The following is a 57,215-nucleotide window of genomic DNA, read 5'->3' as shown; positions in this document are numbered from 1 at the left end:
ACTTTATCTGGATGTGATGACCGCTCTGGCCGAAGCCTTTAACAACGGCGAGCGCGAGACGCTGCCGCGGGTCATTGGCGGGCGCTATGGCCTGTCGTCAAAAGAGTTTGGCCCGGAGTGCGTGCTGGCCATCTTCAACGAACTGAGCGCCGGGAAGCCGAAGCCGCGCTTCACCGTTGGCATCTATGACGATGTGACCAATCTGTCCCTGACGCTGCCGGAAAATACCCTGCCCTCCACCGCGAAACTGGAAGCGCTGTTTTATGGTCTGGGCAGCGACGGCAGCGTGTCGGCCACCAAGAACAACATCAAGATTATCGGTAATTCAACCCCGTGGTATGCCCAGGGCTATTTCGTCTATGACTCGAAGAAAGCCGGTGGTCTGACGGTTTCTCACTTGCGTGTCAGCGAGCAACCCATCCGCTCGGCGTATCTGGTGTCGCAGGCCGATTTCGTCGGTTGCCACCAGTTGCAGTTTATCGACAAATACCAGATGGCCGAGCGCCTGAAGCCGGGGGGCATTTTCCTGCTTAACACCCCGTACAGCGTCGATGAAGTCTGGGGACGGCTGCCGCAGGAAGTGCAGGCGGTGCTGAACCAGAAAAAGGCGAAATTCTATATCGTTAATGCGGCGAAAATTGCCCGTGAATGTGGCCTGGCGGCGCGTATCAATACCGTCATGCAGATGGCGTTTTTCCACCTGACGAAAATCCTGCCGGGTGACAGCGCCCTGATGGAACTGCAGGGAGCGATCGCCAAAAGCTATAGCAGCAAAGGCCAGGAGCTGGTGGAGCGCAACTGGCAGGCGCTGGCACTGGCGCGGGAATCGCTGGCGGAAGTGCCGTTGCAGCCGGTGAATGCCCACAGCCCGAACCGCCCACCGGTGGTCTCCGACGCTGCCCCGGACTTTGTCAAAACCGTTACCGCTGCGATGCTGGCGGGCCTGGGTGATGCCCTGCCTGTCTCTGCCCTGCCGCCGGACGGTACCTGGCCTATGGGTACCACCCGCTGGGAAAAACGCAATATTGCTGAGGCAATCCCGATCTGGAAAGAGGAACTGTGTACCCAGTGTAACCACTGTGTGGCAGCCTGCCCGCACTCGGCGATCCGCGCAAAAGTGGTCTCTCCTGAAGCGATGGAGCATGCCCCGGCCAGCCTGCACTCGCTGGATGTAAAATCCCGGGACATGCGCGGCCAGAAATATGTCCTGCAGGTGGCCCCGGAAGATTGCACCGGCTGTAATCTGTGCGTTGAAGTCTGCCCGGCGAAAGATCGCCAGAACCCGGAGATCAAGGCCATCAATATGATGTCGCGCCTTGAGCATGTGGAAGAGGAGAAAGTGAATTACGACTTCTTCCTCGACCTGCCGGAAATCGATCGCAACAGCCTCGAGCGTATTGATATCCGTACCTCGCAGCTGATCACCCCGCTGTTCGAATACTCTGGCGCCTGTTCCGGCTGCGGCGAAACGCCATATATCAAGCTGCTGACCCAGCTGTATGGCGACCGGATGCTGATCGCTAACGCCACTGGCTGTTCGTCGATCTATGGCGGCAACCTGCCATCCACACCTTACACCACCGATGCCAATGGCCGCGGGCCAGCATGGGCGAACTCGCTGTTTGAAGATAACGCCGAGTTTGGTCTGGGCTTCCGCCTGACGGTCGATCAGCACCGTGTGCGCGTGATGCGACTGCTGGAACAGTTTGCCGACCGGATCCCGGCTGAGTTGAATAGCGCCCTGCACAGCGAGGCGACACCTGACCTACGTCGCCAGCAGGTGGCGGAACTGCGCCAGCATCTGACTGGGGTGGAAGGGGCAGAACAGCTGTTAACCGATGCCGATGCCTTGGTCGAGAAATCGATCTGGTTGATTGGCGGTGACGGCTGGGCCTATGACATTGGCTTTGGCGGACTGGATCATGTTCTCAGCCTGACCGAGAACGTCAATATTCTGGTGCTGGATACCCAGTGTTACTCCAACACCGGCGGCCAGGCGTCAAAAGCCACTCCGCTGGGGGCGGTAACCAAATTTGGCGAGCACGGTAAACGTAAGGCGCGCAAAGATTTAGGGGTCAGCATGATGATGTACGGTCATGTGTATGTGGCGCAAATCTCGTTAGGGGCGCAGCTCAACCAGACGGTGAAAGCGATTCAGGAGGCAGAAGCTTATCCTGGCCCATCGCTGATTATCGCCTACAGCCCTTGCGAGGAGCATGGCTACGATCTGGCGCTGAGTCACGATCAGATGCGCCAGCTGACGGCCACCGGCTTCTGGCCGCTGTACCGCTTCGACCCGCGTCGTGCAGATGAGGGTAAACTGCCGCTGGCGCTGGACTCCCGACCACCGTCAGATGCGCTGGCAGAAACGTTGATGCAGGAGCAACGCTTCCGCCGCCTCAACGCCCAACAGCCTGAAGTGGCCGAGCAGCTGTGGAAAGATGCTGCGGCCGATCTGCAAAAACGCTACGACTTCCTGGCGCAGTTAGCCGGAAAAGCCGAAAAAACGGCCAGCGAATAACCTATTACAGCCCGGCATGTCCGGGCTTTTTATTGGCTATAAAAAAACCCGCCAGTAATGTACTGGCGGGCGATCCTGTTTAGCAATAAATAACAGATGTGAATCTGAACGTATTTATTAAATAAATGGATAAAAATACTGCAGGCATATAACAGGCCTGAGTTTACTGAGTTTATCGGCAAATGAGTAATTTTTGTTTTATATACTTTTGATTAATTCATTCACTGAACTTATGACTATTTCACTGGCAGTAAATACTTGAGATTCCACTTAATTGGTAACAATTATGTTTTATCTCTGGAAGGAAGAGTGATTTAGCATGTGACCACTTTCCAAAGCAGAAAGTTCCACGGAAAGTTTAAAAATATTAAATATAAAAACAGCATAAGGAATAGTCACAATGCAAAGAAAAGTACTGGCTCTGATGATCCCTGCGCTTTTAATGGCAGGCGCAGCACATGCCGCTGAAATTTATAATAAAGACGGCAACAAATTAGATCTCTACGGTAAAGTTGACGGTCTGCACTATTTCTCCGACGACAGCGGTGCTGACGGCGACCAGACTTATGTCCGTCTCGGCTTTGAAGGCGAAACCCAAATTAACGATATGCTCACCGGTTACGGCCAGTGGGAATATAACATCCAGGCTAACAACACCGAAGGTTCTGACAATCAGTCCTGGACACGTCTGGCGTTTGCCGGTCTGAAATTTAACCAGTACGGCTCCTTCGATTATGGCCGTAACTACGGCGTTCTGTACGACGTGGAAGGCTGGACCGATATGCTGCCAGAATTCGGCGGTGACTCTTACAGCAAAGCGGATAACTTTATGACCGGCCGTGCGAACGGTGTGGCGACCTACCGCAACGCTGATTTCTTTGGCATGGTCGAAGGCCTGAACTTCGCCCTGCAGTATCAGGGTAACAACGAAGGCAGCGGTAACGGTAACGAAGGCACCAATAACGGCCGTGACGTGCGTCATGAGAACGGCGACGGCTTCGGCATCTCCACGTCTTACGACTTTGGTATGGGCATCAGCGCAGCCGCCGCCTACGCTTCTTCTGACCGTACTAACGCGCAGATTAACGAAACCAGCGCAGGCGGCGACAAAGCGGATGCATGGACTACCGGTCTGAAATATGACGCCAACAACATTTACCTGGCGGCCATGTACTCCGAAACCCGTAACATGACCCCATACGGCGACCATGATGACGCGGTGGCGGACAAAACCCAGAACGTTGAAATGACGGCTCAGTACCAGTTTGATTCAGGTCTGCGCCCGGTGGTCTCTTACCTGCAATCTAAAGGTAAAGACCTGGGCAACGGTCAGGATGATAAGGATCTGGTTAAATATGCTGAAGTGGGAGCGACTTACTACTTCAACAAAAATATGTCCACCTACGTTGATTATAAAATTAACCTGCTGGACGAAGACGATCAGTTCTACAAAGACAATGGCATCGGCACCGATGACATCGTGGCTGTCGGTCTGGTTTATCAGTTCTGATGAAAATAGCCCGCGTTACGACGCGGGCTAACATTTTATATTCTTATCTCTCTTTTTGTATCCGTTCAGATATTCGCTTCTTACTCTCGCCTCTTTTGCACACTTTTAGTTGCGCCGCCCTGACCATCTGAGACAAGATAAATCTCATGTCTGCCCGGCTGTAGAGGAATCGCTATTGTGAATCATCATGCTGTTAAATCTTCGCGTATCGCCTCGATTGCCTATGATAAATGCAACGAAACACTGGAAGTCCGTTTTCGGGATCATAGCACCTGGCAATATCAGTCTGTGCCAGTGCGGATTTTTAACGATTTTCTGAACGTGGTGTCCAAGGGGCGTTTCTATGACGGGGTGGTGAAAGGCAAATTTAAAGCGAAAAAAATTACCTGAACGCACATCCTCTGTGCCCATTCCCTGTCCTGATAAATGGCTGCGCTAGCGTTCAGTCTCGCGATAACTCAGCACGCCGGCCACGCCCCCACCACCATCATTGGGATGATGACGTCCCTCCATCACCAGCACCTCCGGGAAATCAAACGGCGAAACGCCTTCGATGCAGGCGACGTTGACGCCATACTGCTCAGGATTTGAACGCCGCTGGTGGAAGGTGTAAATCCCGCAGACCGAACAAAAATAGTGTACGGCTGCCTGAGTGTTGAAACGGTATTCGGTCAACAGTGACTCGCCCTGAATAATGTTGATCCCGGATAACGGCGCGGAGACCGCGATCGCCCCGCGCATCCGGCAGAACGAGCAGTTGCAGCGCCGGATGGTGTTGAACCCGTCCGAGAGTTCAACGGTAAACCTGACCGCGCCGCAGTGACACTGCGCAGAAACCTTGTTCGCCATAACAGACTCCTTCTCCGATAAGCATGACTTACACGGGCGGCAAAACGCCGCGTACCGGCTAAGTGTAAGCCAGCCTCTCTTGTAGCGCTGTTATCAACGGCGGCTAAATTCCTCCGCGCTCTTTTTCAGCCAGGCTTCCTGAAAGAGTTGCTCTGAATAGGTGAGTTTCATAACAGGGGCTAAATACGGGGCATCAAGCTCAATTAAGTCATTTTCATTCTGGTATTTGGCGTATTTGTCCCCGGCGAAAGAGATCTGTTTTTTCACCGCGACATATTTATGCTCCAGCATACTCTCGACCTCATCAAAGCGGGTTTTATCCAGCTCAAGCATAATGGCGGTGATCCTGCCCGCCGTATTGAAGATAACCGCGTTATTTTTTGCGCCCTCTAATCCCAGCTCGTTATTCGGAATAGAAAAAATATCGCCGTCACTCCACTTACTGCGCCCCTCGTGCTGGGCGGTAGGATAGGCTTTGATAAACTGCTGTAGCGTGGTTTTACCTAATGTCAGCCCCATCGCCGTGGTATTTGCCTTTGCGGATGAAAACACTGCTATCAAAACAAAAAGACTTACCAGTAATTGCCACTGTTTACCCATCGTTAGCACCTCATCGTATCAGTCGTGTTTTTGCTGACCATCGTCTTCAGTACCTGTCTCGTCTCTAGCGTACAGAATTGTTCTTCAACAACCTATGCGCCTTTTTAGTGAGTGAACCAGGTCGATACAGCACTACTTACTGAGTCGCCGTTATGGTGAAACGGCCGGGGTGCAGGCAATAAAAAGCCACCAGCGAAGGCCGGTGGCGTGGGCATGACTCGCGGTCAGCTATTTTTTGACGGGTTGGGGCTTTTTATCGCCCGACTCCGGGGCCTCGCGTGGGTCATCTTTTTCAACATACAGCATGACTACCTCCCGTTTTCGTGGATGGACTACAACTATAGCGTGTGTTGCGAAAACACAGCCAGGCGGCAAAGGGTAAAAAACCCATGGAATGGAAGACGATGCGTACTTGCCGTGGCGTTTGCTGTAAAACGTGCTGACATTCACTGCCGTAATCCGTACCATACACGCCATACTTTTTCATGTTGACCTGCTGCCCCCCATCGTAACGGTGGGCCGCCTGGGCGGCTTTAGCCATAAACGAATTGAGCCACTATTAAATGTCGCAAAATCAAGAAATTACTAAGAAAGACCAGTACAACCTCAACAAACTGCAAAAGCGTCTGCGCCGCAACGTCGGTGAAGCCATTGCGGATTTCAACATGATTGAAGAAGGCGACCGCATCATGGTCTGCCTGTCTGGCGGCAAAGACAGCTACACCCTGCTCGAAATCCTGCGCAATCTTCAGCAAAGCGCACCGGTCAATTTTTCGTTAGTGGCCGTCAACCTGGATCAGAAGCAGCCGGGCTTCCCGGCGCATATCCTGCCGGAATACCTCGAGAAGCTGGGCGTTGAGTACAAAATTGTCGAAGAGAACACCTACGGCATTGTTAAAGAGAAGATCCCGGAAGGTAAAACCACCTGCTCGCTCTGCTCTCGTCTGCGTCGGGGCATTCTCTATCGCACGGCCACCGAGCTGGGCGCGACCAAGATTGCGCTCGGTCACCACCGCGATGACATCTTACAGACGCTGTTCCTGAATATGTTCTACGGCGGCAAAATGAAAGGCATGCCACCGAAGCTGATGAGCGACGACGGGAAGCACATTGTGATCCGTCCCCTCGCCTACTGCCGCGAAAAGGATATCGAGCGTTTCTCCGAGGCGAAAGCCTTCCCGATCATTCCGTGCAACCTGTGCGGCTCCCAGCCGAACCTGCAGCGTCAGGTGATTGGCGATATGTTGCGTGACTGGGATAAACGCTACCCGGGCCGCATCGAGACCATGTTCAGCGCGATGCAGAACGTGGTGCCTTCGCACCTGAGCGATATCAACCTCTTTGATTTCAAAGGTATTAAGCACGGTTCAGAAGTGGTGAACGGCGGCGATCTGGCATTTGATCGCGAAGAGATCCCGATGCAGCCAGCAGGCTGGCAGCCCGAAGAAGATGACACTCAGCTGGATGAGATGCGTCTGAACGTGATTGAAGTGAAGTGATTGTCAAGCGTCTCAGCACAGCGCTGAGACGCTCTCCCCCGCCTGCTTATTTCAGCAGACGAACCTTGCAGTTTTTGCCCTTGATCTTGCCGTTTTGCAGCTGCTTCCAGGCTTTATGCGCCACCGACTGACGCACCGCCACATACACATGCGCCGGATGCACCGCGATTTTACCAATATCAGCACCGTCCAGCCCGATATCACCGGTCAGCGCACCTAATACATCACCGGGACGCATTTTGGCTTTTTTCCCGCCGTCGATACAGAGCGTGGCCATCTCGGCAGCCAGCGGCACGATGCTGACGTTTGCCGGAGCATCCACCCAGTTGAGTTTGATTTGCAGCATTTCCGCCAGAATGTTAGCGCGCTGCGCCTCTTCCGGTGCGCAGAAGCTGATGGCCAGACCGCTGTTACCAGCACGGGCCGTACGGCCGATACGGTGGACGTGAACTTCTGGATCCCACGCCAGCTCGTAGTTCACCACCAGTTCCAGGGATTTGATGTCCAGGCCGCGAGCGGCGACGTCGGTCGCAACCAGCACGCGAGCACTGCCGTTAGCGAAACGCACCAGGGTTTGATCGCGATCGCGCTGTTCGAGGTCGCCATGCAGCGACAGCGCGCTCTGACCGGCTTCGCTCAGGGCATCGCACACGGCCTGACAATCTTTCTTAGTGTTACAGAACACTACGCAGGAAGCGGGCTGGTGCACGCTAAGCAGCTTTTGCAGTAGCGGGATTTTGCCCCGTTGGGTGGTATCGAAGAACTGCTGTTCGATCGCGGGCAGTGCGTCAACAGTATCAATTTCGATGGCGATCGGGTTTTGCTGCACACGGCCGCTGATGGCGGCAATCGCCTCTGGCCAGGTAGCAGAAAAGAGCATGGTTTGACGCGATGGCGGGGCAAAACGGGTCACCTCATCGATGGCCTCGCTAAAGCCCATGTCCAGCATCCGGTCAGCTTCGTCCAGCACCAGGGTCTGCAGCGCGTCGAGAGAGACCGTCCCCTTTTGCAGGTGATCGAGCAAACGACCCGGCGTGGCAACGATGATATGCGGCGCATGCTGCAAGGAATCACGCTGGGCGCCGAACGGCTGGCCGCCGCACAGAGTTAAAATTTTGGTGTTTGGCAGAAAACGTGCCAGCCGACGTAACTCAGCCGCGACCTGGTCCGCCAGCTCGCGCGTCGGGCAAAGCACCAGCGACTGCGTCTTATAAAGGCTGGCATCAATATGCTGTAACAGCCCAAGACCAAAAGTCGCCGTTTTGCCACTGCCGGTTTTCGCCTGCACACGAACATCACGTCCTTCCAGGATCGCTGGCAGGGCGGCAGCTTGTACGGGGGTCATCGTCAGGTAACCCAACTCGTTGAGATTATCGAGTTGGGCGGCAGGCAGTACGTTCAGCGTTGAAAAAGCAGTCACAGTTATTCTCGCGGTAAAAGTCACACAGTCAGCAGGCGCGTATCCTCGCAGATCTCTGCCTCTGATGCGACATTTTAATCGGGACTTCATCCGGCGGCGGGTCCGGCATCGGCTGTGGGCGTGGGATCGGCTCGGGTACGGGCACCGGATCGGTAGGTATCGGGTCCGATTGCCGTGTTTGCAGCAGCAGTGTTAAGAGCATGGTCATATTACCCTCCAGAAGAACGGGTTGTCTCTTTTAGGGTAGTCGCTGCTGGATAGCAGGCAAAAAAAAGCCGACTTATTTAAGTCGGCGTCGTACGAATCAATTTTGCTATGCAGTAATTCAAAAAAGGAAGTAAGACAATATGGAGCGCAACGCCCATCGCTTGACGTTGCATTCACCTGCGGAAGGAATATTGCACCTTATGGGTAATCAGTTTATTGACTTCGCTCAATTAAAATAGCGTTTCAGGTCTATGGAAACCTAAAAATAGTGTAAATTTACAACCATTTACTACGATGTAACCACCACGCAACACCGCCAATTAAAATCACTAACATGATACAGAACAGCGAAAAACCAAAGCGGAACTCCCCGCCGGGGATGCCACCCAGGTTGACGCCAAACAGCCCGGTTAAAAAGGTGCTGGGCAGAAACACCATCGCCATCAGCGACATGGTGTAGGTTCTGCGGGAGAGCGACTCCTGCATGACCTGGGCGATTTCATCGGTCATGATCGCCGTACGGGCGATACAGGCGTCAATTTCATCCAGGCCACGCCCGAGTCGGTCGGCAATATCCTGCATTCTGCGGCGCTGATCGTCATTCATCCAGGGGAAACGTTCACTCGCCAGCCGGGCATAGACATCGCGCTGCGGGGCCATGTAGCGGCGCATCACGATCAGCTGCTTACGCAGCAGCGCCAGAAATCCGCGAGGTGGAATAACCTGATCGATCAGGTTATCTTCGAGATCGATAATCTTATCGTGCAGCTTTTCGATAAACTCGCTGGCATGGTCGGTGAGTGCGTCGCAGACATCCACCAGCCAGCTACCGCAGTCTTCCGGGCCTGTGCCCTCTTTTAAATCCCCGACAACATCGTCCAGCGCCAGCACTTTTCGTTGGCGGGTTGAGACAATCAGCCGTTCATCCATGTAGAGGCGCATCGCCACCAGCTGATCCGGCCGCTCATCGGTGCTGCCATTGATACAACGTAGGGTAATGAGCGTCCCCTCGCCCATGCGGGTCACGCGCGGGCGCAGGCTTTCCCCGGCCAGCGCGTCGCGCACGTTGTTAGGCAATAACGGGGTTGAGGCCAGCCAGTGAGCGCTCTCCGGCTGGGTATAATTCAGGTGCAGCCAGCAAGGATGTTGCTGATCGATAGTATCGTTGTTCGTGAGGGGCCTCGCCCCGCCCTTGCCATCAAGTAACCACGCAAAAACTGCGTCAGGAACGTTAACTTCCGATCCTTTTATGCCTTCCACAGCGCCTCCGCCAGTAGCTGTTCTTTGCTGTCAGTCTAGTCACCCAGGCAGGTTAAGCAACCATTAACCGGTCCATCGCGCTGAATTTATTCATAAAAGAGACTATTCCTGAACCCTGGCTGGCTCACAAAAAAGCCTGGCGAACCAGGCTGTTATCTCGGATGCGTTGTCAGGTACGCGCCGGGCTGAGTTGCCCGTCGAACAACGGCGCAGAGGATGCCGGTTCCAGATGGAAGTTTCGCGTGCGGGCCTGCAATTCATCCACCTGATTTTTCAGTACCGCTGAAGAGCCAGACAGCTCTTCCACCATCCCCACGTTACTCTGGGTCACGTTTTCCAGATCGGTTAACGCCTGGGTGATTTGCGCGATGCCTTTTTCCTGTTCATACGTCGAGGTAGAAATCTCATCCATCAGCTTACTGACCTGCCCGGAACCGCTGACGATCTCGTGCATGTTCTTTTCAGCTTCGGCCACTACCATTGCGCCCTGACTGACGTTGCTACTGGTCACGGCGATCAGGGATTTAATGCTTTTTGCCGCCTCGGCGCTGCGATGCGCCAGGCTGCGCACTTCCCCGGCCACGACAGAGAAGCCTTTACCATGGTCACCTGCCCGGGCCGCCTCGACCGCCGCATTGAGTGCCAGAATATTGGTCTGGAACGCGATACCGTCGATCATGGTGATGATCTCGGTCATCTGCTGGGCGCATTCGGTAATGGAAAGCATATTGTTAGCAACCTGCCCCATCAGCTCGCCGCCTTTTTTTGCCTGTTGAGTTGCCACATTTGCCTTCTCATTGGCGAGGCGAGTGTTATCAGCGGTATTTTTCGTGGTGGCGGCCATCTGCTCCATACTGGCAGAGGTCTGGATCAGCGATGCTGACTGCAGCTCAGTTTTCGCCGCCAGCGCCGAACTACGGGCGGCCAGCTGTTCAGAAAGACGCATTGCGGTGGCGGAGGAGGAGCGGATCTCACGCACCAGGGTGGCGATGTTGTGCGACAACGTGTTGATACCCGGAATCAGTCGGCCAGCACAGTTATCACCAAATTCGGGGATGGTGACGCCCAGATTACCGGCCACCACCTCTTCAATACTTCTTTTCACCGTATTGATGGGCACCACCAGATACAGGGTCATGTAAACCCGCAGAAACACAAACGCGACGACAAACAAAAGATTAAGTGAAATTAACAGAGATGTTTGCGGCGCTAAAAAAAAGACCAGTCCATCAATTAAAAGAAGCACAACCGCCAGATAAGAAAGAATAAACGTTCTTACGCTAATGTTTCTGAGCATAATATATACCACGACGGAATTTTCAGACGATATGGAATATATAACACTCTGCTTTTTATTTTTCACCCTCATTTCATCAAGACTATTCATTAACCTTAAAGGGCTAACAATTTAACTTAAAGTGACATTAAACACCTATGAATGGCTAAGCATTCGCATTAAAGTCCAATAAACGCAATGTTAAGCTCTCTATGCAATGAATTATTGTTGTTCTGGCAAACGTGATACTTAAGCTGCACGATCACTCTGAAGCAGTATTGATTAGCCGGGCTTAAACCTTTTTATCGCACATTAGTTTTTACGGTTTTAATGAAAAAAGCGTTAATGTTTTCTCAACGTTAATCCGATACTAGAAATATTTTTGCATAACACGGCGCTTTTCCTCAGCAACCAGAAGAGAAAATTTATTTATTAACGCTGTCACAGAAGCGATTAATAAAACTATTCCAGTTGGTAAAATTAATACGAATTTCATACGAATATCACAAAAAAATCCTGCCTGACGGTATGAAGTAGAGTATGTTTCAAAGAAGCCCACGCGTGCCGCTCCGCCGTGGATCTCAGACATTTAACTTTCTGATAAATGAGACTGAGCTATGTCTTCTACAGGGTTTGCTGCACTGGATATGCTTAAAACGCCCATATGGGTCGTATCACCGGTTACGGAGGATCTCCTGTTCGCCAATACGGCAGCAAAAAAAATTATGCAGGACGCGACGCTGGACAGTCTGCGCAAAGGCGTCTGCTCGGCACATGCGCAGGCGACGCTTGCGATGTATGTGCCCGATTTAAAAACCCAACAAGAGATCATCGAAATCTGGAGCGTGCTGGTTAATCACCAGCAGACCAGCCTCAGCTGTCGGCTCTCGCTGGCTGTTTTTGATACCTGCGGCGAGGTGATTATTTTTGAGGGTATTGCCCGCCAGCCGGTACAGGGGCTTAAAGCCACCAGTTCGGGCACCTATCAGCGCAAAAAACAGGGGTTCTATGCCCGGTTTTTCCAGACCAACAGTGCACCAATGCTGTTAATCGATCCTGCCCGGGACGGCCTGCTGGTCGATGCCAATCTCGCGGCGCTCAATTTTTATGGCTATACCCATGAGGAGATGTGCAGCAAACACACCTGGGAGATCAATACGCTCGGGCGCAACGTGTTGCCGGTGATGACCGAGATCGCGCGTCTGCCTGGGGGGCATAAGCCGCTTAACTTTATCCATCGCCTCGCGGACGGCACCACCCGACACGTACAGACCTATGCCGGCCCCATTGAAATCTACGGTGATAAACTGATGCTCTGCATCATTCATGATATTACCGAGCAAAAACGGCTTGAGCAGGAGCTTGAACACGCTGCGCTACGCGATTCGTTAACCGGCCTGCTCAATCGCCGCCAGTTTTATCACCTCACCGATCACACCTCACCGAACCACCTTCCGGCCCAGCAGGAGTTCAGCCTTCTGCTGGTGGATACGGACCACTTTAAGCGCATCAACGACATGTTTGGGCACCAAAAAGGCGACGAGGTGTTGATTGCTCTTTCGCGCACGCTGGAAATCTGTTGTCGTAAAGACGATTACGTTTTCCGCTGGGGTGGCGAGGAGTTTGTGCTGCTGCTGCCGCGCACGTCACTGGACGCCGCGATGCAGATCGCTGAAACCCTGCGCGTGGCGATTGCCCGCATTGCTATCCCGGGCCTGCCCCGCTTCACCGTTAGCATTGGGGTAGCCCGGCATAACCCGGATGAGAGTATTGACGATCTCTTTAAGCGCGTGGACGATGCCCTGTATCGCGCCAAGAATGATGGTCGTAATAAAGTGCTGGCGGCGTGATGCCGCCATCTGTCATTCCATTTATTCCTTGAGGAGTGGTTAAGATGAGCAAGAAAATTTTGATGCTGGTCGGAGATTACGCGGAGGATTACGAAACCATGGTGCCGTTTCAGGCACTGCAGATGATTGGTCATCAGGTTGACGCCGTCTGTCCTGACAAAGCCAAAGGCGACTTTATCATGACGGCGATCCATGATTTTGACGGCGCCCAGACTTACAGTGAAAAACCCGGCCACCGCTTTGTTCTTAATGCCGATTTTGCTGCGGCGCAAGAAGAGGATTATGATGCCCTGCTCATCCCCGGTGGACGAGCACCTGAATATCTGCGCCTGAATGAAAAAGTCCTCGAACTGGTGCGGGCTTTTGATCAGGCACGCAAACCTATTGCCGCGGTCTGCCACGGCGCGCAACTCCTGGCCGCTGCGGATGTGCTGAAAGGACGAACCTGTAGCGCCTATCCTGCCTGTGCGCCGGAAGTGCGACTTAGCGGCGGGTATTATGCTGACATTGGCATCGATGAAGCGTACGTTGATGACAATCTGGTCACCGCCCCCGCCTGGCCCGCGCATCCGCAGTGGCTGGCGAAATTTGCCGAGCTGTTGCAGAGATAAATCGATAGTGAAACCCTGGACAGGCTCGTCGGTTTCAGGCCAGCCTGTCTACAGCCCTGAAAAAACGCTCCTCGGTCATGATTGCATTATCCTTTGGGCTCTGATGCTCGCCTCGGATAAACCAGCCCGCTTCAGGTGCCATGCTCAAATAAAATACCTGATGGATACCGGGCGCATCGACATGCATTATTACAAAGCCCAACTCCGTGCCCTTACAGAGCTGTTCAGGGATAATGCGCACAAAGCGATCGCCGTTCTGTAAGTGTATGGTAGTAATATCATAACGGCATATGCCGCTGCTGAGGCTATAGCCAACCGTACTCAAATCATGGAGATATTTTGTCGATAACGTGACACCAATGGCAGTGCCTGCGAACCACTGGCTAATCTGATCCGCAAGGTCATCCATTCTTGAGGTGAACTCCCGAATTTCTGCTTCAGCCGATTTTTGGCCAAATGTTACAATACTATTATTGCGCTGCACTTTTTTAAAAAAACGATCTTTGGCTGACACTCTGACTCCATGAGTTACCGTATTAATTTGTTCACCAGGCTTTAGCGCACCACGCGTTTAGCCACCCTTTTCTTCTTTTTCTTTTCGCTCTCGCCTTTTCCCTGACCACTTACTCTGGGCGCGAAAATGCATCATATTCAATCAAGTGCTTTTTGCTTCAGAAGCGCATAGCGAGCGATAAGCTGTTGCAGATGCAGCTCCGCCAGATTCTGCTGTGCTACTGGCCGGGGCTGCTCATCATTTACTGCGGACAGCTGGCGGAGTTGTTCTTCCACTGGAATAGCGCGATTAAATGACTGCATGATGGTAAATACCTGCGATTTCAGTTCACTGACTGTCATATACTTGCCGCGCTTTTCATCCAGCGCATTGAGCTGATTCGCTAACTGTTGCAGCCGCGTCATCCCCTGATACCAGCCGCTAAGATTTTCTGAAGGTAGTGCCTGTGCCGCAATCTGCTGCTGCCACTGTAGCGCCAGCGGTTTTGCCTGTTCCGGCCACAGAGTTAACGCCTGTTGCACCAGTTGCCCGCCATAGCTTACGACCCAATCGGGTTTCAGTTGAGCCAGCCGCGCTAACTGCTGTGCCGTCTGGCTGAGACCTGTTTCCGCTGACAGAGGGTTATTCTGCATTGCCTGCAACTGCGCCGGGGAAGGCGCAACGGGTAACGGTGCCAGCGAGGCGGTAAATTGCGCCTGAACCGGATCCGGCTGGTGCATTGCCTGCCATCCCCAGACCGCTGCACCTGCCACCACCAGCATGGTCAGCATCCCGGCGGCAAAAGGCTTCCAGGGTATTGTGGGCTGCGATGGTACTGTCACAGCGTCACTATCGCGTTGCGCGACATACACCCATTTTGTTCTATCCGGCGGGTCGATGGCAGTATCCGGGATAACAGTCTCCTCCGTTTCAACTGTCTCATGGGCGCTATTCTCCAGCCGCACCGCCGCGTTGTGCACTTGCGTTAGCAGCGCGTCCAGTTGACTGACATGCTTCAACTCCAGGTGCTGTAATACCTTTTCCAGTGCTTTCAGGTGCGCTTCCACCTGGTAGAGCTGGCTCTGATCACTGCGTGTCAGAGGCAGCGTGCGCATCACCTGTTGAAGGCGTTTACTCAGGCTGCGCAGGATTTCCATCCGCGCATTTACTGGCCGCGGCCAGAGGTTTTCCCACTGCCGGGAGACCAATGCTGCCAGTATCGCCAGCCCTTCATTCAATCCGTACATTCCGGCACGTTGTGTGCGGACAAGCGTATACCAGGCGGCGGTCTGCAGCTCCACACCGTTCTGTTCAAACAGCGACAGGCAGAGTTTTTCGGCATACGGCCAGTCCACATCCGGGCGAGCCGGATGGGTCAGTTTGCTCATTTCTTCGCGCAGGGCGACGTAATCCGCAACCGCGCGCGGATCTCCACCGGTTTTGAGGTGGCGTTCAGGGGAGGTTGTCATGGTAGTTTCTGTCAGAAAAATCGCTAAATTGCGGCGCGGACATCCAGGTACTGCTGCTGTTTCATATGACGGATTAGGATTTTGCCCTCCGGCATAAACTCGGTGCCGTAACGCACCAGCCCGACGCCTTTCAGCTCGGCATCAATGGCGTAGCGCAATTCGACAGGCCGGGTCTGCTCGAGCATCACGACCGTGATTTTGCGCAGGCGTGGCTCGTATTTCAGCAACACCGCCGACAGGGTGGATATCAGCTGGTGCGCAGTTCCGGGCATCCCCTGAAGAATTTTCGTCATATCCGGCAGACCGTAGTCCGGCAAATGCGCCAGCGTCCCGGCGCGGCAATTGATAATACGCTGCATATTGTCCAGTACGGAGAGGATTGCCTGATTTTCTTCACTGACCTGATGCAGATCGAGGCCGCCTGCAAAATTGCCGAACAGGGTTTCGTATAACGACGGGCGCGGCATCTCAGTCATCCTTCAGCGGTTGCAGGGTCAAACTGTTATGGCTGGCTTCAATAATACGTGGTGTGTCCGGATCCAGTTCATCGCGGGTGATGACCAGACGCCAGGTATTGTTTTCCTGATCGGGTGCCATAAACATACCGGCCACCGCCACAAAATGCGCCGCCTCCTCCATTGGCATATCCAGCGAGAAAGATTCTCCCGGGCGCAGGCGGATATCTTTTTCTGCCACTAAATCCGCTTTAATGGCCTGGCTGTCCATGGCAAATAGCGAGGGATAATCGGTGCTGTCGAAGGCCTTGCGGTCTTTTAGCTGGTAAATACGTACTACTGTCGCCAGCGACGCCCCTTTTGCGTTGTTATTCACACCTTCCCGTGCGCGGATATCCAGATGCAGGGTTTTTACCTGTTTGTAAAAAATGGATTTGGTCGCCGCAACCGTGCCATCGGATATCTTCTGCGTCAGCCCACAGCCGGTTAATGTTGCTGCCAGGCACAATGCCAGCAGCGTGGCGGAGGTGTTAACGCTGCGGTTCGCCGCGACGTAACCAGTTGTCCAAAAGACGGCTATCCGCACGCAGGCGCTGCTGAGCCTGCAGTTTCGGTGCGGGCGGCGTGCCGCTGAGACGGTGATAGACGGCAAGGTGGTCACCCACGCTGCGTACCAGGCGCTGGTTATTAATAAAGGAGGCCAGCATTGCCAGCGCGAGAAAAACAAAACAGATAGCACCGGCCAGCCGGGTATCCTGCATCCGACGGCTCACGCCGTGATGGCGTGGCAACGACGCCAGTAACACATCAGGCAACGGTAACAAGTCATCCGCTGCGCCACATGACGGAGGTAATGTGGTTGTTCCTGCTATCTGACGCGACCAGAGGTTTTCCGATACCCCGGCTACAGGAGTCAGACAGATGCCAACAGCACAGAGATTGCAGGCGGGGAGTTCCTCCTGACGCGTGCGAAGCGGCCGAAAGAGAAGCGTGTTGCTCAACCTGAGCACGCTGTCGAGCCATAGCGCATTAGCCAGACGGACGTCATCCCCCACAGCTTCCTGCTGCCAGCCAGTTACCGGCAGGGCAACCTGGCCGTTCTGGCGAGCACGTATGCCAGGCAGGTCAGGCGTGACGGTAAACCACAGCACCTCATCCGAATGCTGAACAGGCGGTGACACCCAGACCACACCCCAGATAGGCGGCAGGCCGTTTAGCCAGGTTCGGCACTGGACGATACTGCGTCGCCAGTGCCGAAGCGCCTGCGCACACGTTTCTTCTGAAATGTGCTGTTCCGGTGTCATCGCCAGCATTACCGAAACCTGTGACACTAGCGCCGGACGAACAGCAGCCAGATGCTGCGCCAGCAGCCAGATGCTGCGCCAGCAGCGGCAATGCCTCAGCACTCTGTACCTGCAGATACCAGCCGTGGCGAGTTTCACGCCAGACCGTGTTACCGGAAAACAAGGAGGTGGTATCGCCGCATACCAGCACCACCGCACCCTGAAAATCTTCCGGCGGCAGGCTGTGCTCCGTTATCGTTTCACTGATGGCCCGGCACTGCAGATGCAGCCGCCACTGACGCCAGAAAGCCACAACGCCCGCCAGCAGAATACACAGGCTCAACGCGAGTCGACTGCTGGTCGAAAGTGGCCAGAATCCCAGCACCAACCACAGCGCCAGAAGAAGGGCTAACGCCGTGAGCAAACCACGGGAGAGTTCACGCATTCGCTAGCCCTGCCCTGCAATCCGGGCCACCATCTGAGCCAGGGATGATGAGAAGATAAGCCACAGCGCGGCAAGCACCACGATACCTGCAGCCCAACCCAGCCAGTACAGCCGTCGTCCGCTGCGCAGGCGCGATGCCCGCACAACTACCGGTGCGTCCTCAGTCAGCGCAAAAGGCGGCACGCGTTCGCTGAGTGCACGCACCACGTCCTCCCGCCGTTCGTCGTCCTGATCACGGTACTGGCCGACAAAGCCCAATTGCAGGGTCCGGTACAGGCAGGTCAGCACCGCGTTATCTGGCGCGGGTTCACGCAGAACGGTGCGGATAAGCTCCCACAGCTCTTCCCCTGCATTCAGGGTGCTGAAGAACCGCGCCTGTAACGGATCCTTGCGCCACTTACGGTAACCATCGTCCTGTCTGTCGCGGTTCAGCACGCTCTCATCCAGCAGGGCGCAATAAGCGTAAAGCATGCGATCGCAAGAGCCAGCACTGTATCCCCCGTCCGTTAAAGCCTCGCGGGCCTCCGCGACCCAGCGGCAGGCGCGACGGTAAAGCGCATCACCGTCCTGAATCTCCTGCCCGCTGCGCAACTGGCTGACCATCAGCCAGCCCGGATAAAACGTTTTATTGATCAAATCCAGATTCATCATGTTCATGAGCGCAGCACCGCAAACAGTTCCAGCTTCACGTCACCGAGCGACTCCGGCGTATAGAAGGTACAGTTTCCGGCATCCAGCATCGCGCGGGCCGCCGCAGTAGAAAGATCGAGCGCAAAATACTGGTTTTCCAGACGCACCGGGATGGCTGCCGGGACGTGGCTCAGGGGTTTAATCACCATCCCACTCAGTGCAATGTTAACGACTTCAGATACGTCGTCATGGCTACCCGCCTTGCACAGCTGAGGGAAGCGCGTCTGCAGTTCGTGGTTTGGCATGGAGGAGCGCACCGAGAGATAGAAGTCTGCCCCTTCACGCAGCCTCGCGTCGTGCAGTCTGCCGCGCCAGATTTCTCTGTCCTCGCCCTGTTCGAGCGAAATGGCAACAACGCGGGACGGCAGGCTAGCTTCCAGCAGACGATCCAGCAGGGTAAACAGCGGCGGAAATACATCTTCCGGGGTATCGTGCCGGTAGAGCGGGATATCGTCGGCGTTATGTTCGAGAGAAAAGGTCAGCAGACTACCGGCAAGCCTTGCCAGTTCACGGTACAGCAACTCGGGATGGCGGGATGGTGTCTGGTGCAGCTCCGTCAGCACCGGCTCCGCACTGTTGAGCGCATTCAGCAGCCAGAACAGGGAGACATCCGCCACTGCGAAGTCCGCCATCCGTTTATTACTTTCCCGTCTCATCGCCATCAGACGCTTGCGGCGGGCCTGCAGGCGGTGCAAGAGTTCACCCAGTTCGCTGACCAGCGCAGGACTTGCCGACAGCGAAAGCATTGGAGGAATGAAATCTCTGTCCAGGCTCCACAGCCCCTGCACATTACGGGTGACTCTGGCCACCGGACAGGTCAGATAGGCTGCATTTTCCTGGGTGGAGAGACGCAGCGTCAGCGCATGACGCAGTACTGCCAGATCGCTGCGCTCATGGCCAGCCAGCTCCTGGACTGTCACTCGCTCTGACTGCCAGCGACGTGGACGGGCACTGTCGCACCCGTCGTCAAGATTACCGCCATTCGCACTAAGCAGCGGCAGGCACAGCAGCACCTCAACACTCTCCAGCCCTGTCGCGGATAAATCACAGACCGGCGGCAGGTTATCCGCCAGGTCTGTATCTATCAGCGTGCCATCCGCAAAGCGTACCGCCATACGGACGGCATTAAGCCTTGCGAGTGTGAGCGCGCTGTCATCAAACTCCGCACACAGCACACCCCAAGGGTGCGCCAACACCATCCGCGCAACGGTATCCGCAACGTGTGCATCCCAACGTGACTGCTGCTGGAACTGCTGCGGGGCCAGAAAGGCCCCGTCTTCCCATAACGGGCGAAAGATTTTCATCCCTGCTCCTGCCTTATCCTTTCGCTTTCGGCATCTGGCTGACCAGCGACAGGTTCACGTCCATCCCTTCCACCTGGAAGTGCGGCACGGCATACAGACGAACGCGGAAGAAGCCAGGATTGTCCTCGATGTCTTCTACCACTACCTTCGCATCGCGCAGCGGGTGTGACGCCTGCAGTTCGTCGCCTGGATCGGTCATTTCCGTCACCAGCCCTTTCACCCAGGTGTTCAGCTCCAGTTCCAGCAGGCGGCGGTCCTTCGTCGTACCGATGTTCTCGCGCTGGATAAGCTTTAGGTAGTGCGCAATACGCGACAGCAGGAAGATGTACGGCAGGCGCGCGTTAATACGGCTGTTGGCGGTCGCATCGGCGGTGTCGTACAGCGCTGGTTTCTGCGTTGAGTTGGCTGAGAAGAAGCACGCATAGTCGCGATTTTTGTAGTACGACAGCGGAATGAAGCCGAGATTGGCGAATTCGAACTCGCGGGTTTCCGGGATCATCACTTCAGAAGGGATCTTCACCTGGTTGCCGGTACCCAGATCGTACAGATGGATCGGCAGGTCTTTCACTGCACCACCGGCCTGCGGACCACGGATCTGCACGCACCAGCCATTGTTGATGAAGCTCTTAACCATGTTAGAGGCGAAGGCAAATGATGCGCTGGTCCACAGGTATTTCTCGTGATCCGGCCCTTTTACCTGTTCAACATAGTTAAAACTGCGCACTGGCACGGTATCCGGGCCATAAGGCAGGCGTCCCAGTACGCGCGGCATTACCAGCCCGATATAGCGGGAGTCGTCGGTATCGCGGAAGGATTTCCATTTGATGTACTCGGCACGGTCGAAATAGTTGCCGATATCTTTAATGGCAGCCACTTCTTCCATCGACTCTTTCAGGAAGAATTTCGGGCCGACGGAGCCGATAAACGGCATGTGCGCCGCGGCAGACACTTTGGAGATATTACGCAGCAGCGCAACGTCCTGCGGGCTGGCGTCAAATTCGTAGGAGGAGATGACCGAGCCGATCGGTTCGCCGCCTGGGGTGTCGTACTCGGCGGTATAGGTGTGCCAGTAAAGACCGCTCTGGATAAGCTCCGGCGCATCTTCAAAGTCCTGACGCAGATCGTCTTTCGACACATCCAGAATTTCTGTTTTGACGTTCTGACGGTAGTCAGTGTTGTCGACCAGCTGTTTCAGGCCGCGCCACAGGGACTCCACCTTCTGAAATTCCTGATGGTGCATCACCGCATCCAGCTGGCGGCTGATTTGATAATCCAGCTCCGCGATGTGGTGATCAATCAGCGTTTTGTCGAGCTTTTCCACTGGCTGACCGGATTTACGGATACAGTCCATAAATACCTGCATCGCGGCCGTCAGGCGTTCACCTGCAGAAGCATCAGCGAGCGCAGCATCATCCAGAAACGCATTAATATCCCCGAGGCTCGATGCCGGGGTGAGGTTGATTTTTTCAAACAAGGAGGCGTAAACGCCCTCTTTTTCCAGTACGGTGGTTTGCCCCTGAGCAGAGCCAGTTTCAGTATTTACAGACATCAGCATATTCCCGGTTAATCCATTAAAAGAGATGCCCAAATTTTATTTCGGGGCAAGTGCACTCATTTCGTCACGTAATTCCTGAGACAGCGCCGGGTCCTTAAGGATTTTCTCAAGCTCTTTTCTGAAAGTGGCGTTATCAAGAAGATTGGATTTCAAATCGCGTAATAAATTGCGCATTGCCAGCATCGCGCGAAGCTGAGGAATTTGACGGGCAACCTGTTCGGGTTCGAAATCTTTCATACTGGAAAAATGTAGGCGGATATTTTCTTCTACCCCCTCGCCAGCCAGGGTGTTCTGCACGGCCAGGTTAATTTCCGGGTTAAATTCTGAAAGTACACTGTCGAAGTTATTTTTATTGATGTTAACCTTTTTGCGTTCAGATAACGGCCTGTTTTCTTTGCCATTACTAAAATCACCAACGGTCAGGAGCTTAAGCGGTAGCTCAACTTTCTTTTGCGCGCCCCCCGTATGGAGAGCCAACTTGAGATTTATACGTGCCTTGGGCACTTCATTCTGAAATGTATCAGCCATAGCAGTCCCTTTTCCTTAAGGAATAGTTATTAAGTAAAACTTCATTTTTGCGCAGGTGATATTAGAACAAGTGATTACACTGAATCAACTCACTCATAGTCCAAAAGTAGACATTGTTTTAAATATTACCACTAATAACTGGCGGTGAACCTTATTAAACAACCGATATATATTCATCGCCATGATCATTCGCGCCTTAATAAAATGGAGCCAATCCTATTCGGGAATAAAATATCATATTTAGATTGTATTACTTCAATGGAAATGGATGAAATTTATTGATACCTGTGCAGACATGATAACCCACGCTATCATGCATTATCATTTTCTCTTTAAATCGATTTAGCCGAGACTATCTTAGTCTTAAAGGCGATTTTCGGGCCGATATCATCTGGCAGACCAGGGCCACCCGGCGCAACGCCATTCACCATAATACCACCGCTGATGTCTGCATCGTATAAGGGCGCGATTGACCCTAACACCGCCGCCTTAATACAGTGGCTACAGGAACCCCTCATCTTTACCCACGCGCATCGCGGCGTCATTACTCCAATGATGAGCGCTATCGACTCGCCCGATTCTGCGCTTCATGTTTCATGCGGGCCGCGGGTGCTGCGCTCCTTACCCGCGCACAAGCTGGAGGTATGGCCCATTCCGATTATGATGGCGCTGAACGGATCGCCATCATAATCCTCTGCCCGACTTCCTTCAGCAAAGGCGAGTAACCGCGCGCTCCACACAGCCGCCAGTAAAGCCGCCATCCGCTCGTTTGCCCGCTCCTGAACTACCGAGCTAAAAGATCACGGGATTAGGGTGAACGTGGTATCGCCGGGGGTGTTCTTCACCCCCTGCCATGCAATCTTATCTGCATGCCAATGACGGTATCGAGAGGGGTTAAAAATACGGCGTCGCTCGGACGGCTCGGTGGGGTGGATGAAGTGGCTACAGCGGTGCTGTTCCTGGCCTCTGACGAGCGTCGATTCGCTGCATGTGAAGCGCTATTCTTGGACGGCGGCATTATGGCGGTCTGACGCGCCGTCATAAGACAGGGATTGTTTTATCTGCTCGTCAATTTTATGGCGGCTTTCGTCATTTGCCGGGTTAAAAATTAACATCGCCAGATCTGGCCGCCCCTCTACCATGAAGGTTGAAAACTCCAGGTCAATCGCCCCCACCTGTGGGTGATAAATGCGCTTTATACCCTCGCCGTGGCTGGCGACATCGTTGCTGCGCCACAGGAGGTCAAATTCGGGACTCCGACTGCAAAGCTCGCCAATCAGGCTCGCCGTTTCTGCCGATTCCCCTGCCCGCGCCACGTCGGCACGAAAGGCATTCACCACCAGTCGGGCCACCGTCTGCCAGTCGGCCTGCATTTCACGTACCTGCGGGTCGAGAAACAGCCGACGCAGCACGTTACGCTGTGAATACGGTAGCTGCCCATAGTCGGACAACACGCAGGCGGCGGCGCGGTTCCAGGCGATAACATCCCAGGTGATGGTTTTGACCAGCGCCGGAACGTCGAACGCCTCCAGCACCCGTTGCAGACGCGGCGTGATATCCGTGGAGAGCGTGAAATGCGTTTCTGGCGGATGACCGAAAGCCAGAATAAACAGATGCTCGCGCTCGGGCCCCGTCAGGCGCAGCCCGCTGGCGATACGGTTGAGCACCTCACGCGACGGCGCACCGCCGCGTCCTTGTTCAAGCCAGGTGTACCAGGTGGGACTGATATGGGCAAGCTGCGCTACCTCTTCACGGCGCAACCCCGGCGTGCGCCGTCTGCCGCCGATAAAACCAAACGCTGTCGGATCAAGGCGCAAGCGTCGCGTCCGCAGAAAATCGCCCAGCGACTGCATTGTCATCGGCATCATCATTATCCTGTTAAGATTTATACCCTGATAAGGTCCCTACTTTTACCGTTTCACTATAGCGCTACTCTGGATGGCAACCCAATCTGGAGGTGAATTATGCAAGTATTTTTGACGGGTGCGAGCGGGTTTATCGGTTCGCGGATTCTGGCTGAACTGGTGACAGCCGGCCATCAGGTGACGGGCCTCGCCCGCTCGGAAAGCAGCGCGCAGGCACTTAAGGCCGCGGGGGCCGACGTCCATCGCGGTACGCTGGAGGAGCCTGAAACCCTGGCCGCCGCCGCGCAGTGCGCCGATGCGGTGATCCATACCGCGTTTGACCATAACTTTCACCGTTTCGTCGAGAACTGTGAACAAGACCGGCGGGTTATTCATGCGCTGGGCCAGGCGCTGGAGGGGAGCGATTGTCCGCTGATAATCACCTCCGGCACGGGTATGGGCAATGACGGCTCCACAGCGCTGGCGCGTGAAGATCAATTTAAACCTGATAACCATAATCCTCGCGTGGCCTCTGAAGTGGCAGGCTATGCGCTACTGGCGCAGGGCGTGGATGTGCGGGTGGTGCGTCTGCCGCAGGTGCATGACAACACCCGCCAGGGGCTGATCACACACTACATTCAACACGCTGCTGAAAAAGGTGCCGTCGCCTGTATTGGCGAAGGCAATACTTGTTGGTCGGCGGCACACGTCAGCGATGTCGCCCGATTGTATGTGCAGGTGCTGGAACAGGGCGAACGCGGCAGGCGCTACCATGCCGTCGCGGAAGAAGGCGTTGCCACACGGAAGATTGCGCAGGTGGTCGCCGATAAGCTCGGTCTGCCGCAGATCTCGCTCTCTGCGGCTGAGGCCGATGCACATTTTGGCTGGTTTGCGCTGTTTGCCGCCATGGATCTGCGCGCGTCATCTGACTGGACCCGCCAGCAACTCTGCTGGCACCCCACTGGCCCCGGCCTGCTGGAGGATTTGCAAAACATGGATTACGCACCGCTGTTAGCGTCTCGCTAGTTCCTTTTCACGGCTCCACCATTGGGGAGCCGGATACTGGTCTGGCAGAAGGAACGCTGTACCTTCGACGCCTGCCAGCGACAGTTCTTCTTTTCTTCCATGTCCAGTGAGCCTGCTGATAAAGTCAGTCAGCCGAACAGCGTCCTGTGGATGTTGCCTGGCAAGATAGGCCTGCAGGTCCTTTTCAGCGACTGAAAGAGAAACTGGCGCGAAGAATCGCGCCAGTTTCGTTTTTAGGAGAGGTCACTTTAGTCTAAAAGGCGATCCTGCCTATCAATGCTTCTCGATATACATCGTCCGGCTGTACGCCACGTCTTCCGGGTTGTTGATGGGATACCCTTTCACCCAGGGCTTGATTAGACGCCCATTGGTGTACTGGTAGATCGGCGCAATAGGCGCTTTCTCCGCGAGGATTTTCTCCGCTGTATTGTAATCTGCATTACGGGCCTTGACGGTGGTCTCCAGCGACGCCTGATTCATTACCTTGTCATACGCCGGATCGTTGAAGCGCGAGATATTGCCGGTATGCGTGGAGGTCAGCAGCGAAAGGAAGGTTGACGGCTCGTTATAATCCCCCACCCATGAGGCGCGGATCACATCGAAATTGCCGGTATTGCGGCTGTCGATATAGGTTTTCCACTCCTGATTTTGCAGCTTCACATCGACGCCCAGGTTCTTTTTCCACATCGATGCTACCGCAATGGCGATCTTCTGGTGGTTTTCCGAGGTGTTGTACAGCAGCGTTAGCTTGAGCGGTTTCTGGGCATTGTAACCCGCCGCCTGCAACAGCGTTTTGGCCTGCGCGTTCATCTCTTCCTGGCTCATCTGCTCAAAAGGCGATGGCTCAGGGGTAAAGCCTGCGGTCACGTCCGGGGTGAAGTGCCATGCCGGTTTTTCGCCGGTACCCAGTACTTTCTCGGCCATAATCCGCCGATCGATGGTCATGCTCAGCGCCAGACGCACCCGGGCATCCGCCGTCGGGCCTTTCTGGGTGTTAAAGGCATAATAATAGGTGCCCAGCTGCGGCGGGGTGTAAACCTGCCCAGGAATGTCTTTCAACAGCTTCTGGTAGAGGTTTTTCGGGAATGACTCGGTGATGTCGATATCGTTCGCCAGATAGCGCTTGGTGGCGGACGACTCCTGGTTAATCGGGATAAAGGTCACTTTCTGCAACACCGTTTTGTCATTATCCCAGTAATGGCTGTTGCGCTCGACGACCAGTTTCTCGTTAACCACCCGGTCTTTCAGGATGTATGCGCCATTACCCACCAGCGCACCGGGACGGGTCCACTCCGCGCCGCTCTCCACGTTAGCTTTTTGGACCGGGTAAAAGGCGAAGCTCGCCGTCAGGTTGGCAAACCACGGCAGCGGTTTATCCAGCTGAACGCGCAGGGTTCTGTTATCCACTGCGGTCACGCCCAGTTTGTCCGGCGTGGCCTTGCCGTCGATGATAGCCTGCGCATTACTAATCCCGGCCAGCGCTGCAAACCAGGCGAAGGGGGACGTGGTTTGCGGATCCACCAGGCGCTGCCAGCTATAAACGAAATCCTGTGCGGTGACAGGCGTACCGTCAGACCATCTGGCGTTCTCGCGCAGGGTAAAGGTCCAGGCGCGGTTATCATTACTCTGCCAGCTTGTGGCCACCCCCGGCACCAGTTCGCCCTTTTCATTCTGATTGACCAGGCCTTCGAACAGATCGCGGATCACCTGAATCTCAGGCAGCCCCACCGCTTTGGCAGGATCCAGCGAGGCGGGTTCATCTTTAATATGACGCACCAGCTCCTGCTTTGGCGCCAGTGTCGTCCCGGAGGGAACATCCGCAGCAAACGAATAAGAAGAGAGGCCACACAACCACAGGGCAGAACAAATCAACGAAACCGGATGCTTCATGAGATCCCCTTTGAAATGATGGGTAACGAGCAGATGCGTAATTATTTGTTTCGGAACAGGGAAATGCAAACAACTTCCGTCGGAAAGTTGATATCTGCCGGTTTTGCCCCGACGCTGAAACTATTTGATAAACCGCGTATTTTGCACAACACTGCCAGTAGTATAACTCTGATTCAGGAACGTCTATGTCCCTCACTCGCCCCAGAACGGAACGTGGCGCTTTCCCGCCCGGAACTGAACATTATGGCCGTTCATTCCTTGGCGCGCCCTTGATCTGGTTCCCTGCGCCGCAGGCCGATCGTAACAGCGGCCTGATCATTACCGGAACGCACGGGGATGAAAACTCCTCGATCGTGACCCTCTCCTGCGCCCTGCGCACGCTGGCGCCTGAGCTGCGTCGCCACCATGTCGTGCTCACCGTCAACCCGGACGGCTGTCAGCTGGGGCTGCGCGCCAATGCCCGTGGCGTGGATTTAAACCGAAACTTCCCGGCGGCAAACTGGCGGGAAGGTGAGACGGTCTACCGCTGGAACAGTGCGGCCCAGGACAGGGATGTGGTGTTATTGACCGGTGAAAAACCCGGCTCGGAGCCGGAAACGGAGGCGCTATGCCACCTGATCCACAAACTGCATCCTGCCTGGGTGGTGTCGTTTCACGATCCACTGGCCTGCATTGAAGATCCAGCCCACAGCGCACTGGGGCGCTGGCTGGCGGATGCGTTTTCGCTACCGCTGGTTACCAGCGTCGGTTATGAAACACCGGGGTCGTTCGGCAGCTGGTGCGCTGATTTAAGCCTGCACTGTATCACCGCCGAATTCCCGCCGATCTCGTCCGACGAGGCCAGCGAGAAGTACCTGAGAGCAATGACCGATCTGCTGCGCTGGGAGCCTCAGAGATGAACCACGCCGGTGGTGTAATGCAGCGCCGGTGAAACGTCCACCGCCAGCCAGGTCGGGCCATCCAGATCGGCAAACTGTACCTCGCCCGCCAGCGGCAAAGCCGCATTAATGGCACGCGAGGTGCAGAGCATACAGCCGAGCATCAGCGCAAAACCGTTCTCCCGCGCTTCGGCGGCCAGCGCCAGCGCTTCGGTGATCCCGCCAGTTTTATCCAGCTTAAGATTCACCATCTCGTAGCGCCCTTTCAGGGCGGACAGACTTTCGCGCGTATGACAGCTCTCGTCGGCGCAGATGGGGAGCGGATGAATAAAATTCGCCAGCGCCGCATCGTCACCCGCAGGCAGGGGTTGCTCAAGCATGGCGACATCCAGATCTGCCAGCAGCTGACAGCGTGCAGCAAGCCCTTCGCCGTGCCAGGATTCGTTGGCATCGACGATCAGCGTGGCCTGGGGTACAGCAGCGCGAATGGCGACCATGCGCTCGCTGATCAGACGATCGTCCAGCTTCACTTTCAGCAGCCGCGCCCCGGCAGCATACAGGGCTTTGGCGCTGGCGGCCATTTGCGCGGGTTCGCCGATCACCACCGTCTGCGCGGTCACTACCGTTTGCGGTAATGTGACTCCGGCCAGGGTCGCCAGCGAGATGCCCTGCTGGCGCGCGGCTAAATCCCAGAGGGCGCAGTCAACGGCATTGCGTGCCGCGCCCGGTGGTAACAGGGTTTGCAGGGCTTCACGGCTAAGCCCGCGCTCCAGTTCTGGTGCCAGGGCCATGATCTGCGCCATCACCGAGGCGATGCTTTCACCATATCGCGGATAAGGCGTACACTCCCCCACCCCTTTGACACCCTCTTCCTCTATTTCGACTACCACCACGCAGGCCTCGCTCCGGGCTCCCCGGGAGATGACAAACGGCGTATGCAATGGCCAGGCTTCTTCATAAACCTTGAGAGTTCTCATCACTCACTCCTGTATAGCGGCTTCGCGTAAATAGGGTTTGCTGTGATATTGGCTGATGACATACACTAACGGCGACGTTAACTATATGTAAACAGGAAGATAACTATGTCACAACTCGTTCATTTCCAGGGCAACCCGGTTTCTGTTGCAGGATCCATTCCTCAGACTGGCAGCAAAGCGCAGGCGTTTACGCTCGTGGCAAAAGATCTGTCTGACGTCGTGCTGAGCCAGTTCGCCGGCAAGCGTAAAGTGCTGAACATTTTCCCAAGCATCGATACCGGCGTGTGTGCCGCATCTGTGCGTAAATTCAACCAGCTGGCGACTGAAATGGACAACACTGTTGTGCTGTGCATTTCCGCTGACCTGCCGTTCGCCCAGTCCCGTTTCTGCGGTGCAGAAGGCCTGAGCAACGTTATTACCCTTTCCACCCTGCGCAACCCGGAATTCCTGGAGCAGTACGGTGTGGGCATCGCTGAAGGCGCCCTGAAAGGCCTGGCTGCTCGCGCGGTTGTGGTAATCGACGAAAACGACACTGTCGTGTTCAGTCACCTGGTGAATGAAATCACCACCGAGCCGGACTATGCTGCTGCGCTGGAAGCGCTGAAAGCGTAAGACCAAAAAGAAAGCCTCCCTGCGGAGGCTTTTTTGTTTTTACTCGTCGCCTTTCTTCTGGCTCAGACCGTACTCGCGCAGTTTATTGGCAATGGCGGTATGCGAAACGCCCAACCGTTTCGCCAGCTTACGCGTACTAGGGTAGTTACGATACAGCTGCGTCAATACCGAACGTTCAAAACGGCTGGTAATGTCATCCAGCGATCCTTCCATCGCCTCTTCGCCCACCGCCACCGTACCGGCGTCATAATCCGGCAGCAAAATGTCCTGCGGCCGCAGCTCATAGCCTTCAAGCTGGGTCAGCGCGCGATAGATCGCATTTTTCAGCTGTCGAATATTGCCCGGCCAGCCGTAGCGGGTAAGAACCGTGTTGAGATCGGCTGAAAACTTTGGTCGCGGGATGCCTTGTTCATCGGCAAAGCGCGCCACAAACAGCTCGGTCAGCGGCATGATGTCCTGCGGGCAATCGCGCAGCGGCGGGATATTCAACGTCAGTACGTTAAGGCGATAATAGAGATCTTCACGGAAGACGCCCTTCTGCACCAGCTCAACCAGGTTCTTCTGAGTGGCACAGATCACACGCACATCCACATGCACCTCATGATCTTCCCCCACCCGGCGGAATGTGCCGTCGTTAAGGAAACGCAGCAGTTTGGCCTGCATCCGCGGCGACATTTCGCCAATTTCATCCAGCAGCACCGAGCCGCCGTTGGCCTGTTCAAAGAAGCCTTTTTTGCCTTCCGGGGCGTGGCCGAACAGCTCGCTTTCAACAGCATCTTCCGGGATGGAAGCACAGTTCAGCGCCAGATAGGGTTTGCCCGCGCGCGGGCCTGCCTGATGCACCGCATGAGCCAGTAGATCCTTGCCGGTGCCGGTTTCTCCGGTGATGAGCAAAGGTGCCGTCAGATTCGCCAGCTTCCGCGCCTGCTCCACCACGTGGCGCATTTTCGGGCTGACGGCGATGATCTGGCTGAAGGCGCTGACATCCTGGCTGGACAGGTTTTGCAGCTGACGCCCCATGCGAACCGTCGAGCGCAGCATGATCACTGAGCCGGTCAAGGTGCGGTCGTCGTTGTCGCCCTGCAGATAGACCGGGGTGATCTCCATCAGGAAGTTCTGCCCGTTGATGATCACATGCTCGCTGTGGGTGGATCGCGGGTTGCTCTCCAGCCAGCGCTGGAAGTTAAAGCCGGGGATCAGCTGGGCGGCATTGTGGCTGCTGAGCTTGTCCTGCTCCTGGGCAAACAGCTGGCAACTCGCCAGGTTAGCCCGGTCAATTTTGCCTTTCAAATCCAATGATAAGAACGGCTCCGGCATCGCTTCCAGCAGCGCGCTGAGGGCCAGATGTTCACGCTCGGAGGGCATCCAGGGTACGGTGCGCACATCCGTAACGCCAGCGATACGGCGAATTTCAGCCATTAAGCTGCTGAAGGTATCGAATGCAATTTCGGCAAAGTTCAGGTAAATCTTCCCGATTGGGTCGATCTCGATGCCACGCAGATCAATGCTACGCAAAACAAGGAGATCAAGTAACTCGCGAGTCAGGCCGAGACGGTCTTTACAAAATACTTCCAGACGCATGGGAAAATCACTCTATAAGCCAGTAACCCTGAAATGATAAGCCAGATATCGGTAATCGGGAAGATAGCTGTCAACAAATATTGACAGCTTGTGAACCTCATGACGGAATATTGTGCGAGAAGATGTAACTACTGCGGTTTTTTGTTGAGGGTTTCTTTCAACTGACCAATCAATTCCCGGCGGAAATCGCCCAGGCGTGGTTTATCCTCCGCTGTCCACGGCAGAGGACGGCACAACTCCATCGCTTTGATCCCAAGTCTTGCAGTCAGCAATCCGGCGCCAATTCCCTGGGCAGCGCGGGCCGAGAGACGTGCGGCCAGATCCTGCGACATCCAGTCCATGCCTACTTCACGTACCACCTCACTGGCTCCGGCAAAGGCCATATTCAGCAGCACGAGGCGAAACAGACGCAGACGGCTGTAATAGCCCAACTCAATGCCGTACAGGGCGGCGATACGATTGATGAGACGCAGGTTGCGCCAGGCGATAAAGGCCATGTCCACCAGCGCCAGCGGGCTGACGGCAATCATCAGGGTCGACTCAGCCGCCGAGCGGCTAATCTCCCGCCGCGCCTGGCTGTCCAGCACCGGCTGGACCAGATGGGCATACAGCGAGACCACTTCCCGGTCATTCTGCGTTTCATGAATAGCGGCATACCAGCGTTGCAGTGCCGGATGAGACTGATCCAGCCCGGCCTGTTTCGCCAGTTTTTCGCAAAACAACCGTCCGTGGCCGGTGCCGTGGCTCTGCATCAAATCACGGGCTTCATCACGTTCGTGTGCGCGCTGGCGCAATCGCCATAAGCGGCGCCACTCGGTGGCGATGGAGCCTACGCCTGCCCCGACGATCAATGCCCCGGCCGCACAACCGCCCAGCGCCACCCAATCCTGGGTTTGCCAGGCATTCATCGCCCACTGCACGCCCTGCCCGACAACCGTGACACCGGCAACTACCAACCCGGCGCTCACCATTCTGCGCCACAGGCTGCGTTTAGGACGTAGCGCCGCTTCGACCACGGCTTCAGCTTGCCCCTCTTCGGCGGGGAGCATATCGGAAACGACCGGGGAAAACTGTTCTGCCTGGGTCGTATTGAAGGTTTGGGCGGCCTTGAAGGCCTCCTGCGGTTCCTGCTCCAGCGTACCGCTAAAATCCATACGCGGTTTTAAGAGTTCGGTCATCGCAATTTATCTCCAATTAAAAACTCCAGCGCGGCATCGAGGCGAATGTGCGGTAGCGGCTGATCGACCGTCATAACCTGCGGGCGAAAGGCTTCGAACTGGAAGCCCTGCTTTTCCCAGAACGCCTGGCCGGGCAGCCGGGCAGGCACCTCGCCGGGATAGACTGTTAACGGCGCACCATCACTCAGACGATGACCGCGCAGCGCCGGGATCTTGTCGCCATTGACGTCAATCAATCCGCTCTGGGTAGCCTGCACCGAGGCCAGTCCCAGACAATCCATGCTGATACCTTCAAACGCCGCGTTTTGCCATGCATCCTGCACCAGTTGCTGTAACAGCGAGACCATATTGGCATGCTGATCCACCGTAACGTGGTCCGCCTTGGTGGCGGCAAACAGCAGCTTGTCGATGACTGGCGAGAACAGGCGGCGGAACAGCGTGCGCTGTCCATAGTGGAAACTTTGCATCAGCTGGGTGAGCGCAAGGCGCATATCGTTGAAGGCCTGCGGCCCGCTGTTGAGCGGCTGCAGGCAATCCACCAGCACAATCTGGCGGTCGAAGCGTAAAAAATGGTTGGTGTAGAACCCTTTCACCACTTTTTCACAGTAATAGTTGAAACGCTCGCGCAGCATCCCGACGTTGGTCTGTTTATCCGCCTGGGCGAGCTTCGATTCACCGAAGGCGTCCACGTCCGGCCATGGGAAAAATTGCAGCGCCGGGGCGCCTGCCATATCCCCTGGCAGCACAAAGCGGCCCGGCTGGATAAAGTGCAGCCCCTCTTTCTTGCATTGATGCAGGTAATCGGTCCAGGCTTCCGAGATGGCCGCCAGTCGGTTTTCGTCGGCGGGTGCCAGTGGATCCAGTCCCTCACACAGGGTACGCCAGCGGGCTGACCAGGCCGCGCGTTGTCCCTGTAATAAACCGGTCATCTGCCGCGACCAGCTCAGGTAGTCCTGCGTCAGCATCGGCAGATCGAGCAGCCATTCGCCAGGATAATCGACAATCTCCAGATAGAGGGTGGAGGTCTCTGTAAAGTGACGCAGCAGCGAATCGTTCGAACGATAGCGCAGCGCCAGGCGGATTTCGCTCACGCCACGGGTCGGCGTTGGCCAGGTGGGCGGAGAGCCATACAGCTGGGCCAACCCTTCATCGTAAGTAAACCGGGGTATGCCAAAATCACGCTGCGGCACACGCTTCACGCCAAGAAGACGCTCTTCACGCACGGCGCTCAGCAAGGGTAAACGCGCCCCGGCATGCAGGTTAAGGAGCTGATTGACCATCGCCGTAATAAAAGCCGTTTTACCGCTGCGGCTCAGGCCGGTGACCGCGAGGCGCAAATGACGGTCAACCCCACGATTGATCAGAGAATTGAGTTCACTTTTAAATCGCTTCATCTCGGTCCTTCATTGCCTGCCAGTATGGAATAACTTGCTTCAGAATACAGTAAATTGGGGCAGATCGTTGATTATCAATTCATAATTATTGCTATTGCCGTTTTTTCTCCAGTAAGATGACCCGCATTGCCGTCTATCGGAGCGAGTAAGGTGTATGTCACCCACCATTTATGATATTGCGCGAGTTGCTGGCGTTTCGAAATCAACCGTGTCCCGGGTACTGAATAAGCAAACAAATATTTCCCCTGAAGCCAGGGAAAAAGTGTTGAAGGCGATTGAAGAATTAAATTATCAGCCTAATAAGGTTGCCCGCGCCCTCACCTCTTCTGGCTTTGACGCCATCATGGTTATTTCGACCCGCTCAACGAAAACGACTGCAGGCAATCCTTTTTTCTCAGATGTCCTTCATGCCATTACGGCAAAAGCAGAAGAGGAAGGGTTTGACGTCATTTTGCAAACGTCAAAAAGCAGTGAAGACGATCTGTTGAAATGCGTGAACAAAATAAAACAAAAGATGATTAAAGGGATCATCATGCTAAGCTCTCCGGCCAATGAATCCTTTTTCTCAACGCTGGACGCGTATGGCGTACCGGTGGTGGTAATCGGTAAAGTCGTGGGTGAATTTCAAAATATCTACTCTGTCGATACCGATAATTTTCACGACAGTGCCACCTTGACAGAGGCCTTTATTAAGGCCGGCCGACGCAAAATAGCCTGCCTGCACGCGCCGCTTGATTACCACGTTTCTATTGATCGTCTGGCAGGTTATAAAGCCAGCCTGGAAAAAAATCATATTGCTATTAACCCGGCGTGGATCGTTGATGGGGGATATACTCACGAGAGTGCCCTGTCGGCCGCCCGGGAATTACTTTCATCAGCTACGCCACCGGATGCGGTATTTGCCACCGACAGCATGAAGTTGCTCAGTCTTTATCGTGCAGCGGAGGCGTTAAATGTGGCCCTCCCGGAACAGGTTGCAGTGGCGGGTTACAGTGATCCCATGCTCTCTCTCATTTTGACACCTGCTCCCGGGGGGTTTGATATCCCAACCCGCAGACTGGGTGAAGAGAGTTGCAATCTGCTGTTCAACCGTATTGCAGGTAAACCCGCCTCCCATAAAGTGTTGGTTGAAACCCACTTTTCATTTGCTGACTCCGTTCGTTAAAACCAGGGGCCGTAGCCCCTGGTAAGCAGCCTGTCAGAACGCGTAATTTACGCCAACACCGGCGTAGTGGAAACGATCGTTCTTGCCTTCATCGTGGTTTTGCCACTCATAGGCATATTCCAGCGTCATGGATAAACCATTGTTGAAATCATAGGCATACAACAGACCCAGCCGGTTAAAATCATGCCCTTCACGGGAAGGATCGTCCTGCCAGTCCCAGTTCGACCAGCGGTCCAGACCCAGGCGAGTATAAGGCGTTAACGTGGTTTGCCCCATTGAAACAGGCAGATAGGCGCGAATCTCCTGGGTAGCAAATTCACCGTTATTACGCGAACCATCCATATTAAATCCGCGTTCTAAATAATAATTTATTTTCGCGGAGAAAATATTGTTAATGGTCCAGGTAAAGCCGGTTTCCGTTTCAACACGGCTGTCAGCATAGCCTGTTTTTTCAAGATCGTTAGCAAACTGATACATGGCTAACCAGCCGCTAAAACGCCAGTCATCGGTTAATTTAACATCCCAGTCAGGCTGGATTTTATAGCGCTGCATATTCGCGCTGCCGTCTTTAGCGCCGTGCTCATCTTTAAAGTGGTAGCCATAATTACGAAAACCGCCGGTCAGGCCGAGCGTCAAATCATCGGTACCAATAAAACGATAGCGCAATTCGAATTCTGGACGATCAAAATAACTGCCGCGGGTCATGCTACTATACTCAACCGTGCCCTCCTGATACATGGCAAGAGAGAACGTCCATGCATCCCAGGTTGCATTAAACCATACGGATGGTTCATATAACCCATCTTTATCTTCGCCCTGGCCTTCGACGTTTTCAATTTCGTACATGGCCCCGATATTAAATTCCCACTGTTTCGCCGTTTCGGTTGCTTGTGCGCAGCTAACCCCTGCGCAGAGAACAAGCGCAGCACTTTTTAGTAGAGTACTCATTAAAATATTCCCTCATTATTAACAGATAAAAAAACCGGAAATTCGCATTTCCGGCCAACACGCTTATTATCGAATAGCCATTTCAGTCTCAGCGTCAAAGAAATGGCACTTATTCATATCGAACTGGATACCAATATTATCTCCTGCCGCATAGTCATTCGCCGCACCAGCGCGCACAACCAGCTCATGCCCGCCGACGCTGGCATAAAGCATAAACTCAGCCCCGGTCAGTTCAGCTACGCTGACTTTGGCGTTAATGCTTTCATGTCCGCTTTGAGGGTAACAATATCTTCCGGCCGGATGCCAAATACCACGGCTTTACGCTGATAACCTCCCGTATTCAGAGCCGCAAGCTTGTCCTCCGGTATAGCCATACGTAATGTTTCGGTCACGAAATAACCATCGTCTATCGCACCGCGAATGAAATTCATCGCGGGGGAGCCGATAAAGCCAGCCACGAACATATTGGCCGGCTCGTTATACACCTGCTTTGGCGCCCCAACCTGCTGAATGATACCGTCCTTCAGGATCACAATACGGGTCGCCATGGTCATGGCTTCCGTCTGATCGTGGGTGACGTAAATCATGGTGGTGTTAAGCTTCTGGTGTAGCTTGCTGATTTCAGCACGCATCTGTACACGGAGCTTGGCGTCGAGGTTTGAGAGGGGTTCATCCATCAGGAACACCCCGGCTTCCCGGACGATCGCCCGGCCTAACGCCACGCGCTGCCGCTGGCCACCGGACAAGGCCCCAGGCTTGCGCTTGAGGTAGTCGCGTAAGCCCAGGATCTGGGCTGCCCAGTTAACCCGCTCCTCGATCACCGCTGGCGCGATTTTTTGCATCTTCAGGCCAAACGCCATGTTGTCGTAGACCGTCATATGCGGATAGAGCGCGTAGTTCTGGAAAACCATGGCGATATCACGGGATTTAGCCGGAACATCGTTCATGCACACGCCGTCGATCACCAGCTCGCCAGCGCTGATCTCCTCCAGCCCGGCAATCATGCGCAGCGTCGTCGATTTGCCGCATCCTGAAGGTCCGACGAAGACAATAAACTCTTTGTCCTCAATTTCGAGGTTGAAATCCTTCACCACGTGAACGTGGTTGTCATAGATTTTCTGAATGTGTTTCAGGGAGAGTTGAGCCATTGTTAGTTCCTTATCAGTACCGTCCGCGAGGCCCAGAAATCTGTCAGGCATTTCCAGGTCAGTTCCCGCGTTGAATGAAGTTGTATTCCCGCCTCATCGAGGCCAGGCCCAATCCCCACCGACAACATTCCTGCCGCGTTGATTGCCTGAATACCCGCGGCGGCATCTTCAATACCGATGGCCTCCCGTGGAGAGACATTCAGTCCCGCACAGGCGGCAAGGAAAATCTCCGGGTCCGGTTTGGAACGGGCAATGCGGGAAGCATCGGCGCAAAAATCAAACGCATGGTCTATACCCAGCGCCTGCAATATTCCCGGGGCATTCAGAGACACGGAGGCGAGGCCCGTTTTGACATTCGCCGCCCGGATCCCGGCAAGCACCTCGCGGATCCCCGGCAGCAGCGAGTCCTGCGTCAGCGAGGCTAACGACCGGACATAGAGAGCGTTCTTTTTAGCCGCCAGCGCCAGGCGTTGCTGTTCGTTAAACGCCCCCTCTTTCCCGCCATAGCGCAGGATCCGCTGCAAGGAGTCCATGCGGCTAATTCCCTTGAGCTCTTCATTGAAGGTTTCGTCAATGGATATGCCAATCTCCTGCGCCACGGTACGCCAGGCCAGAAAGTGGAGGTGCGCAGTGTCGGTAATCACGCCATCCAGATCGAATACAACCGCCTTAAGCATCATGGCTTCCCTCCGTGGTAGCGGTCCCAGTAACAGATGTCATAAAGTCCATGTAAGCAAAAGCCTGCGCCCCCGTTACGCTAAGGTTTTTGCCCCATAGCGTTAAGGTGACAGGTGCCGAGGTCTCAACCGTTAACGCCTCATTTTCAACGGTGAAGCGCATGTTTGCGTTCCGCCAGCGCAACGGGAAAATGAGTTTTTGCCAGTGGGCAGGAAGTTTCGGCGCCAGATGCAGTTCCCCGTCCACAATCTGTACACCCGCAAATCCCTGAACGACGCCAGACCAGATAGCACCGGTCGCGGCGGCATGAATACCGTCATCGCTGCTGTGCGGATCGTCACCCAGATCGATAGCAACACCGTCACGCCAGAAGGCGTAAGCCCCTTCCGTATCCCCGCAACGCGCGGTGACAATCCCGTGGATGGTTTTACTGAGCGACGAGTCGTGGATGGTGCGCGACTCGTAAAACGCCAGATTGGCGGCACACTGTTGTGAGGTAAAGCGTTCCGGCAACAGGTAGTTGAGCATGACCACATCCGCCTGCTTAAGGATCTGCATCTCGTTCACTTCAGCGCGTGAATAGTCCAGCAGGATGGTCTGTTTCCCCGCCTGCGCTTTGTAGCGGCTCAGGTCGATAGCCGGTTTTGCCATAAAGGTATCATCCTGTGGGATTACACCGTCGGCATTGGCTTCCGGTAGCCATAAGCGCGTCAGAAAATCGGCGGCCTTTTCCGTAAAACGCACATCTTCACGGTTAAACATCGACATAAACCGGCAAGCGCTGGCGACGTTATGCCAGGCCAGGTAGTTGGTATAAGCGTTGTTGTTCACGTGTTCCGTGTATTCATCCGGCCCAATCACGTCATGGATTTCGAGACGCCCTTTGACGTCGGTGGCCCGCCCCATCCAGAACGACGCGGTTTCCATCAGCAGCGTCACCCCTTCATTACGCATAAAGGCGTCATCCTGCGTCGCCTGCCAGTAAGCGACGACGGCCCAGGCAATATCTGCCACGATGTGATGTTCGGCCAGCGCGGAGGCCACCTTCTGGCGTACCCCCGTGCGAATATTGATCGCCGCGAACTCTGGCGTCTCTTCCTCCCCGCTTGCTGCGCTTTCCCAGGGGAACAGCGCACCAGGCCAGCCGTTACGACGGGCCTTCGCGCGTGCGCCCGGGAGGTTCAGCCAGCGGTAACGCAGCAGACTGCGTGCTATCTGCGGGCGGTTGAACAGATGGAAAGGCAGAAGGAATATTTCGGTATCCCAGAACACGTGGCCTTTATAGCCCTCACCGGTCAACCCTTTGGCCGCGATGCTGCATCGTTCGTCATGGGAAGGCGTCATGGCTGTCAAATGCCAGACCGCGTAATCCAGCGCCATCTGGTCCTGGTGTTCCGTGGATGCCACCTCCACCCGGCAATCGCGCCAGACCTTCTCCCAGGCGCAGGCTGAACGCGCCAGCAAAGAGGCGTAACCGCTGGTGGCACAGGCTTTAAGTTCGGCCAGCGCATGACGGGCGAAGGTTTCCACGGAGAGTGCTCTGTCGCTACGGTGAGCCACCCACACCAGTTTCTCGAGCGTGACGGTCTCCCCGCGGGAAACCGTCAGCGCATGGTGAACCTGGACGCGGCGGTTTTTGGCGGTGAAGCAACTGTCGCTCTCTGTCGAAAGGCGACAGAACGCGGAGATCACCACATCAGATGCATGGTCCTGTGTTTCGTAAATCCCCTGCATATAGTGCTGGTCAAATACCCTCACCGACATCTCATCCAGATGCTGCCTGCCGCTGTTGGTTTGGGTGGCGTCGATGCCAGTTTTCAAACCCACCTGCGAGGAGGCATCCAGTGGCGTGATGGCAAGTTGCATTGCCACTAACGGCAGAGGATCCAGCGCAACAAAACGGCGGCTTTCCAGCCGGTAGTCTTTTCCTTCAGGCGAGCGCCAGACGACGCTGCGACGCAGCTCGCCGTTGGCAAAAGCCAGCTCGCGTTGCCAGCTCAGGATCTCACCGGATAACAGGCTAAAGTTCTTGCCATCCAGCTCGATATCAAAACCGATAACATCCGGGAGATTAACCAGTTCGTTGGTCTCGTTACGACCCGCGCGATGGTAGAGGCCAGCAAGGTACATCCCTCTGGTTTGCCGGGTGTAGTCTTCCTCATGCGTGGCGCGAATGCCCATATAGCCGTTACCGCAGGCCATAATGGACGCGTATTTATTCAGGCTGTGCGGGCAGAAGCCCGGATCGGTTAATACAGACAGGTTCAGCATAACGTCACGCTTTCCCCTTTTTCGGCGGATTCATACAGTGCGGCAACTAATTGCTGGATCACCAGCCCCTGCTCCGCATCGGCGATCATGACCGGCTCCCCCAGCACGTGACGAACAAAGGCATCCATGCTGCGTAAATGCCGCTGGTCGTCAGCCTCTTCACGCTGGGTAAGGGTCTGTAACACACCAGCGTCATCCTGGTAGATATGGGCCGGAAACAGCGTTGCACCTGCCTTCTCACCGCAGAAGGCGACATTCATGATCGACTGCTCGCGGATATTCAGGGCAAAGGAGGTATCCAGACGCAGGATGCCGCCGTTGCAGAATTCGATCGTGCCAAACAGGGCATCCTCAACGGTAAATTGCGCAGGATCCCACGCGCCGAACTGGCCGCTGTTTTTATGGGTGCCCAGCTTCTGAAAGCTGTGCGCCGTGACGCGTTTTACCTGCGGGAAACCCAGCACATACATCGCGGCATCCAGCATATGAATACCGATATCAATCAGGGGGCCGCCCCCCTGCAGCGATTTGTTGGTAAAAACGCCCCATCCGGGTACACCGCAGCGGCGCAGCGCCTGCGCCGTGGTGAAGTAAATTTCACCGAATGTTCCGCTCAGCACCGCCTCACGCAGCAGTTGCGTATCGAGTGCAAAACGATGGTGAAAATCATACGCCAGCACTTTGCCCGCCCGGCGGGCCGCGACGCGCATTTCATCGGCCTCTTGTGGCGTCATGGCGGGTGGTTTTTCACACATCACATGACACCCGGCATTCAGCGCCGTCATGGCATGTTCAAAATGAAAGCGGTTGGGGGAACAAACGCTCACCACATCCGGTTTAACCGCCTGTAGCATCTCTTGTGCGTCCTGCCATGCCGCAGGGATAGCATGACGTTCCGCGAACGCCTGTGCCTGCTCCAGGCGGCTGTCCATGACAGCCACCATCTGAACATCGCTGCGCGTGGCGTAATACGAGGCATGCACTTTATCCGCGACCTGCCCGGCACCAATGATGGCGACGCGCAGGGGCGAAGGTGTTGAAGCACTCATCACGCTCGTCATCCTTAGCATTCACGCAAATAAGTGAGGGAATCCTGATAAGCCCGCGCAGGATCGTCGGCACGAACACGGCACTCATACACCACATAACCCTGGTAGTTATCGGCACGCAGCTGATCGAACAGGCTGGCAAAATCCAGGCTGCCGCTTCCCGGCTGATAGCGATGGTTATCCGCGATATGCACATGCCCCAGCAGATCGCGGTTGTGGTGCAGCGCATCGGTTAGCGAATCTTCTTCAATGTTCATATGATAGAAATCGCCGATGATCTGCACGTGCTTCAGGGCATTCTCTTCGATGTAGCGACGGGCATCGGCCAGGGTGTTGATCATGTGGTCCTGATAGCGGTTTAGCGGCTCCAGGTAGACGGTGGTCCCGGTGCGCGCAGCCACCTCGTCCAGCCAGCGCAGGGAAGCGTTTACCGCTTTGCGATCGCCGTCGAGGCTGCGCGGTGAAGTCATCGGTGGCAGGCGGAAGGTAAACATCCCCCAGGCCGCCGGAACGATAATGCCCTTCCCGCCCACTTCAGCGAGCGCTTCAAGAATGCGTTCAATCTGCTGTAACCCATTGAGACGACGCTCTTCAATGAAGTCACCGATCCAGCCGTCGTAGCCGCCGCAGGCCGTCGTCACCGGCAGACCCGTGGCTTTGATTGCGGCTTTCACTTCATCGAGGTTATCGACCAGCAGTTTGCCGTCAATTTCGTAGCCATCAAAACCCATCGCTTTGATGAACTGAAATTTCTCCATAATGTTGGTCGGGAAAAAGGCCTGGTTTTGTGTTGCGATCTTCATTATTTGCTGTCCTTAGCTTAAAAAGTGACGCCCATTTTGATACTGAGTTCCGGGTGCTGATCGACATACTTCATATAGCTTTCCGGGCTGGTGGTGAAAGTCACGACCGGGTCGATCAGATCTTCACAATTCAGGTAACCGTTCATCAACAATTCCCAGCAGGTCTCTTCGATACGCTTACGGCTCCAGCGCGGGTAGTCCGGGTTGGGTTCACTGCAGGCGCGGGAGAAGACAATCTTTGCATTGTTGAAATGCGCTTCGCGACCGAGGTTGAAACCCGCGGCAAACGGCTTAGCGAACGCAACGTAGGAGATGGTTCCGCCGTAGGCGAGTCCGCGCAGCGCAGACTGCAACGCATCCGCAAAACCGCTGGTCTCAATGATCACGTCCGCACCCTGCTTACCGGTCAGTTTTTTGATTTCCAGGCCAACATCGGTACCGATTGGGTTCAGACAGTGATCCGCGCCATGACGGCGTGCGATTTCACAGCGATGTTCGATAGGATCGACACCGATGACGACTGACGCCCCGGCTTTTTTTGCCAGCTGAATAGCAATCTGTCCGATGGCACCCAGACCGACCACAACGACAAAGTCGCCCACACGGACGTTGGCATCGCGTACACCGCTCATGGCGAACTGCGCCGGATCGTAGCAAACGGCGTTTTTCCAGGAGGCGCCCTGCGGCATTTTGCGCAATTTGTAGTTGTCTACGGCATTGACGATCACCGTCTCCTGCAGCGGACCGTAGCAGCAGACGCTGTCGCCGATCTGGTACTCCGTCACATCCTCGCCGCATTCAATGATGTCGCCCACGACCATATTGCCTAACTGGAACTTGCCGAACTCGATCCCGCGGGCTGCGCCCTCTTCACGCGGGGTAAACATCTGCCATTCCGCGTTAAACTCTTCGTCGATAAAGGGACTCGCCGCACGAAAATCCACCACTTCGGTGCCGTGTTTCGGCGCGCCGAAACGGACGCGAATTTTGACTTCATGTGCCGCCACAGGACGATCTTCATAGTCCACCAGCGCCGCCACGCGCGGCGCGATCGCAACTAACTTCTTCATGATTCACTCCTTGTTAAAATCGGCCGCCTTAGCCCTTAACGCCACCGGCGGTCAAACCACTTTTAATAAAACGTTCAGACAGCGCGTACATGATGACCACCGGCAGTGCCGTCACCAGCGATGCCGCCATCATGCGACCCCAGATGTAATCCGGCGTACTGAAGAGGGTGTTCAGCCCGACAGGCAAGGTGAAGTTGCTGGCGCTGGACAGGAAAATGGAGGCAAACAGATAGTCGTTCCACGCCACCATAAAGCAGTAGACAAAGACCGACACCAGCCCGGAAATCGCCAGCGGCACGGTGATGCGGAAGATGATTTGCAGGCGGTTCAGGCCATCCATCATCGCGGCTTCTTCTATTTCGTCCGGGATGGTGTCGAAATAGCTGCGCAGCATAAATACCGCCGTCGGTAGGGTCTGGGTCACCATGGTGATGATGAGCGCCAGTTCGGTGTCATAAATGCCTAATGCGGTAATGATTTTGAACAGCGGTACCACCAACAAAATCCCGGAGAACATGTAGACGGTGTAAAAGCTCGCGTTGATCGTCGCGCGCCCTTTAAAACGCAGTTTGGAGAGTGCGTAAGCGCCCAGCGTGCCGAGGAAAACGGCAATGACCGACGAGGTTAACGACACCACCATGCTGTTGCGGAAGTAGTCCACAAACGGGAAGATCAGCGGATTAAAGATGTCGACATAATGCTGTAGCGTCCATGCCTGCGGCAGAATGGTCGGATGGAGCGATATCGCCTCTTTCGCGCTCTTGAACGAGGTCATCAGCATCACGAAGAACGGGAACAGCGTGATAATCAGGAATACCGCCAGCCCCAGGTAGAAACCAATCCGGCCCAGGATGCGTTTATTTGTTGCCATTGAGGTTTACCCTTTTTCTGGTGAGCAGAATGACGGTGAAGATGATCACGAACAGCACGACAGAAATTGCGGCGGCTTTACCCAGATCATTGAATGCAAAGGCGGTCTTGTAGAGATAGACGCCCAGGATATCGACCTTGGTGGTGAGCAGATACACATCCGCAAACATGTAGAACATCCAGATGGTTCGCAGTGTGATAACCGTGGCCAGTACCGGCATAATCGCGGGCAACGTGAAGATGCGAAAACGCTGCCATGCATTCGCGCCGTCCATTTCAGCCGCTTCGTACAGCGACTTATCAATGGTCTGCAATATCGCGAGGAACGAGATAAACGCGTACGGGAAGTAGCGCCAGATGGCGAACAGCACCACCAGGACAAAACTGCTGCCTGGGTTGTCGAACCACAGCGGCGCCTGGTCATACAGATGCAGCAGATCCACGCCCAGATAGTTCACAATCCCATAGCCATTGTTGAACATGTACTTCCAGGCAAACACAAGCGAGATCGACGGTGTAACGTAAGAGAGGATCACCAGAGAACGCGCCGTTTTGCGCAGGCGAAACTCCCGATTAAAGAAGATGGCAACGGCCAGCCCTAACCCGGTGCTACCTATGACCACCAGCGCCGTATACCAGAAGGTCATCCACAGCGAATGCCAGAACGCCGCATCACTCAAAATACGGATGTAGTTATCGAACCCGACAAACACCGCACTGACTCGCGGGTTTAAAGGCAAGCGTAAAAAACTGATTTCAATGTTGGAAATCATCGGCCAGGCCACAAGGCCCCCCAGCAAAATCAGGCTGGGGGCCAACAGCAGCATGGCGAAAGGCATATCTGATCGACCAGAAAACAACGTCTTCATAATTCCCTTCCGCAGTGCGCTCCTATCGTTGTGAAATCAGGTCAGTCAGTCGCGTCTGGCTATTGCTTAACGTTGCGCTGAGATCCTGTTGCCCCACCGTCACGTTATGCACCATGGAACTGATGATGCCGGAACCCGTCACGTCGCCCATGCGGGTGAAATTTTTATCTCCCACGGCGCCAAACACCTGCACATTCGGGAACTGCGCGATCAGCTCATAAGGCAGTTGACCAAAGGCCTTGATCACCTCGTTGTTTTTCCAGGTTTCGGTGCCGACCACCAGCTTGTTCACCGGCAATGCCGCGCCCGGGGACATCATGACCCAGTCGGTGGCGGTTTGAGCCTGTTCCATCCAGGTAACAAATTTCTCTGCCGCTTTGGTTTCTTCTTCGGTTTGACCGGTAGTGATAGTCAGCGAGGTGACCATGCCATAGACCGCCGAGGAGGTTTCAGTCGGGACGACGAATCCCAGATTGGCGGGATTTCCGTCTTTGAAGACAGCCGGCAGGATGTAGGTGGAGTAGACGGCCATTGGCGCAGAGCCATTCATAAAGGCGTCTTTGATCTCCATAACATCGTTCGATCCCGGCATGGTGGTCGCCGCCAGCTCTTTATAAAACGCCAGCGCTTTGGCCATTTCCGGCGTGTTAATTTCGACATCACCTTTGGCATTAAACACGTTTGCACCACCCGACAGAGCAAACTGCGAGAACGCTTGCTCAGTCATCACGCTCTCAGCAGTAGGCAGGGCAATGCCGTAATGTTTACTGGCCGGATTGTTCAACATCTGGCTGGTTTTCAGCAGCTGTTCCCAGTTTTTCGGCTCTTCAAGACCCGCTGCCGCAAGTACGTCCTTGTGGTACCAGACGCCGGAAAGCCAGGCGCTGATCGGCACACCCGTCCAGGCTTCGCCATCTTCAGTGCGAACGACGCGCAGGATCCCGTCGTAGAAGGTGTTTTCGCCCACAGCATTAATGGTTTCGCTAATAGCAGCACGATCCAGCAGCTGCTCTTTATCCATGACTTTGGCGTAATCGTGGCTGACTTCGATTACTTCAGGCAGGGCGTTGGTACGGGCCAGCGTAATCACCTTGGTGTTATAGGCATCCTCTTCCACCGGCACCTGTTTCACCTTGATGGTCGGATTCTCTTTCTCGAATTTCTCAATCAGTTTTGTAATAACTGCCTGTCGCTCCTGTTCGACAGACGAGTGCATAAACTCAATGGTGACGTTAGACTGTTGGTCTTCCTTGCAACCTGATAACAGGGCGCACGAAACCAGTGCTGATATCAGCACAATTCTGGGCATTTTCATTTTATAGGTCCTTTTTAGTTTTCTTTAATCCACATGACCTGCCATGGATTTAGGGACAGAGTCGTACTACGAATATCCTCTCCGGCGATTAACTCCCTTCCGGTTTCAATATCTGAATGAATATTTTGCTGTTGATTGCTGAAATTAAATAATGCAGTAATGCGCTCGCCATTATCCGCAGTACGAATAATTTTGAAAACATGCGTTCCTGACGTTTCGAAAATCGTCTGACTGTCTGGATGGAAGGCTTTTTCTGTCCGACGCACCGCAATCAATTGTGTCAGTCGATGGTAAATGCTATGACGAAGGCTCTTGTTATCCTCAAGTTCGGCATCTATTTCCCCGGCGCGGTATTTTTTCCGGTTAATGGCGCGGTTATACCCCAGCCGCTCTACCCCGTCATAATCGTTACGGGAACCCAGAATAGTTTGGATATACACTGCAGGCACGCCCGGGAAACTTAACAGAACAGCATGAGCCAGAATAAATCGGGCGATGCGCTCATTATCCTCACTCTCCTTCGCACTTAACGCATCGAGATAGGTCACATTAATTTCATAGGGGCTTCGGGTGCCATCAGGATTATTTTTCCAGTTAACCAGCGCCCCTTCTTGTTGCAATTTCTCTACCAGCGAGAGGATCTCTGACTCCGGTAAAATTCCGCGTAAAGGATTAAGGCCGATGCCGTCATGCGAAGCCAGGAAGTTAAACCAGGTGGTTTTCATGGAAGGCAGCTTCAGCGATGACGCCCACTGACAGAGCGCCCGGACATCCTGACAATGGACGGCGTGCAGCACAAGCGGAGGCAGAGAGAACTGATAAACCATCTGCGCTTCATTTTCACCATCACCAAAGTAAGAGATGTTGTCTTTATGCGGAACGTTTGTCTCCGTAATCAGCACCGTACCTGGAGCCACCCTGTCCGTGATGGCGCGGAAAAGCTGAATAAGGCGATGCGTTTGTTCCAGATGAATGCAGTTTGTTCCAGGGATTTTCCACATAAAGCCGACGGCATCCAGGCGGATATAACGAGCCCCTTCCATAAGGTAATGCAGCAGCACATCCACCATCACAATCAGCACTTCAGGAGAGGCGAAATTGAGATCGATCTGGTCTTCGCTGAAGGTGGTCCAGAGATGGCGGACGCTGCCATCATGAAGCGTGAAAGGTGTCAGAAGGGGTAAAGCCCGGGGCCGTGTCACTGCGGACAAATCAGTTTCGGGATCGACGGAAATAAAGAAATCTTCATACCCCGGCGTCTGGTTAATATAATTTTCAAACCATTTACTTTTCGCCGACATATGATTGCAAACGAAGTCAAACATCAAGCTGGCTGACTTTTTTAATTCCGCGACATCACGCCACGAACCCGTTTCAGGTGCAACTTCATGATAATCGATGACGGAAAAACCATCGTCAGAAGACCAGGGGTAAAAAGGCAGAAGATGGACATGAGAAAATGAGCGAGAGAGCCACTCATTATAAAATCGGGTAAAAACCGGGAGAGCTTTCTCCCCTGGCGCAGAGAACTGATCGGCATAAGTAATCAGGACAATATCTTTTTCATCCCAGCCTGCTTTACGCTTTCCCGTAATTACAGACCCAGCGTTGTCAATTTTCTCAAGCAGCACCTTTAAATGCGCCTCAGAAAAAGACTCTCCGTAAACAAAGTTTATTAAACTCTTAATTTTAGCGTTCACATTGTTTTCCATGGTAGCGGTCCCACGGAGGGCAATCTACTCCCATGAAAAATATCTGTCAACGGACAAGCAAGGAGAAAAAGGGATTCGCAAAGCAGCTCAGCGCATTATTGTGAACTGCCGCAAAGAAAGCAGGAAATCAGAGAAATGCTACCTGCCCTCTCCATATAAAGGAAAGGGCTCAGGTAATAGGGAGATCAGGAGAAGTAACGACGGGAAACGCGGTTTGCCAGCTTCTTCAGCATGGGCTCCAGCGCCACAGCCAGTAACATTCTTACCGGCTTACGCGCAACAGACTTAATGGCCCAGCCCGCGACGCCTGCCGGGCCGTAACGCAGTGCAGTCAGTAAAAACAGCTTCCCTGCGAATTTCAGGCCCGGCTTAACCTGCTGTCCGGCCTGTTGCCAGCGTTGATTCATATGAGTTCTCTCAGTTAAAGCTGACGAAAACGGCTTCGCAGCGAGAAAGTGTCAGAGGTGACATACCGCTCCATCTCACGCAGGCGTTGCTCGCCTGCCGACAGTTGGGCATCCACCGCGTCCAGCAGTTCACTGCTGGTTGGGGCATTCTCATCGCTCATCGCGCTGTCAGGCATAGGGTCCAGCACGAAAGATAAAATGATGTAGGCCACCAGGGTAATAAACGCCAGACCAAAGAAAATGGAGAGCACCGTCACCACGCGTACCAGCTTTACCGGCACGTCGAGGTAGTGCGCCAGGCCGGCGCAGACGCCGCGTACCATCCCCTGCTGGGGGATACGCCACAATTTTTTATTCAGATTCAGTCCGGCCATTAGCGATCCCTCCAGTTCGGATGTTCCGCATCCAGGATCGCTTCCAGCGCCTGAATACGTTCACGCATTTTATTCGCCTCCTGGGTCAGTTGCGCCAGACGCTGCTGTTCGCCTTGCGACAGCTCGCCCCGGGAAGAACGGTTGCTGTAATGCAGCCATAACCAGATCGGCAGTACAAACAGCACAAAAATGGTTAGCGGAATGGCAAGAAAAAGCGCGCTCATGTCTACTCCTTGTCTTACGATGAGTGGCGGCGCCAGCTGGCGCCGCAGGTATTATTATTGATTGTCTTGTTTCATTCTGGCCTTCAGCGCGGCCAGTTGCTCGCTGATTTCATCATCCGCTTTCAGATCGGCAAACTGCTGATCCAGCGTCTTCTGTTTGCCAAAGCTGTGGCTTTCGGCTTCGGCTTCCATCTGATCGATACGACGCTCAAATGACTCGAAACGGGCCATGGCTTCATCGATCTTGCCGCTGTCCAATTGACGGCGCACATCGCGTGAAGAGCTGGCTGCCTGGTGACGCAGCGCCAGAGCCTGCTGGCGGGCGCGGGTTTCGCTCAGTTTGTTCTCCAGCTCCGCAATCTCTTTTTTCATGCGGGTGAGCGTGTCATCTACCAGCGTAACTTCCTGCTCCAGCGTCGCGACGATGTCAGTCAGCTTCTGTTTTTCGATCAGCGCGGAACGGGCCAGATCGTCTTTATCTTTACGCAGCGCCAGTTCGGCTTTTTCCTGCCATTCGCTCTGTTGGGCAGTCGCTTGTTCAATGCGGCGAGAAAGTTGCTTCTTCTCTGCCAGCGCACGGGCGGAGTTTGAACGTACTTCCACCAGCGTATCTTCCATCTCCTGAATCATCAGGCGCACCAGCTTCTGTGGATCTTCCGCTTTTTCCAGCAGCGAGTTGATGTTGGCGTTCACGATGTCGGCAAAACGAGAAAAAATACCCATAATTGAATCCTCACATTTCTGTTATCGGGCTAAGCCCTGCTGCATAGCTGATACAAATCCCGTGCCAGTTTTTTATCTTATTGATTTTATGAGAGGTGATTGCTTTTTCACCCGTTCCACTCTACTCTCGCTTAGTGAATCACACCACTAAATGGTTAATTTCATCATGTCTGAATTTAAAGATACCTTATTAGGGGAAGCGAACAGCTTTCTTGAAGTCCTGGAGCAGGTTTCCCGCCTGGCACCGCTGAATAAACCGGTATTGATCATCGGGGAGCGCGGCACCGGGAAAGAGCTGATTGCCAACCGCCTGCATTACTTATCCGGGCGCTGGGATGGCCCCTTTATCTCCCTGAACTGCGCCGCACTGAACGAAAACCTGCTTGATACCGAACTGTTCGGTCATGAGGCGGGGGCCTTTACCGGGGCGCAGCGTCGTCACCCCGGACGTTTCGAGCGCGCCGATGGCGGTACGCTGTTCCTCGATGAGCTGGCCACCGCCCCGATGCTGGTGCAGGAAAAACTGCTGCGCGTGATTGAATACGGCGAGCTGGAGCGCGTGGGCGGCAGTCAGCCGTTGCAGGTCAATGTTCGTCTGGTCTGCGCCACCAACGCCAACCTGCCGGAGATGGTCGAGCAGGAGCGGTTTCGCGCCGACCTGCTGGATCGGCTGGCCTTTGATGTCGTCAATCTGCCACCGCTGCGCGAGCGGCGCAGCGATATCATGCTGCTGGCCGGGCAGTTTGCCATTCAGATGTGCCGCGAGCTGGGGCTGCCCCTGTTTCCCGGTTTCAGTCAGCGCGCCCGTGACACGCTGCTCGACTACCGCTGGCCGGGGAACATCCGTGAACTGAAAAATGTGGTTGAGCGTTCCGTCTATCGCCATGGCAGCAGCGAAACCGAGCTGGATGAGATTGTGATCGATCCGTTCAGTCGTTCCACCCCCTCTCCCGCCGATAAGCCCCACTCCGCGGCGTCGCCGGTCCTGCCCCTGGATTTACGCCAGTTCCAGCAGACGCAGGAGAAGCAACTGCTGGAGCAGAGTCTGCGGGAGGCAAAATATAATCAGAAACGCGCGGCTGAACTGCTGGGGCTGACCTACCACCAGCTAAGGGCATTGCTCAAAAAGCATCAAATGCGCTGACAATAACAGCACTTATCCGCAGACATTTTTACGAAGCAGGTGTAAGTGCGATACACTTTGCAGATCGTCACTAAAAACCTTAAAAATTATGCGTCTGGTTTTCTCGTCCCTGATTGCGCTCGGCCTGTTATGTAGCCAGGCTTTTGCTGCCCCCACGTCTGTGGATGGCGCTGATATTCGCGACAGCGGCTTTGTCTACTGCGTCAGTGGGCAGGTCAACACCTTCAACCCGCAAAAAGCGAGCAGCGGCCTGATTGTTGATACTCTCGCCGCACAGCTGTACGACCGCCTGCTGGATGTAGATCCTTATACGTACCGCCTGGTGCCAGAGCTGGCCGAAAGCTGGGAAGTCTTAGACAACGGCGCCACCTACCGTTTCCGTCTGCGCGACGATGTGAGCTTCCAGTCCACGTCATGGTTTAAACCTACCCGTAAACTCAATGCGGATGATGTGGTCTTCACCTTCCAGCGCATTTTTAACCGCGACGATGAGTGGCACTACGTTAACGGCGGCAGCTTCCCCTATTTCGACAGCCTGCAGTTTGCCGATACGGTGAAAAACGTGCGCAAGCTGGACAACCGCACGGTGGAGTTTACCCTCGCGCGCCCGGATGCCTCCTTCCTGTGGCATCTTGCAACGCACTACGCCTCGGTGATGTCCGCTGAATATGCCACCCAACTGACCCTGCAGGATAAACAGGAGCTGATGGACCGCCAGCCGGTGGGCACAGGTCCGTTCCAGGTTGCAGAGTATCGCGCCGGGCAATATGTGCGTCTGCAACGCCATGACAAATTCTGGCGCGGCAAACCGCTGATGCCACAGGTCGTGGTGGATTTAGGTTCCGGCGGCACGGGCCGATTATCGAAGCTGCTCACCGGTGAGTGCGATGTGCTGGCCTGGCCGGCCGCCAGCCAGCTGACCATCCTGCGTGACGATCCGCGTCTGCGCCTGACCCTGCGCCCGGGCATGAACATCGCCTATCTGGCGTTTAATACCAATAAGCCGCCGCTCAATAACCCGGCAGTGCGCCACGCTCTGGCGCTGGCGATCAATAACCAGCGTTTGATGCAGTCCATCTATTACGGTACGGCAGAAACGGCCGCCTCAATCCTGCCCCGCGCCTCGTGGGCTTACGATAGCGAGGCTAAAATTACCGAATACAACCCGGATAAAGCCCGCGAACAACTCAAAGCGCTGGGGGCGGATAATCTCACCCTGCAGTTGTGGGTCCCTACCAGTTCTCAGGCCTGGAACCCCAGCCCGCTTAAGACCGCTGAGTTGCTGCAAGCCGATCTCGCTCAGGTGGGGGTCACCGTGGTGATCGTTCCGGTGGAAGGCCGTTTTCAGGAGGCGCGCCTGATGGATATGAACCATGATTTAACCCTGGCAGGCTGGGCAACCGACAGTAACGACCCGGACAGCTTCTTCCGGCCACTGCTGAGCTGTGCAGCGATCGATTCACAGACCAACTATGCCCACTGGTGCCACCGCGAGTTTGATGACATTCTGCGCAAAGCGCTGTCAACTCAGCAGTTGGCGTCGCGCATCGATGCCTACGATGAGGCACAAACGATTCTGGCCAAAGAGTTGCCGGTGCTGCCGCTGGCCTCCTCTCTGCGTCTGCAGGCGTACCGTTACGATATTAAAGGGCTGGTGCTTAGCCCGTTTGGCAACGCGTCCTTTGCCGGTGTCTCTCGTGAGAAGCAAGAAGAGGTGAAAAAACCGTGATTATTTTTACCTTACGTCGGCTGCTGTTGCTGCTCATCACTCTCTTCTTCCTGACCTTTGTCGGCTTCAGTCTGAGCTATTTCACGCCGCATGCGCCGCTACAGGGCGCCTCTCTGTGGAATGCGTGGTGGTTCTGGTTTGAAGGGGTACTGCATTTTGACTTTGGCGTCTCCAGCATTAACGGCCAGCCCATCGCTGAACAGCTAAAAGAGGTGTTCCCCGCCACGATGGAGCTGTGCATCCTGGCGTTCGGTTTTGCGCTGGTGGTAGGGATCCCGGTGGGGATGCTCGCCGGGATCACCCGCAACAAGTGGCAGGATAAATTCATCAGTGCCATCGCTCTGCTCGGCTTTTCGGTGCCGGTGTTCTGGCTGGCGCTGCTATTGACGCTCTTTTTCTCACTGACGCTGGGCTGGCTGCCGGTTTCCGGGCGTTTTGACCTGTTGTATGAGGTGAAGACGGTGACCGGTTTCGCCATTATTGACGCCTGGCTCTCAGATTCGGTCTGGCGGCATGAGATGATTATCAGCGCCGTGCGCCATATGGTGCTGCCGGTGCTGGCGCTGGCCGTTGCGCCGACCACCGAGGTGATCCGGTTGATGCGCATCAGCACCATCGAGGTGTTTGATAAGAACTATGTCAAAGCCGCAGCTACGCGCGGGCTGTCGCGGCTGACGATTTTACGTCGCCATGTTCTGCATAACGCCCTGCCGCCGGTGATCCCGCGGCTAGGCCTGCAGTTTTCCACCATGCTGACCCTGGCGATGATCACCGAGATGGTCTTTAGCTGGCCGGGCCTGGGGCGCTGGCTGATTAACGCCATCCGCCAGCAGGATTACGCCGCGATCTCCGCAGGTGTGATGGTGATTGGCGCGCTGGTGATTATTGTTAACGTGATATCCGATATTTTGGGCGCTATGGCTAACCCGCTGAAACATAAGGAATGGTATGCCTTACGATAGCGTATACAGTGAAAAGCGCACGCCCGGGGCGTTGCGCACCGTGTGGCGTAACTTTTATGGCGATACCACGGCGATGATCGGCCTGTACGGCTGCGGCGGCCTGGCGCTGCTCTGCGTCCTGGGATCCTGGTTTGCGCCCTACGGTATCGACCAGCAGTTCCTCGGCTATCAGCTGTTACCGCCCTCCTGGTCACGTTACGGCGAAGTCTCGTTCTTCCTCGGTACCGACGATCTCGGGCGCGATGTCTTAAGTCGCCTGCTGAGCGGCGCAGCACCCACGGTCGGCGGCGCGTTTGTGGTCACCCTGGCGGCCACCCTGTGTGGGCTGGTGCTGGGCATTGTCGCCGGGTCAACCCACGGCCTGCGCTCGGCAGTGACAAACCACATTCTCGACACCCTGCTGTCGATTCCGTCGCTGCTGCTGGCGATCATCGTGGTGGCGTTCTCCGGCCCGCACCTGACCCACGCTATGTTTGCGGTGTGGCTGGCGCTGCTGCCGCGCATGGTGCGCTCGGTCTATAGCCTGGTTCACGATGAGCTGGAAAAAGAGTACGTGGTTGCCGCCCGTCTGGATGGCGCCACCACCTTAAATATTCTGTGGTTCGCGGTGCTGCCTAATATCGCCTCCGGGATGGTGACCGAGATCACCCGCGCGCTGTCGATGGCGATCCTCGATATCGCTGCGCTCGGTTTTCTCGACCTGGGTGCGCAACTTCCCTCCCCGGAATGGGGGGCAATGCTGGGCGACGCGCTGGAATTGATCTACGTGGCGCCGTGGACGGTGATGCTGCCGGGCGCGGCGATCATGATAAGTGTGTTACTGGTGAACCTGCTTGGCGACGGCATTCGTCGCGCCATTGTGGCGGGGGTGGAATAATGCCATTACTGGACATTCGTAATCTGACGATTGAAATAAAAACCAGCGAAGGCTGGGTGAAAGCGGTTGACCGCGTCAGCATTACCCTGAGCGAAGGCGAGATCCGCGGACTGGTGGGCGAGTCTGGCTCGGGCAAAAGTTTAATTGCCAAAGCCATATGCGGCGTGGCGAAAGATAACTGGCGCGTCACCGCCGACCGGATGCGTTTTGATGATATCGACCTGCTGCGCCTCTCCGCCCGCGAGCGGCGTAAGCTGGTGGGCCACAACGTGTCGATGATTTTTCAGGAGCCGCAGTCCTGCCTCGATCCGTCCGAACGTGTTGGTAAGCAGCTGATGCAGAACATTCCCGGCTGGACCTATAAAGGCCGCTGGTGGCAGCGTTTTGGCTGGCGCAAACGCCGGACCATCGAGCTACTGCACCGGGTGGGGATCAAGGATCACAAAGACGCCATGCGCAGCTTCCCGTATGAGCTGACCGACGGCGAGTGTCAGAAAGTGATGATCGCCATTGCGCTGGCCAACCAGCCACGCCTGCTGATTGCCGACGAACCAACCAATGCGATGGAGCCTACCACCCAGGCGCAAATTTTCCGCCTGCTCACGCGGCTGAACCAGAACAACAACACCACTATTCTGCTGATCAGCCATGACCTGCAGATGCTGAGCAAATGGGCAGATAAAATTGACGTGATGTACTGCGGACAGACCGTGGAAACCGCCGGCAGCGAAGATCTGATTACCATGCCACATCACCCCTACACCCAAGCGCTGATCCGGGCGATCCCCGATTTTGGCAGCGCCATGCCGCATAAAAGCCGCCTCAACACCTTGCCGGGGGCGATCCCGCTTCTTGAACATCTGCCGATTGGCTGCCGCCTGGGGCCGCGCTGCCCCTATGCGCAGCGTAAATGCATTGAAACCCCGCGCCTTGCCGGGCCGAGGAACCACCTCTTTGCCTGCCATTTCCCGCTGAACATGGAGAAAGAGTGACATGGTCGAAACCTTGCTGGAAGTGCGCAACCTGAGTAAGACCTTTCGCTATCGCACCGGTTTGTTCCACCGCCAGACCGTCGAAGCGGTAAAGCCGCTGAGCTTTACCCTGCGGGAAAAGCAGACCCTGGCGATCATCGGCGAAAACGGTTCGGGGAAATCAACGCTGGCAAAAATGCTGGCCGGTATGATCGAACCTTCTGATGGCGATGTACTGATTGACGACCATCTGCTGAAATTTGGTGATTACTCGTTCCGCAGTCAGCGGATCCGCATGATTTTTCAGGATCCCTCGACCTCGCTGAACCCGCGCCAGCGTATCTCGCAGATCCTCGATTTTCCACTGCGTCTGAATACCGATCTGGAGTTTGAAGCGCGCCGTAAGCAGATTATTGAGACCCTGCGGATGGTTGGGCTACTGCCGGATCATGTCAGCTATTATCCGCATATGCTGGCACCCGGCCAAAAGCAGCGTCTCGGCCTTGCCCGCGCGCTGATCCTGCGGCCAAAAGTCATCATCGCTGACGAAGCGCTGGCCTCGCTGGATATGTCGATGCGTTCACAGTTAATCAATCTGATGCTGGAGTTGCAGGAGAAACAGGGTATCTCGTATATCTACGTGACCCAGCATCTGGGGATGATGAAGCACATCAGCGATCAGGTGATGGTGATGCATGAAGGCTCGGTAGTGGAGCGCGGCAGTACCGCATCGGTGTTGGCCTCGCCGCTTCACGACCTGACAAAACGTTTAATTGCCGGGCATTTTGGCGAAGCCTTAACCGCCGATGCATGGCGAAAAGACCGCTGACCTGCCCCGTATGGAGTGGTCGGATTAACACTGTACGCGACACATGCTATTATCGCCGCGTTTTAACGACGGTTGTCCAAACAGATGACAGCCGCCACAACAATGAATATAAGGATTAGAGCTATGGGTTTTCTTTCCGGTAAGCGCATTCTGGTGACTGGCGTTGCCAGCAAACTGTCCATCGCATACGGCATCGCACAGGCTATGCATCGCGAAGGCGCTGAGCTGGCATTCACCTACCAGAACGACAAGCTGAAAGGCCGCGTAGAAGAGTTTGCCGCGCAGCTGGATTCCAGCATCATTCTGGAATGCGACGTTGCGCAAGATGAAAGCATCGACGGCATGTTCGCTGAGCTGGCAAAAACCTGGCCGAAATTTGACGGTTTCGTTCACTCCATCGGTTTCGCACCAGGCGATCAGCTGGATGGCGACTACGTGAACGCGGTCACCCGTGAAGGCTTCAAAATTGCCCACGACATCAGCTCCTACAGCTTTGTGGCGATGGCGAAAGCCTGCCGCAGCATGCTGAACCCAGGTTCTGCTCTGCTCACCCTGTCCTACCTGGGTGCTGAGCGCGCCATCCCGAACTACAACGTGATGGGCCTGGCGAAAGCTTCTCTGGAAGCAAACGTGCGCTACATGGCGAACGCTATGGGTCCTGAAGGCGTGCGCGTCAACGGTATCTCTGCGGGTCCAATCCGTACCCTGGCCGCTTCCGGCATCAAAGACTTCCGTAAAATGCTGGCGCATTGCGAAGCCGTTACCCCAATCCGTCGCACCGTTACCATCGAAGACGTGGGTAACTCCGCAGCGTTCCTGTGCTCTGACCTCTCTGCTGGCATCTCTGGCGAAGTGGTTCACGTTGACGGCGGTTTCAACATCGCTGCAATGAACGAGCTGGAAATCAAATAAGTTCGTGCCCTTCCCGCTCCGGCGGGAAGGTGTGCCCGGCAGCACCTGTCTGTCGGGTTTCTCCCGCTGTTTTTCCCCTCGTTATTCCGTTCCGCTATTTGTTATCACCTAACAATATTTTTCCGCTTATCCGCCTTACGCCAGGATATTGATCGCTATGTTGAGATCAAGGAATGCACATGGAACAACGCCGTATTTCTGGCAAAGGCCACTGGTATCACGAGACCCAGTCCAGTAGCAGCCCGACGGAAGTCCTGCCTTTGGTTCCCGAAGCCGCACAGGTGGCGGATCGTTTTTTGTTGAACCTCGCCTTACCGGCCTCGCTGCTGGCAGCCTGTGAGCGCTGGTTAACCCCGGCCAGGGCGCTGTGCGACCTCTTTTTCCCCCGTGCCGTGCCGGTAAATCGCCTGCGCACGTTCAGCGCGTATGACCGGTTCAGCACGGCCCTGACCGTGGCACAGGTGTGCGGCGTGCAGCGGCTCTGTAATCACTACGCCGCGCTACTTGCCCCCCTCCCCGGTCCTGACTCCTCCCGTGAAAGTAATCGCCGCCTCGCCCAAATCACTCAGTATGCCCGCCAGCTTGCCAGCTCACCCGATGTGATCGACAGCAAGGCACAGCAGGAACTGGATGACGTGGGCCTGACGGTCTACGACATTGTGACCATCAATCAGATTATCGGCTTTGTTGGCTTTCAGGCGCGGGTCGTGGCGGTCTTCCAGGCCCTTCTCGGGCATCCTGTTCGCTGGCTGCCCGGGCACCACATCCCGCCGCACGCTCTGATAGACGATAAAGTGCTGAACATGGACACCTGGGAGCCAGTTGTCCCGGGCGTTGAGCAATGCAATGCCAGTGCACAACAGCTGGCATCGCTTGAACGCTGGCAGGCTGAGCCGCTGTTGCGGCAGCTCACGCCGGTGCTGTGTCATGAACCGGCGATCCTCGATTACACAGGTGAAA

55 protein-coding genes and 2 pseudogenes (2 of these 57 only partly in view) are annotated in these 57,215 nt (G+C 55.1%); 19 read left to right on the top strand and 38 right to left on the bottom strand.

The annotated features are described in order from the left end of the window. The 3 genes from nifJ to ACF8PE_RS14085 form a co-directional block, all read left to right on the top strand. On the top strand, positions 1-2,521 hold the 3' portion of the coding sequence (gene nifJ / locus ACF8PE_RS14095; protein ID WP_289896932.1) for a pyruvate:ferredoxin (flavodoxin) oxidoreductase. The gene continues 1,004 nt to the left of window position 1, outside the view; only the last 2,521 of its 3,525 coding nucleotides appear in the window; the start codon falls outside the window, past its left edge; its stop codon occupies positions 2,519-2,521. 400 nt (positions 2,522-2,921) lie between these two features. Further along, complete coding sequence (gene ompC, locus ACF8PE_RS14090; RefSeq protein WP_392494997.1) at positions 2,922-4,031, top strand: porin OmpC; 1,110 nt, start codon at positions 2,922-2,924, stop codon at positions 4,029-4,031. Between the two features lie 177 nt (positions 4,032-4,208). After that, positions 4,209-4,421: a KTSC domain-containing protein gene (locus tag ACF8PE_RS14085; protein WP_032611075.1), complete on the top strand. Its 213-nt coding sequence runs from the start codon at positions 4,209-4,211 to the stop codon at positions 4,419-4,421. Between the two features lie 45 nt (positions 4,422-4,466). Here the strand turns inward: ACF8PE_RS14085 and ACF8PE_RS14080 are convergent, their stop codons facing one another. The 3 genes from ACF8PE_RS14080 to ACF8PE_RS14070 form a co-directional block, all read right to left on the bottom strand. Continuing rightward, a complete protein-coding gene (locus ACF8PE_RS14080) occupies positions 4,467-4,880 on the bottom strand; it encodes a GFA family protein (protein ID WP_032611076.1) in 414 nt (137 codons plus the stop codon). Between the two features lie 93 nt (positions 4,881-4,973). Continuing rightward, positions 4,974-5,480: a hypothetical protein gene (locus ACF8PE_RS14075; protein WP_032611078.1), complete on the bottom strand. Its 507-nt coding sequence runs from the start codon at positions 5,478-5,480 to the stop codon at positions 4,974-4,976. Between the two features lie 228 nt (positions 5,481-5,708). After that, on the bottom strand, positions 5,709-5,786 hold the full coding sequence (locus ACF8PE_RS14070) for a hypothetical protein (protein ID WP_223263916.1): 78 nt from the start codon (positions 5,784-5,786) through the stop codon (positions 5,709-5,711). A gap of 257 nt (positions 5,787-6,043) precedes the next feature. Between ACF8PE_RS14070 and ttcA the strand changes: the two genes are divergently transcribed. Further along, the gene (ttcA, locus tag ACF8PE_RS14065) at positions 6,044-6,979 is read left to right on the top strand and encodes a tRNA 2-thiocytidine(32) synthetase TtcA (RefSeq protein WP_032611080.1); all 936 of its coding nucleotides are present in this window, start codon (positions 6,044-6,046) and stop codon (positions 6,977-6,979) included. 46 nt (positions 6,980-7,025) lie between these two features. Here ttcA and dbpA read toward each other — a convergent pair whose 3' ends face one another. The 5 genes from dbpA to ACF8PE_RS14040 form a co-directional block, all read right to left on the bottom strand. After that, positions 7,026-8,399 carry an ATP-dependent RNA helicase DbpA gene (dbpA, locus tag ACF8PE_RS14060; RefSeq protein WP_155166864.1) on the bottom strand — a complete coding sequence of 458 codons (1,374 nt, stop codon included), beginning with the start codon at positions 8,397-8,399 and terminating at the stop codon, positions 7,026-7,028. Between the two features lie 28 nt (positions 8,400-8,427). After that, positions 8,428-8,601: a hypothetical protein gene (locus ACF8PE_RS14055; RefSeq protein ID WP_275891611.1), complete on the bottom strand. Its 174-nt coding sequence runs from the start codon at positions 8,599-8,601 to the stop codon at positions 8,428-8,430. Positions 8,602-8,882: 281 nt separating this feature from the next. Then, a complete protein-coding gene (gene zntB, locus ACF8PE_RS14050) occupies positions 8,883-9,866 on the bottom strand; it encodes a zinc transporter ZntB (protein WP_392494996.1) in 984 nt (327 codons plus the stop codon). A 169-nt stretch (positions 9,867-10,035) separates the two neighbouring features. After that, a complete protein-coding gene (locus ACF8PE_RS14045; protein WP_059309099.1) occupies positions 10,036-11,004 on the bottom strand; it encodes a methyl-accepting chemotaxis protein in 969 nt (322 codons plus the stop codon). A 508-nt stretch (positions 11,005-11,512) separates the two neighbouring features. After that, positions 11,513-11,731 (bottom strand): hypothetical protein, encoded by a 219-nt coding sequence (locus ACF8PE_RS14040; RefSeq protein ID WP_144882818.1) that lies wholly within the window; start codon positions 11,729-11,731, stop codon positions 11,513-11,515. A 28-nt stretch (positions 11,732-11,759) separates the two neighbouring features. Here ACF8PE_RS14040 and ACF8PE_RS14035 point away from each other — a divergent pair, with 28 nt between their 5' ends. Together ACF8PE_RS14035 and ACF8PE_RS14030 are read left to right on the top strand one after the other, a co-directional pair. Continuing rightward, the gene (locus ACF8PE_RS14035; RefSeq protein ID WP_059307759.1) at positions 11,760-12,992 is read left to right on the top strand and encodes a sensor domain-containing diguanylate cyclase; all 1,233 of its coding nucleotides are present in this window, start codon (positions 11,760-11,762) and stop codon (positions 12,990-12,992) included. Positions 12,993-13,036: 44 nt separating this feature from the next. Continuing rightward, positions 13,037-13,603 carry a DJ-1/PfpI family protein gene (locus ACF8PE_RS14030; RefSeq protein WP_032611088.1) on the top strand — a complete coding sequence of 189 codons (567 nt, stop codon included), beginning with the start codon at positions 13,037-13,039 and terminating at the stop codon, positions 13,601-13,603. Between the two features lie 34 nt (positions 13,604-13,637). On the opposite strand, the gene ACF8PE_RS14025 is transcribed toward ACF8PE_RS14030, so the two are convergent. From ACF8PE_RS14025 to tssB, 9 genes and pseudogenes are all read right to left on the bottom strand, one after another. Further along, positions 13,638-14,117 (bottom strand): hypothetical protein, encoded by a 480-nt coding sequence (locus ACF8PE_RS14025; RefSeq protein ID WP_059307758.1) that lies wholly within the window; start codon positions 14,115-14,117, stop codon positions 13,638-13,640. A gap of 137 nt (positions 14,118-14,254) precedes the next feature. After that, on the bottom strand, positions 14,255-15,565 hold the full coding sequence (locus ACF8PE_RS14020) for a VasL domain-containing protein (protein ID WP_191152584.1): 1,311 nt from the start codon (positions 15,563-15,565) through the stop codon (positions 14,255-14,257). 23 nt (positions 15,566-15,588) lie between these two features. Beyond that, a complete protein-coding gene (gene tssE, locus ACF8PE_RS14015) occupies positions 15,589-16,032 on the bottom strand; it encodes a type VI secretion system baseplate subunit TssE (protein ID WP_392494995.1) in 444 nt (147 codons plus the stop codon). A 1-nt stretch (position 16,033) separates the two neighbouring features. Beyond that, complete coding sequence (gene tssJ, locus ACF8PE_RS14010) at positions 16,034-16,537, bottom strand: type VI secretion system lipoprotein TssJ (protein ID WP_392495029.1); 504 nt, start codon at positions 16,535-16,537, stop codon at positions 16,034-16,036. 16 nt (positions 16,538-16,553) lie between these two features. Continuing rightward, a pseudogene (locus tag ACF8PE_RS14005) lies at positions 16,554-17,748 on the bottom strand (OmpA family protein); the annotation flags it as partial. 3 nt (positions 17,749-17,751) lie between these two features. Continuing rightward, the gene (gene tssL, locus ACF8PE_RS14000) at positions 17,752-18,405 is read right to left on the bottom strand and encodes a type VI secretion system protein TssL, short form (protein WP_032611102.1); all 654 of its coding nucleotides are present in this window, start codon (positions 18,403-18,405) and stop codon (positions 17,752-17,754) included. Beyond that, on the bottom strand, positions 18,402-19,742 hold the full coding sequence (gene tssK / locus ACF8PE_RS13995; protein WP_059307742.1) for a type VI secretion system baseplate subunit TssK: 1,341 nt from the start codon (positions 19,740-19,742) through the stop codon (positions 18,402-18,404). The genes tssL and tssK overlap by 4 nt, the downstream gene beginning before the upstream one ends. A 13-nt stretch (positions 19,743-19,755) precedes the next feature. Beyond that, the gene (gene tssC / locus ACF8PE_RS13990) at positions 19,756-21,291 is read right to left on the bottom strand and encodes a type VI secretion system contractile sheath large subunit (protein WP_392494994.1); all 1,536 of its coding nucleotides are present in this window, start codon (positions 21,289-21,291) and stop codon (positions 19,756-19,758) included. Positions 21,292-21,333: 42 nt separating this feature from the next. Beyond that, positions 21,334-21,825 carry a type VI secretion system contractile sheath small subunit gene (gene tssB / locus ACF8PE_RS13985; RefSeq protein WP_032611104.1) on the bottom strand — a complete coding sequence of 164 codons (492 nt, stop codon included), beginning with the start codon at positions 21,823-21,825 and terminating at the stop codon, positions 21,334-21,336. Positions 21,826-22,694: 869 nt separating this feature from the next. On the opposite strand from tssB, the gene ACF8PE_RS13980 reads away from it, so the two are divergent. Continuing rightward, positions 22,695-22,856: an SDR family oxidoreductase gene (locus tag ACF8PE_RS13980; RefSeq protein ID WP_392494993.1), complete on the top strand. Its 162-nt coding sequence runs from the start codon at positions 22,695-22,697 to the stop codon at positions 22,854-22,856. On the opposite strand, the gene ACF8PE_RS13975 is transcribed toward ACF8PE_RS13980, so the two are convergent. Continuing rightward, entirely contained in the window at positions 22,824-23,696 is an 873-nt protein-coding gene (locus ACF8PE_RS13975) for a helix-turn-helix transcriptional regulator (protein ID WP_392494992.1), read from the bottom strand. The genes ACF8PE_RS13980 and ACF8PE_RS13975 overlap by 33 nt on opposite strands. A gap of 93 nt (positions 23,697-23,789) precedes the next feature. Here ACF8PE_RS13975 and ACF8PE_RS13970 point away from each other — a divergent pair, with 93 nt between their 5' ends. Continuing rightward, the gene (locus ACF8PE_RS13970) at positions 23,790-24,695 is read left to right on the top strand and encodes an SDR family oxidoreductase (RefSeq protein ID WP_392494991.1); all 906 of its coding nucleotides are present in this window, start codon (positions 23,790-23,792) and stop codon (positions 24,693-24,695) included. Positions 24,696-24,968: 273 nt separating this feature from the next. Here the strand turns inward: ACF8PE_RS13970 and ACF8PE_RS13965 are convergent, their stop codons facing one another. After that, on the bottom strand, positions 24,969-26,585 hold the full coding sequence (locus ACF8PE_RS13965) for an ABC transporter substrate-binding protein (protein WP_032611109.1): 1,617 nt from the start codon (positions 26,583-26,585) through the stop codon (positions 24,969-24,971). 185 nt (positions 26,586-26,770) lie between these two features. Between ACF8PE_RS13965 and mpaA the strand changes: the two genes are divergently transcribed. Beyond that, the gene (gene mpaA / locus ACF8PE_RS13960) at positions 26,771-27,484 is read left to right on the top strand and encodes a murein tripeptide amidase MpaA (protein ID WP_392494990.1); all 714 of its coding nucleotides are present in this window, start codon (positions 26,771-26,773) and stop codon (positions 27,482-27,484) included. Here mpaA and ycjG read toward each other — a convergent pair. Then, positions 27,475-28,440: an L-Ala-D/L-Glu epimerase gene (gene ycjG / locus ACF8PE_RS13955; RefSeq protein ID WP_103793328.1), complete on the bottom strand. Its 966-nt coding sequence runs from the start codon at positions 28,438-28,440 to the stop codon at positions 27,475-27,477. The genes mpaA and ycjG overlap by 10 nt on opposite strands. A 105-nt stretch (positions 28,441-28,545) precedes the next feature. Between ycjG and tpx the strand changes: the two genes are divergently transcribed. Further along, the gene (tpx, locus tag ACF8PE_RS13950; protein ID WP_032611112.1) at positions 28,546-29,052 is read left to right on the top strand and encodes a thiol peroxidase; all 507 of its coding nucleotides are present in this window, start codon (positions 28,546-28,548) and stop codon (positions 29,050-29,052) included. A 39-nt stretch (positions 29,053-29,091) separates the two neighbouring features. On the opposite strand, the gene tyrR is transcribed toward tpx, so the two are convergent. From tyrR to ACF8PE_RS13935, 3 genes are all read right to left on the bottom strand, one after another. Further along, positions 29,092-30,633: a transcriptional regulator TyrR gene (gene tyrR / locus ACF8PE_RS13945; protein WP_103793327.1), complete on the bottom strand. Its 1,542-nt coding sequence runs from the start codon at positions 30,631-30,633 to the stop codon at positions 29,092-29,094. Positions 30,634-30,761: 128 nt separating this feature from the next. Beyond that, on the bottom strand, positions 30,762-31,811 hold the full coding sequence (locus tag ACF8PE_RS13940; protein WP_392494989.1) for a TIGR01620 family protein: 1,050 nt from the start codon (positions 31,809-31,811) through the stop codon (positions 30,762-30,764). Continuing rightward, positions 31,808-33,205, bottom strand: a complete 1,398-nt coding sequence (locus ACF8PE_RS13935; protein WP_130588727.1) for a YcjX family protein — start codon at positions 33,203-33,205, stop codon at positions 31,808-31,810. Before ACF8PE_RS13935 ends, ACF8PE_RS13940 begins: the two co-directional genes overlap by 4 nt. 154 nt (positions 33,206-33,359) lie before the next feature. Here ACF8PE_RS13935 and ACF8PE_RS13930 point away from each other — a divergent pair, with 154 nt between their 5' ends. Beyond that, entirely contained in the window at positions 33,360-34,370 is a 1,011-nt protein-coding gene (locus ACF8PE_RS13930) for a LacI family DNA-binding transcriptional regulator (protein WP_117385517.1), read from the top strand. 33 nt (positions 34,371-34,403) lie between these two features. Here the strand turns inward: ACF8PE_RS13930 and ACF8PE_RS13925 are convergent, their stop codons facing one another. The 15 genes and pseudogenes from ACF8PE_RS13925 to pspA all read right to left on the bottom strand — a co-directional run bounded on the left by ACF8PE_RS13925 (position 34,404) and on the right by pspA (position 48,831). Continuing rightward, positions 34,404-35,318, bottom strand: coding sequence for an OmpG family monomeric porin (locus tag ACF8PE_RS13925; protein ID WP_103793326.1), 915 nt, complete (start codon positions 35,316-35,318; stop codon positions 34,404-34,406). Between the two features lie 66 nt (positions 35,319-35,384). Then, a pseudogene (locus ACF8PE_RS13920) lies at positions 35,385-36,466 on the bottom strand (ABC transporter ATP-binding protein). 2 nt (positions 36,467-36,468) lie between these two features. Beyond that, entirely contained in the window at positions 36,469-37,146 is a 678-nt protein-coding gene (gene pgmB / locus ACF8PE_RS13915) for a beta-phosphoglucomutase (RefSeq protein WP_191152565.1), read from the bottom strand. Further along, positions 37,136-39,415 (bottom strand): glycoside hydrolase family 65 protein, encoded by a 2,280-nt coding sequence (locus tag ACF8PE_RS13910; protein ID WP_392494988.1) that lies wholly within the window; start codon positions 39,413-39,415, stop codon positions 37,136-37,138. The genes pgmB and ACF8PE_RS13910 overlap by 11 nt, the downstream gene beginning before the upstream one ends. After that, on the bottom strand, positions 39,409-40,467 hold the full coding sequence (locus ACF8PE_RS13905) for a Gfo/Idh/MocA family protein (protein WP_392494987.1): 1,059 nt from the start codon (positions 40,465-40,467) through the stop codon (positions 39,409-39,411). The genes ACF8PE_RS13910 and ACF8PE_RS13905 overlap by 7 nt, the downstream gene beginning before the upstream one ends. An 11-nt stretch (positions 40,468-40,478) precedes the next feature. Beyond that, positions 40,479-41,267, bottom strand: a complete 789-nt coding sequence (locus tag ACF8PE_RS13900) for a sugar phosphate isomerase/epimerase (protein WP_032611128.1) — start codon at positions 41,265-41,267, stop codon at positions 40,479-40,481. Positions 41,268-41,284: 17 nt separating this feature from the next. After that, the gene (locus ACF8PE_RS13895) at positions 41,285-42,337 is read right to left on the bottom strand and encodes a zinc-binding alcohol dehydrogenase (protein WP_103793322.1); all 1,053 of its coding nucleotides are present in this window, start codon (positions 42,335-42,337) and stop codon (positions 41,285-41,287) included. Positions 42,338-42,365: 28 nt separating this feature from the next. Then, on the bottom strand, positions 42,366-43,208 hold the full coding sequence (locus ACF8PE_RS13890) for a carbohydrate ABC transporter permease (protein ID WP_077227342.1): 843 nt from the start codon (positions 43,206-43,208) through the stop codon (positions 42,366-42,368). Continuing rightward, on the bottom strand, positions 43,195-44,076 hold the full coding sequence (locus tag ACF8PE_RS13885) for a carbohydrate ABC transporter permease (protein ID WP_392494986.1): 882 nt from the start codon (positions 44,074-44,076) through the stop codon (positions 43,195-43,197). The genes ACF8PE_RS13890 and ACF8PE_RS13885 overlap by 14 nt, the downstream gene beginning before the upstream one ends. A gap of 22 nt (positions 44,077-44,098) precedes the next feature. Then, entirely contained in the window at positions 44,099-45,391 is a 1,293-nt protein-coding gene (locus tag ACF8PE_RS13880; RefSeq protein WP_392494985.1) for an ABC transporter substrate-binding protein, read from the bottom strand. 14 nt (positions 45,392-45,405) lie between these two features. Then, the gene (locus ACF8PE_RS13875; RefSeq protein ID WP_392494984.1) at positions 45,406-47,103 is read right to left on the bottom strand and encodes a sugar phosphorylase; all 1,698 of its coding nucleotides are present in this window, start codon (positions 47,101-47,103) and stop codon (positions 45,406-45,408) included. Between the two features lie 185 nt (positions 47,104-47,288). Further along, positions 47,289-47,510 carry a phage shock protein PspD gene (gene pspD, locus ACF8PE_RS13870; protein WP_150871379.1) on the bottom strand — a complete coding sequence of 74 codons (222 nt, stop codon included), beginning with the start codon at positions 47,508-47,510 and terminating at the stop codon, positions 47,289-47,291. 14 nt (positions 47,511-47,524) lie between these two features. Then, a complete protein-coding gene (gene pspC / locus ACF8PE_RS13865) occupies positions 47,525-47,884 on the bottom strand; it encodes an envelope stress response membrane protein PspC (RefSeq protein WP_059307726.1) in 360 nt (119 codons plus the stop codon). Next, positions 47,884-48,108, bottom strand: a complete 225-nt coding sequence (gene pspB / locus ACF8PE_RS13860; protein ID WP_032611139.1) for an envelope stress response membrane protein PspB — start codon at positions 48,106-48,108, stop codon at positions 47,884-47,886. Before pspB ends, pspC begins: the two co-directional genes overlap by 1 nt. Before the next feature lie 54 nt (positions 48,109-48,162). Further along, a complete protein-coding gene (pspA, locus tag ACF8PE_RS13855) occupies positions 48,163-48,831 on the bottom strand; it encodes a phage shock protein PspA (protein WP_032611140.1) in 669 nt (222 codons plus the stop codon). 151 nt (positions 48,832-48,982) lie between these two features. On the opposite strand from pspA, the gene pspF reads away from it, so the two are divergent. The 8 genes from pspF to ACF8PE_RS13815 all read left to right on the top strand — a co-directional run. Beyond that, a complete protein-coding gene (gene pspF / locus ACF8PE_RS13850) occupies positions 48,983-49,975 on the top strand; it encodes a phage shock protein operon transcriptional activator (RefSeq protein ID WP_164540546.1) in 993 nt (330 codons plus the stop codon). 88 nt (positions 49,976-50,063) lie between these two features. Beyond that, on the top strand, positions 50,064-51,704 hold the full coding sequence (sapA, locus tag ACF8PE_RS13845; RefSeq protein ID WP_032611141.1) for an ABC transporter substrate-binding protein SapA: 1,641 nt from the start codon (positions 50,064-50,066) through the stop codon (positions 51,702-51,704). Continuing rightward, entirely contained in the window at positions 51,701-52,666 is a 966-nt protein-coding gene (gene sapB / locus ACF8PE_RS13840) for a putrescine export ABC transporter permease SapB (RefSeq protein WP_032611142.1), read from the top strand. The genes sapA and sapB overlap by 4 nt, the downstream gene beginning before the upstream one ends. Then, positions 52,653-53,543, top strand: coding sequence for a putrescine export ABC transporter permease SapC (gene sapC, locus ACF8PE_RS13835; protein WP_032611143.1), 891 nt, complete (start codon positions 52,653-52,655; stop codon positions 53,541-53,543). Before sapB ends, sapC begins: the two co-directional genes overlap by 14 nt. Beyond that, entirely contained in the window at positions 53,543-54,535 is a 993-nt protein-coding gene (sapD, locus tag ACF8PE_RS13830; protein WP_032611144.1) for a putrescine export ABC transporter ATP-binding protein SapD, read from the top strand. The genes sapC and sapD overlap by 1 nt, the downstream gene beginning before the upstream one ends. A 1-nt stretch (position 54,536) precedes the next feature. After that, positions 54,537-55,343, top strand: a complete 807-nt coding sequence (sapF, locus tag ACF8PE_RS13825; protein WP_032611145.1) for a putrescine export ABC transporter ATP-binding protein SapF — start codon at positions 54,537-54,539, stop codon at positions 55,341-55,343. Between the two features lie 123 nt (positions 55,344-55,466). Further along, positions 55,467-56,255, top strand: coding sequence for an enoyl-ACP reductase FabI (gene fabI / locus ACF8PE_RS13820; protein WP_032611146.1), 789 nt, complete (start codon positions 55,467-55,469; stop codon positions 56,253-56,255). A 179-nt stretch (positions 56,256-56,434) separates the two neighbouring features. Beyond that, a protein-coding gene (locus tag ACF8PE_RS13815) for a CMD domain-containing protein (RefSeq protein ID WP_392494983.1) crosses the window boundary here: on the top strand, positions 56,435-57,215 show its 5' portion. The gene runs 227 nt beyond the window's last position; 781 of the gene's 1,008 nt are visible here — the first part of the coding sequence; it begins with the start codon at positions 56,435-56,437; its stop codon lies beyond the right edge, outside the window.

This window comes from Leclercia sp. GLN_9 (assembly GCF_043105735.1).
GTDB classification, from domain to species: Bacteria; Pseudomonadota; Gammaproteobacteria; order Enterobacterales; family Enterobacteriaceae; genus Enterobacter; species Enterobacter adecarboxylatus.
Note: the sequence above shows the minus strand (reverse complement) of the source record. Positions and strands in the feature narration are given on the sequence as shown.

Coding starts and splice junctions, on each gene's coding strand:
- tssC (WP_392494994.1), bottom strand. CDS start 21,291: ATGTCTGTAAATACTGAAACTGGCTCTGCTCAGGGGCAAACCACCGTA.
- pspB (WP_032611139.1), bottom strand. CDS start 48,108: ATGAGCGCGCTTTTTCTTGCCATTCCGCTAACCATTTTTGTGCTGTTT.
- ACF8PE_RS14070 (WP_223263916.1), bottom strand. CDS start 5,786: ATGCTGTATGTTGAAAAAGATGACCCACGCGAGGCCCCGGAGTCGGGC.
- ACF8PE_RS13925 (WP_103793326.1), bottom strand. CDS start 35,318: ATGAGTACTCTACTAAAAAGTGCTGCGCTTGTTCTCTGCGCAGGGGTT.
- tssL (WP_032611102.1), bottom strand. CDS start 18,405: ATGAACATGATGAATCTGGATTTGATCAATAAAACGTTTTATCCGGGC.
- ACF8PE_RS13875 (WP_392494984.1), bottom strand. CDS start 47,103: ATGGAAAACAATGTGAACGCTAAAATTAAGAGTTTAATAAACTTTGTT.
- sapD (WP_032611144.1), top strand. CDS start 53,543: ATGCCATTACTGGACATTCGTAATCTGACGATTGAAATAAAAACCAGC.
- ACF8PE_RS13895 (WP_103793322.1), bottom strand. CDS start 42,337: ATGAAGAAGTTAGTTGCGATCGCGCCGCGCGTGGCGGCGCTGGTGGAC.
- tssK (WP_059307742.1), bottom strand. CDS start 19,742: ATGAAAATCTTTCGCCCGTTATGGGAAGACGGGGCCTTTCTGGCCCCG.
- ACF8PE_RS14030 (WP_032611088.1), top strand. CDS start 13,037: ATGAGCAAGAAAATTTTGATGCTGGTCGGAGATTACGCGGAGGATTAC.
- sapF (WP_032611145.1), top strand. CDS start 54,537: ATGGTCGAAACCTTGCTGGAAGTGCGCAACCTGAGTAAGACCTTTCGC.
- tssE (WP_392494995.1), bottom strand. CDS start 16,032: ATGCCGCGCCCGTCGTTATACGAAACCCTGTTCGGCAATTTTGCAGGC.
- ACF8PE_RS13940 (WP_392494989.1), bottom strand. CDS start 31,811: ATGACCGAACTCTTAAAACCGCGTATGGATTTTAGCGGTACGCTGGAG.
- pspC (WP_059307726.1), bottom strand. CDS start 47,884: ATGGCCGGACTGAATCTGAATAAAAAATTGTGGCGTATCCCCCAGCAG.
- ACF8PE_RS14035 (WP_059307759.1), top strand. CDS start 11,760: ATGTCTTCTACAGGGTTTGCTGCACTGGATATGCTTAAAACGCCCATA.
- ACF8PE_RS13930 (WP_117385517.1), top strand. CDS start 33,360: ATGTCACCCACCATTTATGATATTGCGCGAGTTGCTGGCGTTTCGAAA.
- ACF8PE_RS13975 (WP_392494992.1), bottom strand. CDS start 23,696: ATGATGATGCCGATGACAATGCAGTCGCTGGGCGATTTTCTGCGGACG.
- ACF8PE_RS13900 (WP_032611128.1), bottom strand. CDS start 41,267: ATGAAGATCGCAACACAAAACCAGGCCTTTTTCCCGACCAACATTATG.
- ACF8PE_RS13910 (WP_392494988.1), bottom strand. CDS start 39,415: ATGCTGAACCTGTCTGTATTAACCGATCCGGGCTTCTGCCCGCACAGC.
- ACF8PE_RS13880 (WP_392494985.1), bottom strand. CDS start 45,391: ATGAAAATGCCCAGAATTGTGCTGATATCAGCACTGGTTTCGTGCGCC.
- ACF8PE_RS14055 (WP_275891611.1), bottom strand. CDS start 8,601: ATGCTCTTAACACTGCTGCTGCAAACACGGCAATCGGACCCGATACCT.
- ACF8PE_RS13935 (WP_130588727.1), bottom strand. CDS start 33,205: ATGAAGCGATTTAAAAGTGAACTCAATTCTCTGATCAATCGTGGGGTT.
- ACF8PE_RS14040 (WP_144882818.1), bottom strand. CDS start 11,731: ATGTCTGAGATCCACGGCGGAGCGGCACGCGTGGGCTTCTTTGAAACA.
- ACF8PE_RS14075 (WP_032611078.1), bottom strand. CDS start 5,480: ATGGGTAAACAGTGGCAATTACTGGTAAGTCTTTTTGTTTTGATAGCA.
- ACF8PE_RS13890 (WP_077227342.1), bottom strand. CDS start 43,208: ATGGCAACAAATAAACGCATCCTGGGCCGGATTGGTTTCTACCTGGGG.
- ycjG (WP_103793328.1), bottom strand. CDS start 28,440: ATGAGAACTCTCAAGGTTTATGAAGAAGCCTGGCCATTGCATACGCCG.
- tssB (WP_032611104.1), bottom strand. CDS start 21,825: ATGGCTGATACATTTCAGAATGAAGTGCCCAAGGCACGTATAAATCTC.
- ACF8PE_RS14045 (WP_059309099.1), bottom strand. CDS start 11,004: ATGACCCTGTATCTGGTGGTGCCCATCAATACGGTGAAAAGAAGTATT.
- pspA (WP_032611140.1), bottom strand. CDS start 48,831: ATGGGTATTTTTTCTCGTTTTGCCGACATCGTGAACGCCAACATCAAC.
- ACF8PE_RS13965 (WP_032611109.1), bottom strand. CDS start 26,585: ATGAAGCATCCGGTTTCGTTGATTTGTTCTGCCCTGTGGTTGTGTGGC.
- ACF8PE_RS14080 (WP_032611076.1), bottom strand. CDS start 4,880: ATGGCGAACAAGGTTTCTGCGCAGTGTCACTGCGGCGCGGTCAGGTTT.
- mpaA (WP_392494990.1), top strand. CDS start 26,771: ATGTCCCTCACTCGCCCCAGAACGGAACGTGGCGCTTTCCCGCCCGGA.
- ACF8PE_RS14020 (WP_191152584.1), bottom strand. CDS start 15,565: ATGACAACCTCCCCTGAACGCCACCTCAAAACCGGTGGAGATCCGCGC.
- ACF8PE_RS13970 (WP_392494991.1), top strand. CDS start 23,790: ATGCAAGTATTTTTGACGGGTGCGAGCGGGTTTATCGGTTCGCGGATT.
- tyrR (WP_103793327.1), bottom strand. CDS start 30,633: ATGCGTCTGGAAGTATTTTGTAAAGACCGTCTCGGCCTGACTCGCGAG.
- pgmB (WP_191152565.1), bottom strand. CDS start 37,146: ATGATGCTTAAGGCGGTTGTATTCGATCTGGATGGCGTGATTACCGAC.
- sapA (WP_032611141.1), top strand. CDS start 50,064: ATGCGTCTGGTTTTCTCGTCCCTGATTGCGCTCGGCCTGTTATGTAGC.
- ompC (WP_392494997.1), top strand. CDS start 2,922: ATGCAAAGAAAAGTACTGGCTCTGATGATCCCTGCGCTTTTAATGGCA.
- tpx (WP_032611112.1), top strand. CDS start 28,546: ATGTCACAACTCGTTCATTTCCAGGGCAACCCGGTTTCTGTTGCAGGA.
- pspF (WP_164540546.1), top strand. CDS start 48,983: ATGGTTAATTTCATCATGTCTGAATTTAAAGATACCTTATTAGGGGAA.
- ACF8PE_RS13980 (WP_392494993.1), top strand. CDS start 22,695: ATGCCAATGACGGTATCGAGAGGGGTTAAAAATACGGCGTCGCTCGGA.
- pspD (WP_150871379.1), bottom strand. CDS start 47,510: ATGAATCAACGCTGGCAACAGGCCGGACAGCAGGTTAAGCCGGGCCTG.
- fabI (WP_032611146.1), top strand. CDS start 55,467: ATGGGTTTTCTTTCCGGTAAGCGCATTCTGGTGACTGGCGTTGCCAGC.
- ttcA (WP_032611080.1), top strand. CDS start 6,044: ATGTCGCAAAATCAAGAAATTACTAAGAAAGACCAGTACAACCTCAAC.
- sapC (WP_032611143.1), top strand. CDS start 52,653: ATGCCTTACGATAGCGTATACAGTGAAAAGCGCACGCCCGGGGCGTTG.
- ACF8PE_RS13885 (WP_392494986.1), bottom strand. CDS start 44,076: ATGAAGACGTTGTTTTCTGGTCGATCAGATATGCCTTTCGCCATGCTG.